Below are 41,174 nucleotides of genomic sequence, written 5' to 3' on the forward strand. Positions count from 1 at the left end.
GTCAGCCTGCTGCCCGCCATCCGCAGGCACAACATCGACCTGCGCCCGCCCCGGGCCCCCCCCCCCCACCGATCGCCGGATGCAGAAATTCACCACCGGCGGGAAGCCGACGGAAGATCACGAATCTGCAGCCGTTGTGCAACGAACGAATGTTTGCCCGTGCAAAGAACGGGTACCCAACAATTTGTGGACCGTGGGCTCAGAAACGCTACTCCCCGGTACCGCAAGCTGCTTCCCGGCGATTGGGTGGAACGCCTGATCGTCGGACTGCTCTTCGCGGTATCCGCGGGGGGTGTGTACTTGCTGACCGGCGCCGTGCTGTCGGCGCTGCTGGTCGGCATCCTGGTAGCGGTGGTCGCCATCGGCGTCGTGACGCAGCTGTAATCCCCATCCTCCCGGCGTGGAGTTCCACGCCGGAATGAGCGGGTACGCGCGGCTGTTGCCGGTCAGCGGCGGAAGAGTTTGTTGCCCAACCACACGATGGGGTCGTATTTCCGGTCGACCACGCGCTCCTTCATCGGGATGAGGGCGTTATCGGTGATCTTGATGTGCTCGGGGCAGACCTCGGTGCAGCACTTGGTGATATTGCAGTAGCCGAGGCCGAAATCCTCCTGCGCCATCTCGCGGCGGTCGGCCACATCCAGCGGGTGCATTTCCAGCTCCGCGACCCGCATCAGGTAGCGCGGCCCGGCGAAGGCCTCCTTGTTGTCCTCGTGATCACGCACCACGTGACAGGTGTTCTGGCACAGGAAGCATTCGATGCACTTGCGGAACTCCTGCGAGCGCTCGACATCGCGCTGCTGCATCCGGTATTCGCCCGGCTTCAGGTCCGCGGGCGGTGTGAACGACGGGATCTCGCGTGCCTTCTTGTAGTTGAGCGATACGTCGGTCACCAGGTCGCGGATGACCGGGAAGGTGCGCAGCGGCGTCACCGTGATCAGCTCGTCCGGCGAGAAGGTCGACATTCGGGTCATGCACAGCAGCCGCGGGCGGCCGTTGATCTCCGCGGAGCAGGATCCGCACTTACCGGCCTTGCAGTTCCAGCGCACCGCCAGATCGGGCGCCTGGGTGGCCTGCAGGCGGTGGATGATGTCGAGCACGACCTCGCCCTCGTTCACCTCGACGGTGAAGTCCTGCAGATCACCACCGTCGGTGTCGCCGCGCCATACTCGGAACCGGGCGTCGTAACCCATTGCTACGCATCCCCTTTCGCGGAGGAGCCCGTTGCCGACGGATGTCCGGCGAGTTCCTCTGAGGTGTAATACTTTTCGAGCTCGCTCAGGTCGAACAGGGCGAGTAGTTCGGGGCGCATAGGCAGCTGCTCGGCCCGTGTCACCGTCACGGCGGGCACGGTCTGGCCCACCTCGTCCGGATCGGTGCGGCACACCAGCAGGGTGTGGCGCCAGGTGGGATCCATCTGCGGGTGGTCGTCGCGGGTGTGGCCGCCCCGGCTCTCGGTGCGCAGCAGCGCGGCCTGGGCGACGCACTCGCTGACCAGCAGCATGTTGCGCAGATCCACGGCCAGGTGCCATCCCGGATTGAACTGCCGGTGGCCCTCCACGGTGACGTTGTCGTAGCGCTCGCGCAGCTCGGCGAGCTTCTCGATCGCCTCCTGCAGCTCGTGCTCCTTGCGGATGATGCCGACGAGGTCGTTCATCACCTGCTGCATGTCGGTGTGCAGCGTGTAGGGGTTCTCGCCCGGGCCGGTGCTCGGCGGATCGAACGGTGCCAGTGCGGTTTTCGCGGCCTCGGCGATATCGGCGTCGGCGATCTCCGGGCGCTTGTCGCCCAGCTCCTCGACGTAGGTGGCCGCGCCCAGCCCGGCCCGGCGCCCGAACACCAGCAGGTCCGACAGGGAGTTGCCGCCGAGCCGGTTGGATCCGTGCATGCCGCCGGAACATTCACCGGCCGCGAACAGCCCGGGGACGACGGCCGCGCCGGTGTCCGGATCGACCTCGATCCCGCCCATCACGTAGTGACACGTGGGCCCGACCTCCATCGGCTCCTTCGTGATGTCCACGTCGGCAAGCTCTTTGAACTGGTGGTGCATCGACGGCAGCCGCTTCATGATCTCCGCGGCGGGCATCCGGGAGGCGATATCGAGATAGACGCCGCCGTGCGGGGTGCCGCGGCCCGCCTTGACCTCTTCGTTGATCGCGCGGGCCACCTCGTCGCGGGGCAGCAGATCGGGCGTGCGGCGCGCGGAATCGTTGTCGCGCAACCACTGATCCGCCTCCTCCTCGGTCTCGGCGTACTGCCCCTTGAACACCGGGGGGATGTAGTCGAACATGAACCGCTTGCCCTCGGTGTTCTTCAGCACCCCGCCGTCGCCGCGCACGCCCTCGGTGACGAGGATGCCCTTCACGCTGGGCGGCCAGACCATGCCGGTCGGATGGAACTGCAGGAACTCCATGTTGATCAGCGTCGCCCCGGCCCGCAGCGCCAGCGCGTGCCCGTCGCCGGTGTACTCCCAGGAGTTCGAGGTCACCTTGTAGGACTTGCCGATTCCGCCGGTGGCCAGCACCACCGCGGGCGTCTCGAACAGGATGAATCGGCCCGATTCCCGCCAGTACCCGAAGGCGCCGGAGATGCGGTCGCCGTCCTTCAGCAGGTCGGTGATGGTGCACTCGGCGAATACCTTGATGCGCGACTCGTAGTCGCCGGTGGCCGCGTAGTCCTCCTGCTGCAGTGAGACGATCTTCTGCTGCATGGTGCGGATGATCTCGAGGCCGGTGCGGTCGCCGACGTGGGCGAGCCGCGGGTAGGTGTGACCGCCGAAGTTGCGCTGGCTGATCCGGCCGTCTGCGGTCCGATCGAACAGCGCCCCATAGGTTTCCAGCTCCCAGACCCGCTCCGGGGCCTCCTGGGCGTGCAGTTCGGCCATGCGCCAGTTGTTGAGGAACTTGCCGCCCCGCATCGTGTCCTTGAAATGCGTTTGCCAGCTGTCCTTTTCGTTGGCGTTGCCCATGGAGGCGGCGCAGCCGCCCTCGGCCATGACGGTGTGTGCCTTGCCGAACAGCGATTTGCACACCACCGCCACCGACAGCCCGTGCTCGCGGGCCTCGATGACCGCACGTAGTCCGGCGCCGCCGGCACCGATCACGACGACGTCGTACTTGTGCCGTTCGACTTCAGGCATGGAACCGAATACTCCTGGGGGAGAAGGTGTTTGGCAGAATCAATTGACGAACCGCAGATCGGAGATGGTGTCGCTGGCGACGAGCATGACGTAGAAGTCGGTGAGCATCAGCGTGCCCAGCGTGATCCACGCCAGCGCCATGTGCCGGGTGTTCAGCCGCGACACCTGGGTCCAGAACCAGTAGCGGACCGGATGCGCGGAGAAGTGTTTGAGCCGCCCGCCCGCGATGTGCCGACAGGAATGGCACGACAGGGTGTAGGCCCACAGCAGCACCACGTTCACCAGCAGCACGATGTTGCCCAAGCCGAAGCCGAAGCCGCCGGACTTGCCGTGGAAGGCGGTGATCGCGTCGTAGGTGTTGATCACCGCGACGATGCCCGCGATATAGAAGAAGTAGCGGTGCACGTTCTGGATGATCAGCGGAAGCCGGGTCTCCCCCGTGTATTTCGCGTGCGGCTCGGCCACGGCGCAGGCGGGCGGGGAGAACCACACCGCGCGGTAGTAGGCCTTGCGGTAGTAGTAGCAGGTCAGCCGGAACAGCAGCAGGAACGGCAGCACCAGGAAGCCCAGCGGGATCCACATCGGAAGCTCGCCCACCCAGTGCCCGAAATGCGCCGAGCCCTCGACGCACGAGGAACTCACGCACGGCGAGTAGAACGGCGTCAGATAGTGGTAGTCGGCCACCCAATACGCCGACCGCACAAAGGCTCTCACGGTCGCGTAGATGATGAACGCGGACAGGCCCAGCACGGTGATGAGCGGCGGTAGCCACCAGCGGTCGGTGCGCAGCGTCCGCGCCGCGATGGCCGCGCGGCCGAGACCGAATACTCCCGTGCCCGATTCGGGTGTGCGTGTCGGTGCGGCGCTCACGATGTCACCTCGCAGTCGCTCGACTCAAGCTGGCTCACCGCAGGATGCCTCGCTGATCTACCCCGTGGAACGTCATCGTTACCTCCGGCATCGAATGTGATGGTGAGCACCATACGGCACCCCTGCTATGACCGTTGCCCGGTCTCGGCAATATCGACCCGCCTGGACGGCTATGATTTGCGCCACATTTTCTGATCATGTGGCGCGGCGGCCTCGACAGTGAACCGTAAGCAAACCTCACGAACTGTGCTGGACCACAGGGCCTTTCGGGCCGCGCCCGGAATCCCCCCGTTTCGGGCGGTATCCGCGCCGGTCGGGCCGTCACATGTCAGCAACAACGCGGGTGCGTATCGAGAATGCGCGACGGTTGCGATCGCAAAACTGCTGTCGCGCAACAGGGTGTCCTCGGTGACATCGACCTGCTGCGGCTCGCGATGAGAGAACTGTGGGTTACTTGGTGCGGGGGCGGGAGTGGAAGCCCAGGCCCTCGTCCTGTGCGCCCATCCAGGCGGCCTCGTCGGACTTGCTGTCCGGGACGTAGATGACCTCCTGCTGGCGGCGCTCGGCGACCTCCGGCGGGGGCGACTTCTCGAACTCGTCGGCGTCGATGGTGAGCCGCTCGAGGTCGTTCTCCAGTCGACGCACCGAATTGGAGTCACCGTAGTGGGACTTCAGTGCACCGATGCACTGTCGGAGCTGCCCGACCGCGAAGTGCAACTCCGCAATCTCGCTGCGTGTCATCGAAACCTCCTCGAGCCCTGTGAGCGACCACACATCGTGATCTACAACACACTACGTGATCTTTTCCGACCTGGCTCGTCCGAATCCGAAAATGACGCTTTCCTTTTGTATCCGCCCGGTCGCGCAGGCGCGCGGGCTGCGGGATCAGCCCGCGACCGCGTACGATTCTCCGCCGCTCACGCCGGTGACGGCCCGGTCGACCAGGGCGGCCACCGCGGCCGCCACCTCCTCGGCGCGCTCGAGGATGACGCTGTGCCCGGCGCCGTCGAGGCGGACCAGTTCGGCCCCGCCGAGCTGCGACGCCAGCACCACCGAATGGGCGAACGGGATCATGATGTCGGCCGAGCCGGCCAGCACGAGGGCCGGCAGGTCGGCCAGGAGCCGCAGCGTCGGGGTCTCGTCGAATCGGATCAGCGAGTCCAGGAACGAGGCCATGGTCAGCAGCGGCGTGTCGTTGAGCAGCGCCGTCGCGACGGCGACCATGCGCGGGCTCGCCCTGCGGGTGCCGAAGCCCGCGTCGCGCACGATCGGCTCGAAGATGCGGCGGCTCAACCGCTTCGACGCCTGCATCACCCGCGGCGCGCGCCGCACCGCCACCTGCAGCGACGACACCGCCCGCCGGTTGAGGAAGCGGGCGAGACCGACGGTGGTCAGGCCGCCGGCCGCCCCGGCGAGCAGGCCGATCCCGATGATCCGGCTGCCGATCGCCGCCGGGAACAGCCGGGCGTAGGCGAGCACCACCATCGCCCCCATCGAATGTCCGACGAGCACAACGGGACCCGTCGCGGCCACCGCGCGCAGCACGGCATCGAGATCGCGCGCCAGTTGCTCGATGGTGTACGTGGACGGATCGGCGGCGCCCGAGTCGCCGTGCCCGCGGTGGTCGTAGAACACCATGCGGGTGTCCTCGTCCCACTGGCGAAACAGCTGATCGCGCAGGAACGACCAGGATTCGGTGCGCAGGCAGTGGCCGTGTACGAACACCACGGTCAGCGGCGCGGTGTGTGAACCGAAGACGCGCACGGCGAGGGCCGTGCCGTCGTCGGCGCCGACGGTGACACGGTGGCCGTCGTAGTCGGCGGCACGAAGGGCGGTCGTGGACATAACGTGCTCCTGGGAGTCCGCTGTTGCCCGGTTGTCGATAGAGATTTCCAGCCCGTTAACGGCCCGAACCTGGCGTTACGCACGCGTTGCCGAACCGCCGCCGGGCCGCCGCTCCCGCCGCCGGGCAAGCCGACCGAAATCTTCGGGTATCGAGCGCTGGGGGTAGACAGCAGTAGATTTCCGAACGGAAGTCGATATCCATCTAGGACCTGAACGGTCCTAGATGGCTCCTACCGTTGCGGTCATGAGCTTCGAGAGCAGCGAGATTCGCCCCTTCCGCATCGACATCCCGCAGGCCGAGCTGGACGACCTGCACCGGCGACTGGCCGAGACCCGATGGGCCCCACAGCTGCCCGGCGAGGGCCGCAGCCGGGGCGTGCCCGTCGCCGAGCTGCGGGAGCTGGCCCGGTACTGGGGCGAGCGGTTCGACTGGCGGGCGCAGGAGGCGGGCCTCAACGAGTTTCCGCAGTTCCTGACCGAAATCGACGGCATGGACGTGCATTTCGTGCATGTGCGGTCCGCCGAGCCGGACGCCCTGCCGCTGGTGCTCAATCACGGCTGGCCCAACTCGTTCGTGGAATTCGCGGAGTTGATCGGCAGGTTGACCGATCCCCGGGCGCACGGTGGTGACCCGGCGCGGGCCTTCCATGTGGTGGTGCCCTCGGTGCCCGGGTACGGGTTCTCCGCGCCGCCGCGCGAAACCGGCTGGAGCGCCGAACGAGTCGCGCGGATGTGGGTGGAGTTGATGTCCCGGCTCGGCTACGACCGGTACGGCGTGCAGGGCGGCGACTTCGGCGGCTACGTGGCCACGGCGATGGCCGAGGCGGCGCCCGATCGCGTGGTGGGCCTGTATATCACCGGCGGCCTGGGCTTTCCGACAGAGCAGGACCTGCCGGACCTCGACGACGAGGAGCGCGCGGCCTACGAGGCGCTCATGTCGGCGGACTGGGTGAACGGCGTCGACCACCATGCGCTGCTGCGGTCGGCGCCGCAGACCTTCTCCTACGGCTGGAACGACTCGCCGGTCGCGGCGCTGGGCTGGATGCTGCAGAAGTTCCACGATTTCAGCGCGGGCGGGGACCTGTCCGAGGCGATCGACCGCGATGCGCTGCTGACCAATGTCGGTCTCTACTGGTTCACCCAGACCTGCGGCACCTCGGCCTGGTCGTACTACGCGAGCAGCGGGTTCGCCTGGCCGACGGGGTCGGCGACGGTACCGACCGGGGTGTACAGCGGCGACTCCCCCAGCATCCGCCGGCTCGCCGAGCGCACAGCGAAGATCGTGCACTGGCCGGTGGGCAATGCGGCCGGTCACCACTTCATCGCCATGGACCAGCCCGACGCGTACGCCGCCGACCTGCGCACCTTCTTCTTCGCCGTCGCGAGATAGGGCTCGTGAGGAAAATCTACGGCTATCGAGTCAATGGACTAGATAGCCGTAGATTTTCATGACCTCGCGGTCGTCCGGTCGGCGTCCGGAGCTCTACGGTGCGGTGTCCGTGCGGGTCGACGGCAGGAACGGCGTCAGCAGGTTCTCCTCGGTGGACGGGCCGAACTGCCAGTCGGCGATCCAGGGGCCGGTGCCCTCGCTGGGGTCGAGCACGCCGCCCTCCAGCCACTGGTAGCGGCCGTCGAGCACGCCCCGGGCGACCGCCGTATCGGCGTCGTCGGTGTTGTCCCACAGCGCATCGAACAGCCGCTGCACCCGCAGGCGGGCCTGCCGGCAGAACGTGTCGGCCAGCTGCTCGGCCGCCGCGCCCTCCGGGCCACCCTGCACGCGCAGCGCCTGCGCCCGCACGCACGCCGCCGACATCGCGAACAACTCGGCCCCGATATCGACGACCCGGCCCAGGAAGCCCTGCCGGTACTCGAGCCTGGCCTGCCAGCGGCCCATCGCGTACATCAGCGACCGCGCCTGCTTGCGCGACATCCGCTCGACGAAGCGCAAATGCTTTGCCAGCGGGCCGAATTCGGTGTACGTGGCGGGCATCGTGCCGCGGCCGACCGCCAGCTGCGGGAACCACTTGGCATAGAACCCGGTGGCCCCGACCGCCGCCTTGGCCTTGTCCTTGAACTCGGCCTTCCGATCGACCAGGGCGCCCGCCGCCGTCATATGCGCATCGGCCATCTCCCGGGCGATCAGCAGCCGCATGATCTCGCTGGAACCCTCGAAGATCCGATTGATGCGCAGGTCGCGCACCAGCTGTTCGGCATTGACGGCGCGTTCGCCGCGGGCCCGCAGCGAGGCCGCGGTCTCGTAGCCGCGCCCGCCGCGAATCTGCACCAGCTCGTCGGCGATCGCGCAGCTCATCTCCGACGCCCACAGCTTCGCCAGCGCCGCCTCGATGCGGATGTCGTTGCGATCCTCGTCGCACATGGTGCCGGACAGATCCAGCGCCGCCTCGAGCGCGAAAGTCGTTGCGGCGATGAAGGACAGCTTCGCGCCGACGGCCCCGTGCTCGCCGACCGGCCGCCCCCACTGCACGCGGGCGGCGCTCCACTCGCGGCCGATCTTCAACGACCACTTGGCCGCCGCCGTGCACAGCGCGGGAATGGCCAGCCGACCGGCGTTGAGAGTGGTGAGCGCGATCTTCAGGCCGTCGCCCTCGCGGCCGATCAGGCTGCTCCTGGGCACCCGCACGTTGTGCATGCGGGTGACGCCGTTCTCGATGCCGCGCAGGCCCATGAAGGCGTTGCGGCGCTCCACCGTGATGCCCGGCGAATCCGCCTCGACCACGAATGCGGAGATACCGCCGCGGTGCCCCTCGCCGCGCGGCACCCGGGCCATCACGACCAGCAGTTCGGCCACCACACCGTTGGTGGTCCACAGCTTCACGCCGTTGAGCTCGTAGGCCTCGCCGTCGTCGGTCGGGGTCGCGGTGCTGGCCATGCGGGCAGGGTCGGAGCCCACGTCGGGCTCGGTGAGCAGGAACGCGCTGACGGCGCCTTTCGCGCAGCGCGGCAGGAACTCCCGCTTCTGCTCCGGGGTACCCGCCAGCTTCAGCGGCTCCGGCACGCCGATCGACTGATGGGCCGACAGCAGCACGCCCAGGCTGGGGTGGGCGGAGCCGACGATCATCAGCGCCTTGTTGTAGCCGACCTGCGAAAGTCCCTGTCCGCCATACTCTTCGGGGATCTTGAGGCCGAAGCAGCCGAGTTCGGCCAGACCCTTGACGTAGTCGACGGGGATCTTCGAGTCGGCCTCGATGACCGCGCCGTCGATGGTCTCGACATACGCGCGCAGCCGCTTCAGGTAGGCCTCGGTCTTGGCCGCGTCCTCGGCCGAGGGCCGCGGGTAGGGATGGATCAGGTCGAGCCGGAATCGACCGAGGAACATCTCCTTCGCGAATGACGGTTTGGCCCAGGTGGTTTCCCGAGATTCTTCGACGAGTGCGCGGGCCTGTTCTTCGGTGGCGTCGACTTTCGCGGTGGTCGTCATGATGTCCTCCATCGGACGTGATCAGAATCACATCCGAGTGTAGGAAATTTTGTTACTCGCCGGTAGGTCTGGCGGGCGACAGATCTGCACCGAAATCCGGATGATCTTGTCGCGCCGCGATTGTCGACTTGACAGCGGCGGTCCGGATGTGGGGTGCTGGCCTGGGGCTCGGGTGACGGAGGATCGGGTTCTCTTCGGAGGAATAGGGATGCTGTTGCGGCCAGGGCAGGTGTTCGCGGGCTACACGATCGTCCGTGTGCTGGGCGCGGGCGGGATGGGCGCGGTGTATCTCGCCACCGATCCGGAGCTGCCGCGACAGGTGGCGTTGAAGGTGCTCGACGAGCGGCTGGGCGCGAATCCGCGCTATCGCAGCCTGTTTCGGCGCGAGGCCGAGATCGCCTGCCGCCTGGATCACCCGAACGTGGTCTCGGTGTTCAACCGCGGCGAGGAGGGCGACGCGCTGTGGATCGCGATGCAGTACGTGGCGGGTACCGATGCCGGGGAGCTGGTCCGCGCCACACCGTCGGGCCTGCCGCCGCAGCGTGCCGCGCACATCGTGTGCGAGGCCGCGCGCGGGCTGCAGCACGCCCACGACCAGAACATGCTGCACCGGGATGTGAAGCCGTCGAACCTGCTGGTGGCGGCCGGTGACGGCGACCGCGACCGGGTCCTGGTCGTAGATTTCGGGCTGGCCCGCACCGCCGACGGGGAGGCCACCGTGACCGAAACCGGTTGGCTGGACTGCACACCCGCGTACGCGGCGCCGGAGGTCCTCGCCGGGCGTCCCGTCGATCGCCGGGCGGATATCTACTCGCTCGGTGCGACCCTGCTCGCGCTGCTCACCGGGACGAATCCCGGCGGCCGCTCGCCGCGGCCCGCCGCCGAGCCCACGCAACCCGACGACGAGACGCTCGCGCCCACGCGGACCCAGCCGGAACTACCGGCGGCCCTGGATGCCGTGATCGCGCGTGCCATGGCCGACCAGCCGGAGCAGCGCTATCAGAGCTGCGCCGAATTCGGGCAGGCCGTCGCGGAGGCGGTGCGCGAGAGCGAATCCCCCACGCGCCGTGCGTTTCTGCCCGCTGTCCTGCGCGGCGGCGGGCGTCCGGGAAGAGGTGGCGTGCGTCCGCTCGCCGTCGCCACCGCGCTCGCGGTCGTCGTCGCGGCCGCCGTCGTCGCGGTCACCCTGCTCCCCGAGGAGTCCGAAACCCGCAGTGCGCCACCGCCACAGCCGAAGCCACCGGCGACGACCAAGCACTGCTACTGGACCACCCGGGTGCCGGTCGGCAATGACAGCTACATCGAATTACCCAGTGGTGCAGACGGTCACGACGAGGCGAAGTGTGTGCTCACGGGCGGTGATCGCGGCGACGCGGTCCTCGCGGTACAGCGAGCGCTGCGGCTGTGCCACCACATTCCGCTGGAGACCGACGGCCGGTACGGCGATGCGGTGCGCGGCGCGATCCAGCATCGGCAGACCGAGACCGGTGCCCGGGTCGACGGCCTCTACGGGCCGGAGACCCGTGCGAAGAGTCTGCGGTGGCCCGTATTCCGTTCCCCGGATAACACATTCGCCGATCGCTGCGTTCCGGCGCCCTGACGCCGTGCCGGGTCATGTGCTGACGCTGCGGAGGTACCTGCCGAAGTGCGGCACGGTGAACCCGATCGTTCCGCGCTCCGCCGAGTAGATCAGGCCCTTCTTGATCAGCCCGTCGCGCGCCGGGGACAGCGACGCGGGCTTGCGGCCCAGCTCCTTGGCGACCGTGGCGGTGGCCACGGGACCGTCGTCGCCGGACAGATCGGCCATGGCGCGCATGTACTCTCGCTCGGCCGGGGTGGCGCGTTCGTAGCGGGAACCGAAGAAGCCGACCGCGAGCTCCTCCTCGGCGGCCGGGGCGGCCAGCTCCACGTCCTCCGCGCCGATCGGGCTCTGCGCCGCGGCATCCCAGGTGGCCTTCCCGTAGGCCTGCACGAAGTACGGATAGCCATCGGCCTTGCGGTACAGCACATCCAGGGCCGCCTCGGTGAACTTGACCTGCTCGCGCTCGGCCGGCGCGATGAGGGCCAGATCGGCGGATTCGCGGTCCAGCCGGTCGATGCGGTGGTATCCGAACAGCCGCTCCGAGTAGCTCTTCTGCGCCGACAGCACCGCGGGCAGATGCGGCAGCCCCGCCCCGACCACGATCAAAGGCGTTGCCTCCTGGCTCAGTTCGTGGCAGGCGCCGCAGATGGCGGAGATGTCGGCGGGCCCCAGATCCTGCATCTCGTCGATGAAGATCGCGATGCCGACGCCGATGTCGTGGGCCAGCTGCCCGGCCTCCATCAGCAACTCGACGAGATCGATCTCGATATCGCCGGAGTCCGCGCGGCCGGTGACGGCCGGGACGTCGATGCCCGGCTGCCAGCGGTCGCGCATGCCCTTGTCGGCCGTGGCGCGCAGCGCGAAAGCCTTGAGGATGCCCAGGAAGTCGTCGACCATCTCCGGATTGCGGTGTGCCACGGCGATCTGCCGTACCGCCATGTGCAGCGCGGAGGCCAGCGGGCGGCGCAGTTCCTGGTCGGGCCGCGCCTCCATCTTGCCGGTGCCCCAGCCGCGCGAGCGGGCGGTGGAGCGAAGCTGGTTGAGCAGCACGGTCTTTCCCACCCCGCGCAGGCCGGTCAGCATCACGCTGCGCTCGGGGCGGCCGCGCGAGACGCGTTCGAGCACGATGTCGAAGGCGTCGAGCTGCTTGGCGCGACCGGCGAGCTCGGGCGGCCGCTGTCCGGCACCGGGGGCATACGGATTCCGCACGGGGTCCATGCCCGTACACCGTAGCCCGTTGTGACCGAATTCTGGGGACATCTACCGAATGCCCTAGAAACAGCTATCGTTCGGCATCGAGATCCGGCGCGGTGCCCGACTCTTTACGCTTGTCTTGTTCGAGCAGCGGTTCCCAGCGCAGGGAGAGGGTCATGTCGGAGGAGTCCATACCCACTGTCGCCGAGGTGGTCGAGTCCTGGAACGTGCCGGAGAACGCTCCGGTCGCGGCGCAGATCCGCAACAACATCCTGGTGGCGATCGAGCGCGGTTACGACGATCCGCAGCTGGTCGCCGATCTGGCCGTCGGTCCGCTGGTGATGGCGCTGGGAGAACTCGAGATCGGGCTGGCCGACGCCCGGCGGCGGATCGCCGAACTGGAGCAGGCGCTCGACGCGCGCCGTCCACCCCGGTAACGCCGCCGCTTCTCGGTTCGATAACACCGTTGTCCGAGTCGATACCGCGCCGTGACCAAAGGGCGCGAGCACGCGAAATCGCGCGCCGTCCTGGGGATTTGTGGACGGATATCAACACGCGGCCGTGTGGGGTGGACAACACAGCCGGGTAGTCGTAATCTCTTCGTGACCGATGGAGTCAGTCGCTTCGCAGGCGAGGCGGCCCATCGAGTCACCGCCTAATCGGAGGTCGGGCGGGCAGCCCGATCGCCGAGCCGGGGACCCATGTTTGTGGGGTGAATCCCCTTCGGCCACACGGCCGGTGGGGTAGGGCCGATCTTCCCGGCCCGAACCCGTCAGCTAACCCGGTCGGCGGTGGGCAGGAAGAAACAGGAGACTCAGCTCGGTGGGTAAACACAGCTTGCAACGGGAATCTCGGCTCCCGAATTCCGTGAAGGGTGCGCTGGTTTTCGGCGCCGTCGCCGCTTCCACTGGCGCCATGCCGGCCATCTCGGCACAGGCAGCCACCATCAACGTCCCCGGCTTCGGCAACTTCGACGTGCCGGTCGGCCCGGAGTTCGACCAGCAGGTCGCCCAGGCCAACCAGGCCCTCGCCGACCACGCCGACCAGATCAAGGGTGCCCAGCAGGCCCTGGCGCCGCAGGCGATGCCCGGTCCGGCGGCCCCCGGTGCCGCCCCGGCGATGCCCGGCTTCATGCAGCAGCAGGTCACTCCGGCGGGCGAGGCGCTCGACGCCGCCAAGACCAAGATCGGCGCCCAGTACGTCTGGGGTGGCAACGGCCCGAACGGGTTCGACTGCTCCGGCCTGGTGAAGTGGGCCTACAAGCAGGTCGGCATCGACCTCCCGCGCACCAGCTTCGAGCAGTCGCACGTCGGCAAGCCGGTCGCCTACCAGGACCTGCAGCCCGGCGACCTGATCATCCAGAACGGCGGGGGCCACGTGGCCATGTACGCCGGCGACGGTCAGATCCTGCACGCGCCCCAGGCCGGTGACCCGGTCGAGTACGCGCACCTGGATCCCGACTCGATCGTCACCGCCCGCCGGGTCGGCTAGTTCCGTTCCGCTCGGCGCGTAATCTTCTGGACGTATGCGCGGAGAGACGGATCGGCAACGGTCACAGCCCGGTACGGCCCGGGTCGACTCCTGGGTGTGGGCTGTGCGATTGTTCAAGACCCGATCGGCGGCCGCGACCGCCTGTCGGGGTGGGCATGTCCGCGTCAACGGCGTCGCGGTCAAACCCGCACATCAGATCAAGCCCGGCGACGAGGTCCGCGTCCGTGTCAACGGAGTCGAGCGCATCGTCGTCGTGGAGCGCATCATCCTCAAGCGCGTGGGCGCGGCGATCGCGGCCCAGTGCCTGATCGATAAGTCTCCGCCGCCCCCTGCCCCTGAAATTCTCGCGTCCATGCCCCGCCGCGATCGCGGCAGCGGGCGCCCGACCAAACGCGAACGGCGCGAAACGGACCGGCTCCTCGGACGTGACGGCGCCACGTGATTGTGTGCAGCGCGCAGCGATGCCTCGCCCGCTCGGGGGCAGATGGGGTCATGGGCGCGCTTGGCCGGGTAAGGCGTTCGTCGGTGGGTGCAAAACCGGCTCGACGCGCTGCGAGTCGACAATAACCCGACATTTGCTATCGGTGGAAGGTTTTCGCCGGAATTGCGCCAACTCGCAGTTGGTTACGTCGCCACCTCGGTGAATCTCGCGGCGGCTCCCCGGGCTCAGCGCCCGGATCGGATTGCTGCTCCGTCCGAAACCACTCGGGCCGTCCGTTCTGGGAGGAGGCCGCGCAGGCGCGTGGCGAGGGGTGAGGTGTCATCGGTGACCGTGTAGTCGACCGCCAGGAGGTTCGGCGCTCGGTGGCTCAGGACGACCGACAGGGCGGCGGTACCGCGTGCGACGTCGAACGGCGTGATACCGGCGCGGAGCAGGCGCGCATGGTCGGCGGATGCGGTCGGGCCGGATATCCAGTCACCCCAGCCGATACTGATGATGGGCTCGCCGGTTCGGTTGCGGGCCAGGGCATCCAGGGCGGCATGCGCGGCGGCATCGGCCGCCCGGCCGCAGGCGCCGAGCGCGCCGGTGGCCGAGGAGGAGAGCAGGACGAAATCGATCGGGTCGGTGCCGGTGAGATCGAGGAGATTCGCGGCCGCGCCCACCCTCGGTTCGAAGGAGTCGGCGAGCAATCGCGGTGTGACGGAGCGGAATTCGGCCCGTCGCCGAATGCCCGCCGCGTGCACGACCCCGCGGATCGTCGACCCGCAGGCACGAATGTCGAACAGCGCGTTGGCCAGATCGGCGCGGTCGGTGACATCGCAGCGGACCACGACGATCCGGTCGTCGAGGCCCTCGTGGAGCCGTGGCAGCGGGCGCGGGGTGCGAGTGAGTACCACGACGTCGCGGGCGCCCGCGTCGAGTAGCCACCGGACCGCCACCGAGCCGAGGGCGCCCAGGCCGCCGGTCACCACATAGGTGCCGCCCGGGCGCACGGCGATCGGTGCGGGCGCCGCGGACGCGGGCCGGAAGCGGCGCGTGCGCAGCGCGCGGCCGTCCACCAGAACCTCTTCGGGCCCAGCGGGATTCAGGATCAGGTCGACGGTGGGTGCCGGATCGTCGCCGCCGGCCCAGACGAGACGCATCGGTCGGCGCGACTCCAGCTGCAGCGACCGGGTCAGCCCGGCGATCGCGTTCTGTGTCAAGGAGTCTCGGTCCCGCAGCACCAGGCACAGCGTCGCCGTCGCGGCATCGTCCCGCACCCGCTGCAGGAGATCGAGCATGCCCGCGATGTCCGGGAGTGGCGAGTCGGAGCGGTCCGCATCGGGCCAGACCAGGGCGACCGCCGTCGGCGTCGCGTGGTCGGTCAGCATCGAGGCGACGATCGGCCCCGCGTCGGCCGGGTCGCGTGCCACGCGCAGCGTCGGCACCCGGTGATCGAGCTGTCGTTCCAGGGCGGTCGCCAGTGCGGATTCACCGACGACGAGCACGCGCCGGAACGGTGGAACGGATTGCGCGGCAGCATGTTCGGGTTCCGTAACCCAGCACTCCTCGCTCAGAATCGACCGCGCCCACTCGGTGGCCGTGGCCACGGTGGGGTCGTAAACGGCTGCGCCGCGCCATATTTCCGCTGTCGTGTTCTCGTGGCCGTTCGTGGCTTGCGTGGCCGACTGCGTGCTGCCAGCGGGGACGGTAGCGGCCGATCGTCCGGATCCGATGCCGTCCCGTGGGGTCCGGGAGCTGTCCTCGCCTCGGTCGTCGCCTTCCGGAACGCGTTGTGCGGGCGATGCTTCGGCGGCCGCGGTGCGCCCGACCCGGCCGTCGGCGTACATCCTTGCCACGGCGGCGAGAAAGGTCTCCGCCTCGCTGTCGCGGCTCGCCATCGGATACGTCGAATCGCGGAACTTCGCATGCTCGCGCACGGCGGTCTCCAGGACCGGATGCGGTGCCAGCTCCACCACGGTCGAGACACCCTCGGATACCGCCCTGTCCAGGGCGGCCGCCAGATCCACCGGCCCGCAGACACTCTCGGACCAATAGTCGGCGGTCAGCTCGGCCGTGGTGATCACCCGCCCGCGACGCACGGTCGAGTAGATCGGCACCCGCGGGGCGGTGGGAGCGAGGCCCTCCAGGTGAATCATGAAGTCCGGCAATATATCCGCCATTGATAGACGGTTCCGGGCAGACCCGTCGGCGAGCAAGCGGGCGGGCAGATCGCGCCGCCGAGCACGGCGCACCAGCGTCTCCACATAGCGCGGCACGCCGGACACGACCACCGAGCGCGGACCGTCCACGGCCGTGATCGCGACCGCGCCGCGCACCGGCTCCACCAGACGTCGCACCTGCTCCGGGGTCGCGGTGAGGACGGCCGTCGCGCCCGCGGTGTCGGTCCGCCCCAGGGCTCGCCCGCGCGCCACCGCGACGCGTGCGGCGTCGGACGGCGCCAGTGCCCCGGCCACCACCGCGGCCGCGATCTCGCCCACACCGTGTCCGGCCACGGCATCGGCACGAATCCCCCAGTCGTGCAGCAGCTTCGCCAATGCCAGCTGATAGACGAACAGCGCCGGGTGGGCGGCGTCGGGAGTCTCGAGGCTCTTGGCGAATCCGTGTCGGGGTGTCCACACCCGCCGTCCCCCGGCGCGGACCACCGCATCGGCCGCCGCATCCACCGCCTGCACGAACACCGGATACCGCGCCGCCAGCGCCCGTCCCATCCGGGCATGCTCGCCGCCCTGCCCGGAGAACAGGAACAGCACACCGCCCGGCGGATCCGGCGATTCCCGGCCCGCGGGCGCGGGTCCGGAAGGGTATGCGGGCGGAGGCTCGGTCATGGTGTTGCGCAGTGCTCGTGTGTCGTGCGGTGCCCCATGTCGGTGCTCCCTCCCCGCGTTCGGCGGAGATCACCGGCGCTCCGGTGTCCCCCGGCGATTATGCCGAGAACTTGCCCGGCGCAGAAGAGGCTTCCGAGTGGCGTCCACCATCGCCTACCGTGGCGCCGTGAGGAATGAACCGTCAACACAGTGTGTCTCGCGCACGAGCGAGCCGACTGCACGGCGTGCGTCGCGCACGCCGGAGCCGAGCGCCGACGAGGTGGCGTCGTGAGTGAACCGACCCGACCGGACCTGGCCGCCGGGCGTCGCGGGGCGATGAGCGCGCTGACCGACTGCTGCGCGGCGCTGGCTGCGACGCCGCGCCGCCTGGTGCGCCCGCGCCGCCCCGACCCGCTGTTCCTCGCGGGACTGGAGGTGGCCCCGCTTCCCCCGGCCCGCCACACCGTCGCCCTGACGGCCCTGGCGCAGGCCCGGATGTCGGCACCGGCCGCCGTCGTCGCCGAGGGCATGCGCAGCCTGCGGTCGCTGCCGATGGCGATGGGCGCCTTCCTGATCGAGCATCCGCAGGCTCGGTTCCTGGTCGATCCGGCGCTCTGCGCGGGTGTGCACAAGCGGGTGCTACCGGGTATGCCGTTCCCGGTCGGTCTGCTGGTCTCCCCCGAGAAGCCGGTGCTGGGCCTGGCGGACGCGCTGGCGGGCCGCGATCTGTCCGGCGACGATATCGATTTCACCCTGGCCACGCACCTGCACTGGGACCACGTCTCGGGCCTGCTGGAGCTGCCGGAGTCGGTCGAATTACGTGTTCCCGGAATCGAATACGAATGGGCGATGCACGGTGAGCACGCACCCTACGGTGTCGTGCGCGCGCCGCTGCGGGACCGCCGCATCGGTGCCGTCGAATGGGACGGGCCGCCGGTGCTCACCTTCACCCGCAGCCATGACCTGTTCGGCGACGGCGCGGTGCTGCTGGTCGACATGCCCGGCCACACCCCCGGCAGCCTCGGTGTGCTGCTCGCGGTGGACGACGGCACGCGGGTACTGCTGGCGGGCGACGCGGTCTGGAACACCGTGCAGATCACGATGATTCGCGAGAAGGCACCCATGCCCGGCCGGCTCTTCGACGCCGACCGCGACAAGACCTTCGAAACGATCCAGCGCCTGCACGCGCTGCCGGACGGCATCGAGGTCATCGCCAGCCACGACTACAACGCGGTACTCGCCCGCGCCTGAGGAGCCGTGGTGCGCGTCATATGAATCCGCCTGTCACAAGATCCGGGTCCGCGCCATCTCTTGTTCGTTCAGATCGACAGCAGTCGGATCAACGGCTGCGGCTGCTGCACCGATGCCCACAGCGCTCAGGCGACGAAGGAGCTGAGGCGGGCGTTGATCAGCGATTCGGCCTCCGTGACCATGCGAGAGATCAGTTCGTCACAGGTGGGGATGTCGTCGATGAGGCCCTGGACCTGGCCCGCGGACCAGATGCCCGCGTCCAGGTCGCCCTCCTCGAAGACCCGGCGGCCGCGGGCGCCGGCGACGAGATCGCGCACGTCCTCGAACGTGCCTCCGGCCGCCTCGATCTCGACGACCTTGCGGCTGATCTCGTTGTCGGCCACGCGGGCGGTATTGCGCATGGTGCGGAAGATGAGCTGGGTATCGCGCTCGGTGTGGGCGACGATCTGCTCCTTGACCTTCTGATGCACGGCCGACTCCTGGGTGCACAGGAAGCGGGTGCCCATGTTGACGCCGTCGGCGCCCAGCGCGAGCGCGGCCACCAGGCCGCGGGCGTCGGCGATACCGCCCGAGGCGACGATCGGAATGTCGAGGGCCTTGGCGGCGGCGGGGATGAGGATCAGGCCGGGCACGTCGTCCTCGCCCGGGTGCCCGGCGCATTCGAAGCCGTCGATGGACACGCCGTCGACGCCGATCTTCTGCGCCTTGAGCGCGTGCCGGACGCTGGTGCACTTGTGCAGCACCTTGATCCCGGCCTCCTTGTAGTACGGCAGGAAGGGCTCGGGATTGCTGCCCGCGGTCTCGACGATCTTCACGCCCGACTCGATGATCGCGCGCACGTACTCCTCGTACGGCGGCGGGTTGATCGAGGGCAGGATCGTGACGTTCACGCCGAACGGCTTGTCGGTGAGCTCGCGGGCGCGGGCGATCTCCTTGCGCAGGTCCTCGGGCGTGGGCTGGGTGAGCGCGGTGATGAATCCGAGGCCACCGGCGTTCGCGACGGCCGCGACGAGTTCGGCCCGGCCGACCCACATCATGCCGCCCTGCACGATCGGATGCTCGATGCCGAATTCCTCGGTGAACCTGGTGCGCAACATCGGTAGTCCTCCTGCTGTGTTCGGCGGCGGTGCTCGAGCGGCCGCCTCGCTGGCGGTGCGACCGCCGTCGGTGATCACGCAGGCATGCGCGCCCGCGGTTGCGGTCGATGGTCGCACGGGCGCGGCGCCCCGGACAACCTCGATGTAAGCCGCAGTTTGCCCTCTTCTGGGCGAGTGGCCGGAATCAGACATGATCGGAGCTGCTCGATGGCAGCGGAAATATTGCCGTTGAACTGGAAAATGATGGGATGAGAAGTGAGATGCCGATTCTTCTCTGTAACCCTTGTCACGATGAAAAGTTAGTTGGTATTCTCGCAGGTGTTCAGCCGACGGCCTGAGAGGACTACAGCATGACCACCGGTACCCAGTCGCTCGACGAGCCGATCCGGTCGCGCCGCAACCACTGGAACAACCAGATTGCGGCGCACGCGCTCATGCGGCCGGATGCCGTCGCGATCCGGTTCCGTGGTCAGGACACCACCTGGAAGCAGCTGCACGAGCGCTCGCTGAAGTTCGCGGACGCGCTCGCCCGTCGAGGGGTCGGGTTCGGTGATCGAGTGCTGATCCTCGCGTTGAACTACCCGGAGTACCTGGAGGCGGTCTTCGGCATCAACGCGCTGGGTGCGATCGCGGTGCCGGTGAACTTCCGGCTCACCCCGCCCGAGGTGGCCTACATCGTCGCCGACTCGGGCGCGAAGGCGATCGTCACCGACACCGTGCTGCAGCCGTTGGCCACCGGCGTCATGGCGCAGTCCCCGGCCCTCGAGACGTGCATCGTGATCGGCGGGCAGAGCGCCGAGGGCGTGGTCGGCTACGACGACGCGCTCGCCGAGGAGGGCGAACCCCATGCGCCGCTGGACATTCCGGAAGATACGCCCTGCCTGATCATGTACACCTCGGGCACCACCGGCAGCCCGAAGGGCGCAATTCTGTCCCACGCCAACATGACCGCGCAGGCGCTCACCTGTATCCGCGCCATGAACACCACGCCCGAGTCGGTCGGCTTCTGTACCTCGCCGCTGTTCCACATCGCCGGATTGGGCAGCCTCGCACCGGCTTTCCAGCTCGGCAGCAAGACCGTGCTGCATCCGCTGGGCGCGTTCGACGCCACCGAGTTCCTCGATGCCGTCGAGGCCGAGCAGGCCACCACCGCGTTCTGTGTCCCGGCGCAGTGGCAGCTGATCTGCGAGGAGCCGACGGTCAAACAGCGCAAGCTGGCGCTGGAGATGCTCAGCTGGGGCGCCGCGCCCGCGTCGAACACGGTGCTGCAGGCGATGGCCGACTGCTTCCCGAACGCGCAGAACGTCGCGGTGTTCGGCCAGACCGAGATGTCGCCGATCACCTGCGTGCTGGAGGGCCGCGACGCGCTGCGCAAGCTGGGCTCGGTGGGCAAGCCCATCCCGACGATCCAGGCCCGCATCGTCGACGACGAGATGAACGATGTCGCCCCCGGCGAGATCGGCGAAATCGTCTATCGCGGACCGACTCTCATGCAGGGCTACTGGAACAAGCCCGAGGCCACCGCGGAGGCGTTCGCCGGGGGCTGGTTCCATTCCGGAGATCTGGTCCGCACCGACGAGGAGGGCTTCGTCTGGGTGGTGGACCGCAAGAAGGACATGATCATCTCCGGCGGTGAGAACATCTACTGCGCCGAGGTGGAGAACGTGCTGTTCGCGCACCCGAAGATCCACGAGGCCGCCGTCATCGGCCGCGCGCACGAGAAGTGGGGCGAGGTCCCGGTAGCCGTTGTGGCCCTGCTGAATTCGGACGACACCCTCACACTCGAAGAACTCACGCCCTTCCTCAACGAGAACCTGGCCCGCTACAAGCACCCCAAGGATCTGGTGATCGTGCCGGAGTTGCCGCGCAACGCCAGCGGTAAGGTCGTGAAAGTCCAGCTCCGCAAGGACTATTCGGGATAGGTGCGGTCAGTGGGCGCCGCGTCGGGGAGGTCGAGGTCGGCCAGCAGGGTCCGGACGCGCCGGTGGATCTCGTCGCGGATCGGCCGCACGTCGGCCACCGGTAGCCCGGCCGGGTCGTCCACGATCCACTCCTCCTGCCGGATCTCGGGCAGCAGCGGGCATTCGTCGCCGCACCCCATGGTGACGATGACGTCGGCGGCCAGGATGATCTCGTCGGTCCAGGCCTTGGGGAACTCGTGGGAGATATCGATGCCCACCTCCGCCATGGCCGCGACCGCCGCGGCGTTGAGCGCGCCGCTCGGCTCCGATCCGCCGGACCAGGCCAGCGCCCGGCCCCGGGCGTAGTGCTCGAAGAAGCCCAGCGCCATCTGCGAGCGCCCGGCGTTGAATGTGCACAGGAACAGCACCACCGGCACGGCGTGGTCGATGCGGCCCTCCACCTTGGCGCGCGCGTGTAGTTGCTGGCGGGCGAACCGCTCGGCCAGCAGCGGGAGATACAGCTGCACGGCCGCCCGCGCCTGCAGTTGCGCGTAGGAGTCGTGGAGAAAGCGGTGAATCGTGTTGGCGTCGAACAAGATCGTGAATTCGCGCTGCAGCCGCCGCTCGGCACGGGCGAGGGCCGTGTCGTGCACGATGTCGAGAAGTCGGTAGGCCGGGGTGATCTCGAGGAACCCCGCCCGGGTCGGCCGCTCCGGCGTAGACACATCAGTCAGCGTCGCACCGGGGCCGCACCGCATCAACCAACTGCGGATGAACCGGATCGAACCGCTAGGCCACGACAGATCCGACGCGCCTGCGGCAGTATGGGTTTCATGCCACTCGATCGGACCCGCACCGCCGTCCTCGCCCTGCACTGGCAGGTGAACGTCATCGAACCCGAAGGGTTCTTCGGCCCCATGCTCGCCGAACCCGTTGCGGCGAGCGGGGTTGTGGGGCGGGCGACCGCCTTTCACGCCGCGGCGCAGCAGGCCGGGCTGCCGCTGGTCTTCACCCGCTTCACCATTCCCGTCGGCGAGGGCGGCCTGGTGCGCAACACCGGTTTCATGCGATCGGTGGCCGCGGCGCAGACGGAGTTCCGTCCGGATGCGAAGGGCTCGCCCATCATCGGGGCGATGGCGGAGCAGGCCGCGCGGGGCGCGGTGTTCGACAATCAGAAGCTGTCCGGCCTGGCCGGTAGCGCCCTGCCGGACTGGCTGGCGTCGCGCGGCATCGATACGCTGCTGATCACCGGTGTCGCAACGAATCTCACCGTGGAGCAGACCGCCCGCCACGGCACCGACCTCGGATTCACCGTGCACCCGATCGCCGACTGCGTGGCGGCCGCGGCGCCGCAGGCACACGAGGCATCGCTGGCCGACCTCGACCTGACGACCGCGGGCCCCCTGTCCGCGGCGGAGGCGCTCGACGAGCTGGGCGCGTGACCTGTTGCGGCACAGCGGAATTCATACCATGTTGTGCGCGGTGAGCCAGCGCATGATCGGCCAGCCGCAGAACACCGGCAGCCAGCAGGTCAGCACCCGGTAGAGCAGCACCGCCGGGACCCCGATCGAGGCGGGCACGCCGAACGCGGCCAGGCCACCGATCAGCGCGGCCTCCACCGCGCCGACGCCGCCCGGTGTCGGCGCGGCCGAGGCCAGCGTGCCGCCGATCATGGTGACCACCGTGACCGTGACGAACGTCGCGCTGCCGCCGAATGCCTCGATGCTCGCCCACAGCGCCCCCGCCATGCCGAGAGTGATTGCGGCACAGCCGCCCACGATCATCGCCAGCCGCGACGGGCTGTGCGCGAGGTCGCGCAGCTCGCGCACCACCTCGGCCAGCTGGGGCCGGACCTCGGTGCGCAGCCAGCGCCGCACCGTCGGGACGAACATGGTCGCGCCGAGCAGGCCGAGCAGCGCACCCGCCACCAGATACAGCACGGTGGCGTCGGGGACGAAATGCGACAGATTCGCCGAAACCCCCGCCGCCACACTGAAGAACAGCAGCAGCACCACGTGCGTGATCACCTGCACCGACTGCTGTAGCGCCACGGACGCGGTGGCGCGCACCGTGCCCAGGCCGTTCTGCTGCAGGAACCGCACGTTCAGCGCGAGACCGCCGACCCCGGCGGGCGTGGTGGTGGCCGCGAAGGTGTTGGCCACCTGGGCGAGCAGCAGTTTGGGGAAGTTCACCGACTCCGAGGTGCAGCCCCACAGCGCCATGGCCGCACCGAGATAGGTGCCCATCGACACCGCCAGCCCGAACAGCGCCCACCACCAGTTGGCCGTGCGCAGTTCGGTGACGAACGTCGGCACCTGGCTGATGTAGGGATAGGCGACATAGACCAGGCCGATGAGCAGCACCAGCTGGATGATCTGGCCGCGCGTGTACCGGGTGATCCGCGCGGCCTCGATGCGGTCCTCACCGGTCTGCTGCTGGACCTCCGCCCGCACCTTCTTCATCAGATCGCCGGAGTCCGGGACCGACTTGCGCACGGGCGCCGGTATCGCCGAATTCGTCAGCCGCCGTGAGGCATTGAGCACGGCCTGCTCGCCGCAGACCGCAATGGCGGTGCGCACCACCGGCTCCACGCCGAACAGCGCGCTCGTGGACAGCAGCAGCTGTGCGGTGTCGGAGGAGAATCGCGGCTCGTAGGAACCGAATTCGGCGGCCATGAACCCGCCGAACAGCACCCGGCCCTCGACCACGCGGATCTCCTCGGCGCGCAGGTCGCCGTGCGAGATCTGGGCGCGGTGCATGTTCTGCAGGGCGCGCCACACATTGGTGAGCACCGCCTCGCTGTCCGACGCGGACAGCGCCGTGCCGCGCGGCACGGTGTGCGCGTACAGCGTCCATCCGCGTTCCAGCGCCGCGACGGTGAGCGGCTTGTTGCTGGCCAGGCCCACGTCGCCGATGGCGATGCCCATCAGCGCGCGGTGTTCGACCGCGCGGCGCAGCGATGCGAAGGCCGGGGCCCGCTCGCTGCTGCGGAAGGTCGCCCAGCGGCGCAGCTGCCGCAGCATGCCCCAGCTGCGCTGGTTCTGGCCGTACAGTTCCACCGTCAGCCGGTGTTCCGGGCCGGTCTCCGCCGACAGCAGCAGCGGTCCGGGACCGGCGGGGCGCAATACGGTGAATCCGGTGACCGTATAACCGCGTTTGGCCAGCACCCGCACCGCGGCATCCAGCGGCACCTCCAGCGCGGGCGTGCCGACCAGCAGCACGATCACCGCACCGACGCACCACCCGACGGCCAGGCCGAACATCGCCCGCGACGGCACCACCAGACTCACGAACAGGTGCAGCGGCACGAACGCCAGCAGCAGCGCCCACCACCAGCGCCGCCACGACGCGGGCAGCCACGGGCTGGCCACGGTCAGCATGGCGGTGAGCATCGCGATCCAGCGCGGGTCGTCGAGGAACTGCGACAGAAAGGTGTTCAGCTGCTTGGGCACCGCCAGATGCCACTGCGGCGCCGAGAGACCGGTGCCGGTGATCGACAGCAGCACCACCGCGATCAGGCCCGCCGTCAGATAGCCGAACAGCAGCGTCCACTGCCAGCGGAAGATCAGCCGGACCAGGATGGCGAAGGGCAGCGCCACGATCGCCACGCCGTAGCACAGATAGACCAGATTCGACTGATCCGGCGTGAGGATGCCGACGATATCGGAGACCGAGCGCTCCAGCGCCTCCCAGCGTGACCGGGTGATCAGCGATCCCGCGACGACCAGCGCCACCAGCAGAGCCGACAGCACCACGCGGAGGATGTCGCTGGTGCGCCGGATCCGTGGCTGCAGCAGGCTGCCGGAGACGGGAATCTCCCGCCCGTCGACTCGCATGTCGTATCGGATCTTTCGGATCGAGGGAGCGGCGTCGGTCCCGGGGTCGGCTCGCGTGTGAGTATGCAGCAGCGCCGCGAGCCGACCGGTGGCAACACGCCGCTGCCACCGCGCGGGTGCCGGTCGCGCCCGCTCGGCAGCGCCGTCCCGGGTGTCTCGGCCGGGCGGGCTCACACCGTCGGCTCGGGTCGGGCATGACGCCCGCCGGCGGTCGGGGACACGGTCAGGTCGCCCCGTGCGGCGCCCGGGATATCGCCGACCGATCGAGCGCCCGCGACCCCGTTGCCCGCCTCCCCCTCGGACCCGCCGACGCTGTAGACGCCGCCGGTCATCGTGCCCGCGTCGAGTTCGGCGATGGACGCGGCCACCTGGTCGGTCGGCACCAGCGCGGGAAAGGAGTTGGGGGCGATGGCATTCGCGCGCACCCCGAACTCGGCGAATTCGGCGGCCAGATGGCGGGTCAGCTGGTTGAGCGCCGCCTTCGAGGCCGCGTAGATCGCCTGCCCGCCCGGATAGACCTCGGAACCGGAGATGCTCGAGACATTGACGATATTGCGGTTGCGGGCACGGTTCTCGGCATCGCTGTGCAGCCACAGCCGCTGCGCCAGCCGCGTCGAGAACCGCAGCGGCACACCGACATTCAAGGCGAAATGCGGGTCGAACTCGTCCAGCGCGGCGTCGCCGTCGACGACACCGCGCGGCTGCATCCGGGTGTGGGCGGCATTGTTCACCAGCAGATCCACGGTCCCGAACTTCGCCAGCGCCAGGTCGACCACCCGTTCCACCTCACCGTCGCGGCTCAGGTCGGCGCGCACCACGAAGACGCGGGAGGCGTTCTCGGGCAACGGCGTCGACGGCTCCAGCGGATCGATGAACCATTCGTCCTGCGACGGAGCGGCGGGCACCCGGGTGCGGCACACCGCGACGATGTCGTAGCGGGTGTGGAAGGCGCGGCAGAAGGCGTCGCCCAGGGTGCCGCCCGCTCCGGTCAGCAGGCAGACGCGGCGGTTGTCACCAGTCGGCAATGCGATCTCCTCCCCAGCGGCGTACCGCCTCGTCCTTGGGCCGGTGCAGCCACATCACCACGCAGTTGCGGGCGGCAGCATTGGCACCGACGAAGGTGTGCCACGACCGCGGCGTGCACTCGAACACCACCATCGAATTGTTCAGCGGCGGAACCAGTGTCGTCGATCCCGGCGCGGCATTCTCGCCCCCGTCGGCATGCGCGAACAGCCCGGTTTCCCCGCCGTCGCCCGGCCGCCACGGCTCGTTGTTCAGATAGAACAGCACCGCGACCGCGCGCACCAGCTCGCGCGCAGCGGTTCCCGCGGGCCGCTCGCCGGTGCGCAGATCGATCGTGGGGCCGGGCAGCCCGACCGCGCCGGATTCCGGCGGTTCCGCAGGGAACCAGGCCGGTGTCAGATCGTGATGCGGCCAGCCCCGCGGACTGCCCGGCGCGTGATGATGCAGCGAGCCTTCGACATCGCCGCTGGCCCGCACCCCGGCCACCCGCTCGATCAGGTCGTGCCAGGCCCGCGACAGGAACACCTCCAGCGGGCCGTTGCGCACCGCGACCAGACTCAGTCCCGTCGCGCTGTAGCCGTCGGCGACCGGTGTGAACCGGCCCTGTTCCCGGTGCACCCGCTCGAATTCCTCGGCGAGTCGCCGATAGAACTCCGCCACGAACACGTCGCGGACGTACACGTGCGGAAACGGCCGAGCCCGGCGGATCCAGCGGCGATGTGCCAGCAGATCGGTGAACCACCGCGGTAGCGGCGCCTCGGTTGCCATGCGTACTCCCTCCCGGACAATCCCCCGAGATCCTATTGCGTGCACGTTGTGGGTGGATTCCGGCCTTTGTCCCGACAATGACCGTTGAGCGTGCAACGATCACTCTGTGGTTCGTGACGTCCGTATCTGCTTCGTGGGGGATTCGCTGGTTGCCGGGTTGGGAGATCGGCAGTGCCTGGGCTGGGCGGGCCGCCTCGCGGCGCGGGCCGCGGGGGCGGGGCAACCACTGACCTACTACAACCTCGGCGTCCGCCGGCAGACCTCCACCGAGATCGCGGAGCGCTGGGAGGCCGAATGCGCGCCGCGGCTGCCCGCCGACGTCGACGGCCGGGTGGTGTTCTCCTTCGGGGTCAACGACACCATGTCCGAGGACGGCCGCGCCTGGGTGGCCACGGAGCGGTCGGTGGCCAACCTGACCGCGATGCTGCGGCGGGCGCGCGAACTCGGTTGGCCGACACTGATGGTCGCGCCGCCCCCGGTCGACGACGACGAACACAACGGCCGCACCGAGAAATTGGATGCGGAGTTCTCCGAAGTCTGTGACGCCGAGGGCGTTTCGTACGTGCGCGTGCACCAGCCGCTGCGGCAGAGCGGAACCTGGATGCGCGAGGTCACCGCGGGCGACGGCTACCATCCCAGCGCCGACGGCTACGAGGAGTTCGCCGCGCTCATCGTGCCGCACTGGCTGCTGTGGCTTTCCGAACCCGGGTCAGGACTGCCCGCCGTCCGGTGACACCCCGTCGCGATGCGCGCTCTCGCGGCCGCGGGTGATCGAGGTGCCCTCCGGCAGCAGCTTCTGCACCATCGGCATCAGGTGCGGGCGCTTGGTCGCGACCAGTCCGGAACCGACCATCACGCCGAGCGCGATGGCCATGATGGTCAGCAGCGTGGTGACGATGACGTGCACGCCGTCGCTACCCACGCCGGTGACCAGCTCGGACACCCCGGTCAGTCCGATGGTGCCCGGCACCAGCATCCAGAACGCCGGGAGGAACACCACCTGCACGGGTGGCGCGTGCCGGTCGCGCTGGATCAGGTACGCGGCCGGGACCGCGACCAGTCCACCGAGGAACGCGCCGAAAAGATCGCCGCCGGACAGTTTTCCGAGTTCCTGCGCGCAATAGGTGGCGTACAGCACCACCAGCAGCCACAGGATCGAATCCGGCGGCGCGCTGGAGCGCCAGGAATGTCCGAGGCCGATGAGCAGCACCCCCAGCACCGGCGCCCACCAACCCAGCTGCACCACCGTCTCGATCCGGTGCGGGTCGGTCCCGATGATCTGCAAACCCACCAGGATCCCGAACGCCAGCAGGAACAGCATGTTGATGCCGTAGACGAGTCGGCTGGACCCCGCCACCATCGATCCGGTCGCGAGTTCGATGGTGCCGTTGGTGAGCACCGCGCCGGGCAGCAGGGCGGCGACCGCCGGGACGATCAGCTGGGTGGGATAACCCCCGGACAACACCGCGGGAAACCCGAAGGCCAGCAGCGTAACCGTGGCCCCGGCGGCCACCGGCAGCGCCAGCCGCAGCAGCCGGAACCGGTCGGCCAGCATGATCAGCACCTGGACCACCAGGCCCAGGACGCAGTAGCCGACCAGCGCCCGGGCCGACGGGTTGAGCATCATGCCGAGGCCCAGCGTGAGCACCACATTGCCGAGCAGTTGCAGCCAGATCGCGGTCGGTGGCGGCGCGTCGAGGATGGTCTCGAGCTCGGCGGTGGCCCGCGCGGGCGGTGGCAGCGTCCGCTTGATCTCGGCGATCAGGCGGTACAACCTGTCGATCTGATCCAGGCGCAGCGTGCCGACATCGGCGTCGAGCAGGTCGATATAGGTATTGCCGCCCGCATCCTCGACGCGCACGAATACCGCGGTGGGCAGCACGAAGAAGCGCACCTCGTCGTAGCCGTAGCGGTGCGCCAGATCCTCGAGGATCACCTGGACCCGGTTGGTCGTCTCGACCGAGCCGATCAGCGCGACGCCCACCCGGCGCAGCAGGTCGAGCAGGTCGGTGGGGATCGGCGGCTCGTCCGGCCGCGGCGCCTCCGCGCGCTGCCGATGGTGGCCGCGTATCCAGTCGCGGACCGGGCCCGCCAGCCGCGCCGCGGCCGACGACCAGCGGCGCGGGGCGTCGCGGGGACCCATGTCGGCGCGCGCCGGAGAGCGTCGCGGCACTGCGCCTCCTCGATCGGCAACCTGATGGCTTCCCGGTGAGGCTAGCGCCTCGGTGCGCGAATCTGTGGCACGCCGACCGGTTGCCGAATCACCGATTAGTTACCGTGAGCCGTCCCGTCTGCATGGAGGAGTACGCGCCGAGCCACTTCCGGGTCGGTGCCAGGCAGGACCGAATCGAGGTTTCATCATGGGGAAAGTCGTTGTCGCCGAGTTCGTTTCGCTCGACGGATACATTCAGGATCCGCTGTGGACCGCACCGTTCTGGAGCGACGGCATCGGTCGCTACAAGGACGCCGAGATGGGCGAGGCCGACGCGCTGCTGCTGGGCCGCTCGTCGTACGAGATGTTCGCCGCGTCCTGGCCGGAGCATCCGGAGGAGGGCGACTACAAGGTCAAGATGAACAGCATGCCCAAGCATGTGGCGACGACGACCCTGACCGAACTGGAATGGAATGCCGAGCGGATCGAGGGTGATGTCGCCGAGGGTGTCGCGAAGCTGAAGGCCGACCGCAACCTGCTGCTGATGGGCAGCGGCAGCCTGATCGGCTACCTGCGCGACCACCGGCTCGTCGACGAATACCGGCTGGTGATCTACCCGGTGCTGCTCGGCAGCGGCCTGCGCCTGTTCGGCGACACCGAGCAGGAGGCGACGCTGGCGCTGGCCGAGTCCGAGGTGCTCGACAACGGGGTGATCCTCGCGACCTACCGGGTCACCGAGAACTCCGTCACCCGGCCGAGTTTCGACTGATATATCTGCGGGACCCGTTGCCGCCCGGCGGATAGCATGGGCCGGATGGGTGAGTCCGGTGAATCGAGGACAGGCGAGGCCGAACTGCACGCGCGGCGGGCCGGTTCGTTCGGCGCGGAGGCCGCGGCCTATGCCACCCATCGCCCCGACTATCCGCCCGCGGGCATCCGATGGGCGCTGCAACCACTCGGTGACATCGCCGCACCGCAGGTCATCGATCTCGGGGCGGGGACGGGAAAACTCACCGCCGGATTCGTGGACGCCGGTGCGCGGGTGACGGCCGTGGAACCCGACGAGGCGATGCGGGCGGAGTTCGCGCGGCAGCATCCCGGCGTCGCCGTCCGGGCCGGAAGCGCGGAAAGTATTCCGCTGCCGGACGATTCGGCGGACGCAGTGGTGGCCGGGCAGTCGTTCCACTGGTTCGACCCGCCGCAGGCGTTCCCGGAGATCGCGCGGGTGCTGCGGCCGGGCGGGGTGCTGGCGGCGTTCTGGAATATGCACGACTCGTCGGTCGAATGGGTGGCCGAGCTCGATCGGCTGTCGCGATCGCAGGTGTCGTTCCAGCGGCGCGCCCAGGACGCGGAGCCGTCCCATCCGCTGTTCCGGCCGTTCGAGCGTTCCTATTTTCCGCACGCCCACCGGCGCACCGCCGAGAGTCTCGCGGAGACGATCGGCACCCACTCACACGTCCTGGTCGTATCGCCGCGGGAGCGGGCCGAGATCCTCGGGCGCATCACAGGATATCTGCGCGGTCGTCCGGAGACGCGGGACGGAGAATTCGACCTTCCCTTGCGCACCTTGGTGATTCGCACCGTCCTCGGCTGACGGCGGGGCTCAGCGCGTCTCCAGCACCGCCATCGCCGCATTGTGCCCGCCGATACCGCTCACGCCGCCGCCGCGGACCGCCCCTGCGCCGCACAGGAATACATTGGGGTGCGCGGTGCCCACTCCCCAGCGGTCGGCCGGAGCGTCCCCGGCATCGTCGCTGCGGTACGGGAATTCCAGGTCGCGGTGGAAGATATGCCCGCCGGGCAGGCCCAGCTCCCGCTCGAGGTCCAGGGGAGTCTTCGCCTCGAGACAGGGACGGCCGTCGCCGTCGACGGCCAGGCAGTCGCGGATCGGCTCGGCGAGCACCGAATCCAACTGCGCCAGTGTCGATTCGACGAGATTCGCGGTCACCCTCTCGGGGTCGTCGACGAAAAGCCTTGCCGGAGCGTGTAATCCGAATAATGTGAGAGTGTGCGCGCCGCTCTCGGCGAGTTTCCCACCGAGGATCGAGGGGTCGGTGAGCGTGTGGCAGTAGATCTCCGACGGCGGGGCGGCCGGGAGGGCCCCGCCCGCGGCCTCGCGGTAGGCGCGCTCCAGCTGCGCGTATCCCTCGGCGACATGGAAGGTTCCGGCGAACGCATCGCGCGGATCCACCGCATCCCGGAGCCGGGGCAGCCGCCGCAGCAGCATATTGATCTTGAGCTGAGCGCCCTCGGCCCGGTCGGTGGGCTCCGCACCGAGCAGCCGCGACAACTCCTCCGGTGCGGCGTTCACCAGCACGTGCCGGGCGCCGACGGCACCGCCGCCGTAGCGGACTTCGGCTGTGCGGCCGTCGGTTTCGAGCGCGGTGACCTCGTGGCCGGTGCGCAGTTCGGCCCCGGCGGCGCGGGCGGCCGCGGCCAGTGCGTCGGTCAGCGCACCCATGCCGCCGAGGGGCACATCCCAATCGCCGGTGCCGCCGCCGATGACGTGGTACAGCAGGCAGCGGTTCTGGCGCAGCGCCGGATCGTGGGCGTGGGTGAAGGTGCCGATCAGCGCGTCGGTGAACACGACGCCACGCACCGTATCGTCGGCGAAGCGCGCCTCGATCGTCTCGCCCAGCGGGCGTTCGAAGATCGCCTCCCAGGCGGCGGGATCGTCGACCAGGCGCCGCAATTCGGCGCGGGTCGGCAGCGGGCCGGTCAGCGTCGGGAATACCCGTTCGGCCAACCGGCCGGTCATCGCGTAGAACCGCTCCCACGCGAGGTAGTCCGCCTCGCTGCCGGTCAGCCGGAGAAAGCTTGCGCGCGTACGGTATTCGTCGGCCGAGTCGATCAGCAGGCCGGTGTCGCCGACCGGCGTGTACGACGAGATCCGGCGGCGGCGGGTCTCGAATCGCAGGTCCAGATCCCGCACGATCGACCGCGGCAGCAGGCTCACCAGGTACGAGTACCGCGACAGCCGCGCATCCATCCCGGCGAAGACGCGCTCGGAGACCGCCGCGCCACCGGTGTGGCCGCGGCGCTCCAGCACCAGCACCGAGCGCCCGGCCCGGGCCAGATAGGCGGCCGCCACCAGTCCGTTGTGGCCGCCGCCGACGATGACGACGTCATACGAGGCATGTGTCGGCTGCATCCGGCCTGGATACCACGAAATCCGGGGCCCGGGACGCTCAGTCGGCCGGTGTCGCCGACTTCCTCGCCAGCAGGTACCCGTGCGGGCACCGCTCGTCCGGATCGGGTGGGCGCCGCAGCTGCGCGATGGTGCGGAAGCCACCGGCGAGCAGCACCTCCGACATCCGGCGCAGCGACCATCGGAAGACCGGCGCCACGCGGTGGTCGTAGGGCTGCACGTCGTGGATCTCGTCGTCGGCGGCCTGGAAGCCCAACAGCAGCGGGGCGCCGTCGGTCAGCACCCGATCGAATTCGGCGACGATGCCCGGCACCCGCTCCGGCGGCGTGTGAATCATGCTGTACCAGGCCACGAGCCCGCCGAGCGTGGCGTCGGGCAGGTCCAGCCGTTCCATCGAGCCGATCTCGAACCGCAGGTGCGGATGCGCGGCCCGGGCCAATCGGATCATCTCCGGAGACAGATCCATGCCGAACACATCCAGCCCGAGGCCGTCCAGGTGGATGGTGACCCGCCCGGGCCCGCAACCGATATCGGCGACCGGCCCGCGCCCCTGCGCCAGTTAGGCGAAGACGCCGAACATGGCGCGGTCCAGGGGCTGGGCCTGCATCACGCCAGCACTGATCTCGGCGTACAGTTCCGCCACCTCGTCGTAGGCCTCGCGGGTGCGCCGCACATCCTCAACTCCCGTCACCGCCGCGAGTTTACGGATCGGGTCCGACACCGTCCCCCGGCCGACGGCCTGCGCTATTACGGTGTTATCGGATCGCCGCCCCGGACGGCTCGGCCGTCGCGTGAAAAGTGTTCTGCCGTAATACAGTTCGCGCCCGCGGAAGATCAGGCATCATGGGCGCATGGGATCGAGAGCAGACCGCTGGGACAGCTTCGTCGAGCACCTCCGATCGGCCCCCGCCGCGCTGCCCGCCGACCTCCGCGGATCGGTGTTCGAGGCGGCCTCCGGGGGTGAGGCGTCGGCACTCCCGGAGGACTTGGCGCCGTTCGTCGACACCGTGGCCCGCCACGCCTACCGCGTCACCGACGAACAGGTCGCCACGCTGACCGCGGGCCGCTCCCAGGACGAGGTGTTCGAGACCACGGTGGTCGCGGCCGCCGGCGCCGCCGATCGGCGACTGCGGGCCGCCCTGCGCGCGATGGAGGAACGGCCATGAGACTCGATATCGTCGACCACGGGCACGACCTCCCCGGCCGCTGGACGCTGCGCGCCATGCGCGTACTCGGCCGCAGCGAGGTGCCCGACGTGATCAAGGTGCTGCTCTACCGGCACCGCTACTTCAGCACCCCCTTCGGCGACCTGCTCCAGGACCTGATGCGTGGACCGTCGGCGTGGAGCGTCGGCGAGCGAGAACTGTTCGCCACCTTCACCTCCGACCGCAACCGGTGCGACTTCTGCCGCACCTGCCACCAGACCGTCGCCGAGAGCTACCAGACGCCGGAGCTGGTGATCCGCGCGTTGCAGCGGCCCGCCGAATCCGGTCAGCGCATCGAAGTCGTCGTCGTCCTGGACTTCCTGGCGAAACTGGCCGAGGCGCCCAACGATGTGAAACCCGCCGACGTCGAGCGCGTGCGCGCCGCCGGGGTGACGGATGCGGCCCTGGAGGAAGCGGTCCGCATCAGCGTCGCGTTCCACACCATCAACCGCATCATGGACACGATGGGCGGCGTCCCGCCGCAGGGCCGGGCGCTGACGCTGACGAGGTGGTTCCTGCGCCGGATGGGCTACAACACGCCACCCACGGTGAAGTTTCTGTCCTCGGCGGGGTAGCGGGCGTGAAAACGCGTGTGCCCGATGGTTATTCCTGGGCGACGAAGGCGGGGATGCCGTGCGGTTTCGCGCGGGCCAGCTCCACTGCCGGGCCGTTGCCGATCCGCACGGTGAGCGGAAAACCGCTGCCGCTGCGCGCCATCGGCTCGAAGGCGATATGGGCGAATCCGGCGTCGGGGCCGCTCGCCGCGGCGAGCCGATCCAATTCCTTCGTCACCAGCACCCACTGATCGCGCGGAACGTATTGGCGCATCACCGAATGCCACACGACGGTGAGCGTTCCCGGCACGGGCTCGACCTGCGCCAGGAACTCGGCGGCGCCGACGGCGGTGACATCGGCGGGAATCCGCGCGGCCACCCGCAGCGCCCCGTCCAGGCGTGCGGCCCGCTCCCGCTGGTCGGGCCAGACGTAGGACCGCAGCGCCAGTGCGCCCCCGGGTGACAGCGGATCCAGCGGCGCCGGATCGCAGCCGCGGCGTTCGACGACGGTGAGCCGCGGATGGCGCCGCGCCGCTCGCGCCAGCCAGCCGGGCACGGCACCCGCCCAGGCCCCGCCGAGGGAGACGGGCGAATCCGGCGGTCCCCACTCGAAATCGTCGGTGTACCAGTGAAACCGGTCCGCGCGCAGATTCAGGCCCGCGCTGCTGCCCAGCTCCAGCAGCCGCACCGGCAGCGCGATCGCGTCGACGGCCGCCAGCAGCCCGGCGAGCAGCGGAACGGCCCGGCCGACCTCGTTGGTCTGGGGTGGTCTGGTCAGCCAGTCCCGAATCCATTCGGGGTGCGCCGCGACGACCTCCCGAAACGCTTCCCGGGCACCGTCTTCGGCGGCGCGCGCCGGTGCCCCGGCGGCGCTCGGATAGTAGGCCGCCAATTCGGGCGCCTGCCCCGTCAGGACCAGCGCGTGCACGCCGCCGAGCAAGCGCAACGGCACGGCGTCGGCGGGCGGCGCCTCCGCGTGCTCGGCGAGCACCCGCGCGCACGGCCCATCGGCCTCGATGTCTCGCGAGATGCCGGTCAGCAGTGCGGCATACAGCGGAGAACCCAGTTTCGCGCAGGCCCGGGCCTGTAGGTCGAACTGCCGCACAAGAGACATGCCTGCACTATGCCCTAACCCGTCGGTCGGGCGCCGAGCATGTCCAGCGCCGCCAGATGGCTGAACAGCACCGACGCCCCGATCGGGTTGCCGCCGCCCGGATACACCGTGCCACTGACCGCGGCCATCGTATTGCCCGCCGCGTACAGCCCCGGGATCGGTGCTCCGGACCTGTCGAGCACCCGGGCCGCGGTATCGGTGCGCAACCCGCCCTTGGTGCCCAGGTCGGAGATGCCGAACGCGGCCGCGTGGAACGGGCCCTTCCGGATGGGCACCAGTGGCGACCTCCCCTCCGAGAAGGCCCGGTCGTAGGCCTCGTCACCGCGCCCGAAGTCCGCGTCCACACCGGCGTCGGCGAACTCGTTGAACCGCGCGACCGTAGCGGCCAGCGCCGCGCCCGGCACCCCGATCCGCTCGGCGAGTTCGGGCAGCGAATCGGCGGTGTGCCACAGGCCCGCCTCCACGTAGCGCGCGGTATCGACCATCGGCACGTTGCTGGCCTGCACCGGTGGCACCGGTCCCGTCGAGTCGTCGTAGATCATCCAGTACGGCAGCGTCATCGCGCCGTCGTGCAGCCGCGCGATGATCTCGCGGCCCAGCCGGTCGTAGGGTGCCGACTCGTTGACGAACCGGACGCCCTCCCGATTCACGAAAATGCCTCCGGTGAACCACAGTGCGAACGCCGCGCGACCGTCCGGGTGGATCATCCCGGGCGACCACCACGCCTGATCCATCAGATCGGTGTCCGCGCCGATCGCCATGCCCGCCTCGTGCGCCCTGCCCACATTGCCCCACGGGCCCATGGTGTCGCGGGCCCGGCCCGGCACGCCGAATCGCTTGCGCAGCAGGTCGTTTCCCTCGAATCCGCCCGCTGCCAGCAGCACACCGCGGCGCGCCCGGATCGCCACTCGCTCACCGCCGCGCTCCACGACGGCCCCGGTCACCGTGCCGTCGCGCACGACCAGTTCGACGAGCGCCGAGTTCGAATGCAGTGCGGCCCTGGGATATCGGGACAGCGCGAGCAGAAACCGGCCGATGAGGGCGCGCCCGCCGATCAGGGTCTTGGGCGCCGGGTCGCCGTGCCGGTCGGTGGCGAGCGGGCCCCGCACGGAGTCGCGCAGCGCGCCGAGTTCGGCGGCGGGCAGCGGGACCGGAACAATGTGACGTTTCCCGTCGGTCCGGGCACCGGGCGCCTTGCCGAAATAGTCCGGCCACGGAAACAGCTGGAACGCAAAGCATTCGTCCTGTTCCAGATACTCGATCACCCCGGCGCCGCCGCGAATGTAGGTCTGCTGCAACGCATCCGGCGTCCGATCGCCGACGACCGCGCGGAAGTAGGTGAGCGCGTCGTCGACGGTGTCGTCCACCCCTGCCCGCCGCAGCACCGGGTTGCACGGAAACCACATGCCGCCCCCGCCCGAATACGCCGTCGTCCCACCGAATTTGTCCGTCGCCTCGACCACGGCCACCGACAGTCCCTCCCGGGCCGCCGTATACGCCCCGGCCAGTCCCCCGCCCGACCCCGCCACCAGCACATCGACTTCTTCGTTCCAGACCGTCACCGCAACTCCCTGAGGTTCGCCAGGATTTCGACGCTAGGTGTCGCGGCGCCGCCGTGTACACCGATCGTCCCGGTCTCCAGGAGTGGGGCGGGTCAGTGGGCGCGCGGGAGGTAGGCCAGGCCGTGCGCACCGGGCTCGCCGCGCTTGGCGATCGGCAGCGAATTCAGTAGCTCCCAGGTCCGCAGGTCGATGATGTCGACGATGGAGGAGGCCACGGTCGCGACGTAACCCAGCCGTCCGTCCGGTGCGGCGGTGATCGTCAGCGGGAACTCGCCGGTCAGCTCCACCCGGGCGATCGGTTTCCGGGTCGCCGTCGAGAAGGCGCTGAGCCTGCCCGGCCGGTGGCGGCCGAGCGCCGACGATTGGTCGGCCGACATCCGCACTTCGCCGGTGAGCAGGATTCCGGTGGTGGTCAGGCATACGGGGAAGACCACGTGCTCGGTGGGCAGCAGATCCACGACCGAGGCGCTCGCGGTATCGATGACTCGGATGCCGTTCGGGGGCCGCTCGGCGCCGCCGGATCCGAGCGGGCCGTAGGGCGCCGCGACATAGAGTTCGCGGCCGTCCGCCGACACCGCCAGCCCCTCGCTGCCCGGCACCTCCACCGTCGCGGTGAGTGTCCCGGCGGACAGATCCACACACGACACGAACGGCGCCTCCTTATTGCTCGCGTAACCCTTCTCGCCGGTGGGATCGATGACGAACCAGTGCGGTCCGGGAGCACCGGTATCGATGCGGCCCAACGGCTTTCGGGTTGCGGTGTCGATGACGACGACACCGCCCGTCCGGTCGTCGCTCCCCTCCACGCTGACGTACAGGCGGCCGCGGGCGGCATCGAGGGCCATGCCGTGCGGCCCGTGCTCCGGTGCGAGATCGACGACCTCGACCACGCGGAACGAGTCTGGGTCGATCACGGTCACCCGGGTGCGCCGCCCGGAGTTGTCGTGGTAGTAGCCCGAGGCGTAGGCGCTGGTACACCACAGCAGGCGCTGCACCGGGTCGAAACACAATTCGTGGGGCTCGGCGAGCACCTCGACCGCGCCGATCGGCTCGTCGGTGACGGCGTCGAAGAATGTCACGGTCGGGCCGCTCTGGCTGACGACGGCCAGCACGTCACCGGTGCGGTCGGCGCGGGCATGGGGAATGGTCACGGCGCTTGCCTCCTGGGTCTGCGGGTAAAGCCTCTGCTCCCCACCCTCCACGCAGTGTGTTTATCGAACAATGCAAGAGTTGATCATCAATAATTGACTACTGTGATAACAAAGGACCTGAACCTGCTGCGTATTCTCGACGTGCTGCTGCAGGAGAACAGCGTCACCGCCGCCGCGGAACGGCTGGGCACCTCGCCGCCCGCGGTCAGCCGCTCGCTGGCGAGATTGCGTCGCATGACGGGCGATTCGCTGCTGGTGCGCGCCGGGCAGGGGCTCGTGCCCACGCCGCGGGCGGTGGAAATCCGCGAGGAACTGCGCGCGGTACTCCACCGGGCCGACCAGATCCTTCGTCCCGGAACGGAATTCGATCCCGGCGACCTCCGGCGGACCTTCACCGTGCAGACCGGCGAGCTGTTCCTGCTCGGTCTCGCGATACCGCTGCTCGACAGCGTGCGCCGGGAGGCGCCCGGCGCCGATATCGTGTTCGTGCCCGAGGCGCTGGAGGGCACCCCGGCGCTGCGCCGCGGCGAGATCGATGTGGAAGTCGGTGCGCTGCAACACCTCGACCCCGAGATCCGGCACGAACACCTCGCCACACTGCCCGTCCTCGGCGTGGCCCGCTCCGGCCATCCGCTGTTCGACGCGCCGATCGACGCCGCGCGGTTCGCCGCGGCCGATCACATCGGCATCTCCCGCCGCGGCCGGCAGCGCGGCCCGATCGACGACGCCCTCGGCCGGATCGGGCTGCGCCGCCGGGTCGCCGTGGTCGTCCCCAGCCATACCAGCGCCATGCTGCTCGCGCGCTCCACCGACCTCGTGACCCTGACCGCCGCCTACGGACCGGACCGCGGCGACGGCCTGCGCACCTTCCCGATCCCGCTCGAGCTCCCCGCGATCGAAATCGGGATCGCGTGGCACCCGCGCAACGACGGCGATCCCGCGCACCGATGGTTTCGCCGCCGCCTGACCGCGACGTTTCGCGCGGAGCATTCCCGCCGAGCGACTTGACGCCCGGTATATCGGGGTGCCATTATTGAAAGGGGAAGGCACCGAGTATTCGGATGTCTATTTTGGTTTTGCCTCTCGACATGGGTCGATTCGGGGTGTAATTTGGGATCTCGCGCCGGGGCGCGTGCTGTCGACTCTCGGAATGTCTATTGATGTGGAAGGCGATGCTGTCTGTGCTCGGGCGGCGTCCGGCACCGGTGCGCAATGCGAATACAGCTGGAAGGACGCATCTTGGCAGTCTCGAATCGGACCAATGCCGAAATTTCCGCCGATACCGGAGTGCGTGGCGCGCCGAAGCGGGTCTCGTTCGCCAAACTCCATGAGCCCCTGGAGGTTCCGGGGCTGCTGGATGTCCAGACCAAATCCTTCGAGTGGCTGATCGGCGCCGGGCTGGCGGAGGTGCTCGAGGAGGTCAGCCCGATCGAGGACTTCTCCGCGACGATGTCGCTGTCGCTCTCCGACCCGCGCTTCGAGGAGGTCAAGACCTCCGTCGACGAGTGCAGGGATAAGGATCTGACCTACGCGGCGCCGCTGTTCGTCACCGCGGAGTTCATCAACAACAACACCGGTGAGATCAAATCGCAGACGGTCTTCATGGGCGATTTCCCGATGATGACCGAAATGGGCACCTTCGTGATCAACGGCACCGAACGTGTGGTGGTCTCGCAGCTGGTTCGTTCACCGGGTGTGTATTTCGACGGGTCCATCGACAAGGGCACGGAGAAGCTGCTGCACAGCGTCCGGGTGATCCCGAGCCGTGGCGCGTGGCTGGAGTTCGACGTCGACAAGCGCGACACCGTGGGCGTGCGCATCGACCGCAAGCGCCGCCAGCCCGTGACGGTACTGCTCAAGGCGCTCGGCTGGACCGGCGAGCGGATCACCGAACGCTTCGGCTTCTCCGGGATCATGATGTCCACGCTGGAGAAGGACAGCATCGCGACTACCGACGAGGCGCTGCTCGACATCCACCGCAAGCTGCGTCCGGGCGACCCGCCGACGAAGGAGTCGGCGCAGGCGCTGCTGGAGAACCTGTTCTTCGCCGAGAAGCGCTACGACCTGGCCCGGGTGGGCCGCTACAAGATCGACAAGAAGCTCGGCATCCGCACCGGCGGGTCGCGGGTGCTGACCGAGGAAGATCTCGTCACGATCATCGAGTACCTGCTGCGCCTGCACGCGGGCGATGCGGTGATGACCGCGCCCGGCGGCGTCGAGGTCCCGGTCGAGGTCGACGACATCGACCATTTCGGCAACCGTCGGTTGCGCAGCATCGGTGAGCTGATCCAGAACCAGGTCCGGGTGGGGCTGTCGCGCATGGAGCGCGTGGCGCGCGAGCGCATGACGACCCAGGACGCCGAGGCGATCACGCCGCAGACCCTGATGAATATCCGCCCCGTCGTCGCCGGGATCAGGGAGTTCTTCGGCACCTCGCAGATGTCGGTATTTCTGGACCAGCGCAATCCGCTCGCGAGCCTGACCCAGAAACGTCGCCTCTCGGCGCTCGGGCCGGGCGGCCTGACCCGCGAACGCGCCGGACTCGACGTCCGCGACGTGCACTACAGCCACTACGGGCGGATGTGCCCGATCGAGACGCCGGAGGGCCCGAATATCGGGTTGATCGGCTACCTGTCGGTGTACGCGCGGGTGAATCCGTTCGGCTTCATCGAGACGCCGTACCGAAAAGTGGTCGACGGCACGGTGACCGACGAGGTCGTCTACCTGACCGCCGACGAGGAAGACCGCCACGTGGTGGCGCAGGCGAACGAGGCGCTCGATGCCGCGGGGCGTTTCGTCTCGCCGCGAATCCCGGTGCGCCGCAAGAATTCCGAGGTCGAGCTCGTCGACACCGCCCGCGTCGACTACATGGATGTGTCACCGCGCCAGATGGTGTCGGTGGCGACGGCCATGATCCCGTTCCTCGAGCACGACGACGCCAACCGCGCCCTGATGGGTGCGAACATGCAGAAGCAGGCCGTGCCGCTGATCCGGTCCGAGGCACCGGTGGTCGGCACGGGCATGGAGCTGCGCGCGGCGATCGATGCGGGCGATATGGTCGTGAACGAGAAAGCCGGTGTGGTGGAGGAGGTTTCGGCCGACTACATCACCGTCATGGCCGACGACGGCGGCCGCAAGTCCTATCGGTTGCGCAAGTTCGCGCGCACCAATCAGGGGACCTGCGCCAACCAGCGTCCGATCGTGGACGAGGGGCAGCGGGTCGAAGCAGGTCAGGTGCTCGCCGACGGTCCCAGTACCGACAGCGGCGAGATGGCCCTCGGGAAGAATCTGCTGGTGGCGGTGATGCCGTGGGAGGGTCACAACTACGAGGACGCGATCATCGTGTCGCAGCGCCTGGTCGAGGACGATGTGCTCACGTCCATTCACATCGAGGAGCACGAGATCGACGCTCGCGATACGAAGCTCGGTGCGGAGGAGATCACCCGGGATATTCCGAATGTCTCCGACGAGGTGCTCGCGGATCTGGACGAGCGTGGCATCGTGCGCATCGGTGCGGAGGTCCGCGATGGTGACATTCTGGTCGGCAAGGTCACGCCGAAGGGTGAGACGGAGCTGACGCCGGAGGAGCGGTTGCTGCGGGCG

At 69.1% G+C, this 41,174-nt stretch carries 36 protein-coding genes and 1 riboswitch; of the genes, 16 read left to right on the top strand and 20 right to left on the bottom strand.

What is annotated here, in order from left to right; all coding sequences use genetic code 11:
- Positions 1–186 precede the first annotated feature (186 nt).
- Positions 187–384 carry a hypothetical protein gene (locus tag QH290_RS06020; RefSeq protein WP_280268386.1) on the top strand — a complete coding sequence of 66 codons (198 nt, stop codon included), beginning with the start codon at positions 187–189 and terminating at the stop codon, positions 382–384.
- 62 nt (positions 385–446) lie between these two features.
- Here QH290_RS06020 and QH290_RS06025 read toward each other — a convergent pair whose 3' ends face one another.
- The 5 genes from QH290_RS06025 to QH290_RS06045 all read right to left on the bottom strand — a co-directional run bounded on the left by QH290_RS06025 (position 447) and on the right by QH290_RS06045 (position 5,854).
- Positions 447–1,193 (bottom strand): succinate dehydrogenase/fumarate reductase iron-sulfur subunit, encoded by a 747-nt coding sequence (locus tag QH290_RS06025; RefSeq protein ID WP_280268385.1) that lies wholly within the window; start codon positions 1,191–1,193, stop codon positions 447–449.
- A 2-nt stretch (positions 1,194–1,195) separates the two neighbouring features.
- Entirely contained in the window at positions 1,196–3,139 is a 1,944-nt protein-coding gene (locus QH290_RS06030) for a fumarate reductase/succinate dehydrogenase flavoprotein subunit (RefSeq protein WP_280382203.1), read from the bottom strand.
- Positions 3,140–3,178: 39 nt separating this feature from the next.
- Positions 3,179–4,009 carry a hypothetical protein gene (locus QH290_RS06035; protein WP_280382204.1) on the bottom strand — a complete coding sequence of 277 codons (831 nt, stop codon included), beginning with the start codon at positions 4,007–4,009 and terminating at the stop codon, positions 3,179–3,181.
- Positions 4,010–4,459: 450 nt separating this feature from the next.
- A complete protein-coding gene (locus QH290_RS06040) occupies positions 4,460–4,750 on the bottom strand; it encodes a hypothetical protein (protein WP_280268382.1) in 291 nt (96 codons plus the stop codon).
- 144 nt (positions 4,751–4,894) lie between these two features.
- Positions 4,895–5,854 carry an alpha/beta fold hydrolase gene (locus QH290_RS06045; RefSeq protein WP_280382205.1) on the bottom strand — a complete coding sequence of 320 codons (960 nt, stop codon included), beginning with the start codon at positions 5,852–5,854 and terminating at the stop codon, positions 4,895–4,897.
- Between the two features lie 244 nt (positions 5,855–6,098).
- Between QH290_RS06045 and QH290_RS06050 the strand changes: the two genes are divergently transcribed.
- The gene (locus tag QH290_RS06050; RefSeq protein ID WP_280382206.1) at positions 6,099–7,244 is read left to right on the top strand and encodes an epoxide hydrolase family protein; all 1,146 of its coding nucleotides are present in this window, start codon (positions 6,099–6,101) and stop codon (positions 7,242–7,244) included.
- A gap of 93 nt (positions 7,245–7,337) precedes the next feature.
- Here the strand turns inward: QH290_RS06050 and QH290_RS06055 are convergent, their stop codons facing one another.
- A complete protein-coding gene (locus tag QH290_RS06055) occupies positions 7,338–9,293 on the bottom strand; it encodes an acyl-CoA dehydrogenase family protein (RefSeq protein ID WP_280382207.1) in 1,956 nt (651 codons plus the stop codon).
- Between the two features lie 208 nt (positions 9,294–9,501).
- Here QH290_RS06055 and QH290_RS06060 point away from each other — a divergent pair, with 208 nt between their 5' ends.
- Positions 9,502–10,893, top strand: a complete 1,392-nt coding sequence (locus QH290_RS06060) for a protein kinase domain-containing protein (protein ID WP_280382209.1) — start codon at positions 9,502–9,504, stop codon at positions 10,891–10,893.
- A gap of 12 nt (positions 10,894–10,905) precedes the next feature.
- Here the strand turns inward: QH290_RS06060 and QH290_RS06065 are convergent, their stop codons facing one another.
- Positions 10,906–12,093 (bottom strand): AAA family ATPase, encoded by a 1,188-nt coding sequence (locus QH290_RS06065; RefSeq protein WP_280268377.1) that lies wholly within the window; start codon positions 12,091–12,093, stop codon positions 10,906–10,908.
- Between the two features lie 152 nt (positions 12,094–12,245).
- Between QH290_RS06065 and QH290_RS06070 the strand changes: the two genes are divergently transcribed.
- From QH290_RS06070 to QH290_RS06080, 3 genes are all read left to right on the top strand, one after another.
- Positions 12,246–12,506: a hypothetical protein gene (locus QH290_RS06070; protein WP_280268376.1), complete on the top strand. Its 261-nt coding sequence runs from the start codon at positions 12,246–12,248 to the stop codon at positions 12,504–12,506.
- Between the two features lie 205 nt (positions 12,507–12,711).
- Positions 12,712–12,875: riboswitch (cyclic di-AMP (ydaO/yuaA leader) on the top strand.
- 109 nt (positions 12,876–12,984) lie between these two features.
- Positions 12,985–13,560, top strand: a complete 576-nt coding sequence (locus QH290_RS06075; RefSeq protein WP_280268375.1) for a C40 family peptidase — start codon at positions 12,985–12,987, stop codon at positions 13,558–13,560.
- 34 nt (positions 13,561–13,594) lie between these two features.
- Positions 13,595–14,002: an RNA-binding S4 domain-containing protein gene (locus QH290_RS06080; protein WP_280382210.1), complete on the top strand. Its 408-nt coding sequence runs from the start codon at positions 13,595–13,597 to the stop codon at positions 14,000–14,002.
- Between the two features lie 224 nt (positions 14,003–14,226).
- Here the strand turns inward: QH290_RS06080 and QH290_RS06085 are convergent, their stop codons facing one another.
- On the bottom strand, positions 14,227–16,830 hold the full coding sequence (locus QH290_RS06085) for an SDR family NAD(P)-dependent oxidoreductase (protein ID WP_280382211.1): 2,604 nt from the start codon (positions 16,828–16,830) through the stop codon (positions 14,227–14,229).
- Between the two features lie 267 nt (positions 16,831–17,097).
- Between QH290_RS06085 and QH290_RS06090 the strand changes: the two genes are divergently transcribed.
- Positions 17,098–18,060: an MBL fold metallo-hydrolase gene (locus QH290_RS06090; protein WP_280382212.1), complete on the top strand. Its 963-nt coding sequence runs from the start codon at positions 17,098–17,100 to the stop codon at positions 18,058–18,060.
- 125 nt (positions 18,061–18,185) lie between these two features.
- Here the strand turns inward: QH290_RS06090 and QH290_RS06095 are convergent, their stop codons facing one another.
- A complete protein-coding gene (locus QH290_RS06095) occupies positions 18,186–19,157 on the bottom strand; it encodes an NAD(P)H-dependent flavin oxidoreductase (protein ID WP_280268371.1) in 972 nt (323 codons plus the stop codon).
- Positions 19,158–19,507: 350 nt separating this feature from the next.
- On the opposite strand from QH290_RS06095, the gene fadD5 reads away from it, so the two are divergent.
- Positions 19,508–21,079: a fatty-acid--CoA ligase FadD5 gene (fadD5, locus tag QH290_RS06100; RefSeq protein ID WP_280268370.1), complete on the top strand. Its 1,572-nt coding sequence runs from the start codon at positions 19,508–19,510 to the stop codon at positions 21,077–21,079.
- On the opposite strand, the gene QH290_RS06105 is transcribed toward fadD5, so the two are convergent.
- The gene (locus QH290_RS06105; protein ID WP_425303557.1) at positions 21,067–21,783 is read right to left on the bottom strand and encodes an arsenate reductase/protein-tyrosine-phosphatase family protein; all 717 of its coding nucleotides are present in this window, start codon (positions 21,781–21,783) and stop codon (positions 21,067–21,069) included. The genes fadD5 and QH290_RS06105 overlap by 13 nt on opposite strands.
- Positions 21,784–21,891: 108 nt before the next feature.
- Here QH290_RS06105 and QH290_RS06110 point away from each other — a divergent pair, with 108 nt between their 5' ends.
- The gene (locus tag QH290_RS06110; protein WP_280268369.1) at positions 21,892–22,500 is read left to right on the top strand and encodes a cysteine hydrolase family protein; all 609 of its coding nucleotides are present in this window, start codon (positions 21,892–21,894) and stop codon (positions 22,498–22,500) included.
- Between the two features lie 21 nt (positions 22,501–22,521).
- Here the strand turns inward: QH290_RS06110 and QH290_RS06115 are convergent, their stop codons facing one another.
- The 3 genes from QH290_RS06115 to QH290_RS06125 all read right to left on the bottom strand — a co-directional run bounded on the left by QH290_RS06115 (position 22,522) and on the right by QH290_RS06125 (position 26,685).
- Entirely contained in the window at positions 22,522–24,894 is a 2,373-nt protein-coding gene (locus QH290_RS06115) for a lysylphosphatidylglycerol synthase transmembrane domain-containing protein (RefSeq protein ID WP_280268368.1), read from the bottom strand.
- Between the two features lie 170 nt (positions 24,895–25,064).
- Positions 25,065–25,919: an SDR family NAD(P)-dependent oxidoreductase gene (locus tag QH290_RS06120; protein WP_280382213.1), complete on the bottom strand. Its 855-nt coding sequence runs from the start codon at positions 25,917–25,919 to the stop codon at positions 25,065–25,067.
- Positions 25,906–26,685 carry a 2OG-Fe(II) oxygenase family protein gene (locus tag QH290_RS06125; protein WP_280262604.1) on the bottom strand — a complete coding sequence of 260 codons (780 nt, stop codon included), beginning with the start codon at positions 26,683–26,685 and terminating at the stop codon, positions 25,906–25,908. Before QH290_RS06125 ends, QH290_RS06120 begins: the two co-directional genes overlap by 14 nt.
- 106 nt (positions 26,686–26,791) lie before the next feature.
- On the opposite strand from QH290_RS06125, the gene QH290_RS06130 reads away from it, so the two are divergent.
- A complete protein-coding gene (locus QH290_RS06130) occupies positions 26,792–27,418 on the top strand; it encodes a DUF459 domain-containing protein (RefSeq protein WP_280382214.1) in 627 nt (208 codons plus the stop codon).
- Here QH290_RS06130 and QH290_RS06135 read toward each other — a convergent pair.
- The gene (locus QH290_RS06135; RefSeq protein WP_280382215.1) at positions 27,395–28,858 is read right to left on the bottom strand and encodes a threonine/serine exporter family protein; all 1,464 of its coding nucleotides are present in this window, start codon (positions 28,856–28,858) and stop codon (positions 27,395–27,397) included. The two genes, QH290_RS06130 and QH290_RS06135, sit on opposite strands and share 24 nt — an antisense overlap.
- Positions 28,859–29,045: 187 nt before the next feature.
- Here QH290_RS06135 and QH290_RS06140 point away from each other — a divergent pair, with 187 nt between their 5' ends.
- Positions 29,046–29,606, top strand: a complete 561-nt coding sequence (locus tag QH290_RS06140) for a dihydrofolate reductase family protein (protein ID WP_280262610.1) — start codon at positions 29,046–29,048, stop codon at positions 29,604–29,606.
- Positions 29,607–29,651: 45 nt separating this feature from the next.
- A complete protein-coding gene (locus QH290_RS06145) occupies positions 29,652–30,431 on the top strand; it encodes a class I SAM-dependent methyltransferase (RefSeq protein ID WP_280262613.1) in 780 nt (259 codons plus the stop codon).
- A gap of 9 nt (positions 30,432–30,440) precedes the next feature.
- Here QH290_RS06145 and QH290_RS06150 read toward each other — a convergent pair whose 3' ends face one another.
- From QH290_RS06150 to QH290_RS06160, 3 genes are read right to left on the bottom strand one after another with little or no spacing between them, the layout of a single operon-like run.
- Positions 30,441–31,988, bottom strand: coding sequence for a phytoene desaturase family protein (locus QH290_RS06150; RefSeq protein WP_280382216.1), 1,548 nt, complete (start codon positions 31,986–31,988; stop codon positions 30,441–30,443).
- 37 nt (positions 31,989–32,025) lie between these two features.
- Entirely contained in the window at positions 32,026–32,544 is a 519-nt protein-coding gene (locus QH290_RS06155) for a class I SAM-dependent methyltransferase (protein WP_342213713.1), read from the bottom strand.
- Positions 32,545–32,676, bottom strand: coding sequence for a hypothetical protein (locus QH290_RS06160; RefSeq protein ID WP_280382217.1), 132 nt, complete (start codon positions 32,674–32,676; stop codon positions 32,545–32,547).
- 160 nt (positions 32,677–32,836) lie between these two features.
- Here QH290_RS06160 and QH290_RS06165 point away from each other — a divergent pair, with 160 nt between their 5' ends.
- Together QH290_RS06165 and QH290_RS06170 are read left to right on the top strand one after the other, a co-directional pair.
- Positions 32,837–33,151, top strand: coding sequence for a hypothetical protein (locus tag QH290_RS06165; protein WP_280262618.1), 315 nt, complete (start codon positions 32,837–32,839; stop codon positions 33,149–33,151).
- Positions 33,148–33,765, top strand: a complete 618-nt coding sequence (locus QH290_RS06170; RefSeq protein ID WP_280382218.1) for a carboxymuconolactone decarboxylase family protein — start codon at positions 33,148–33,150, stop codon at positions 33,763–33,765. Before QH290_RS06165 ends, QH290_RS06170 begins: the two co-directional genes overlap by 4 nt.
- 28 nt (positions 33,766–33,793) lie before the next feature.
- Here QH290_RS06170 and QH290_RS06175 read toward each other — a convergent pair whose 3' ends face one another.
- The 3 genes from QH290_RS06175 to QH290_RS06185 form a co-directional block, all read right to left on the bottom strand.
- Positions 33,794–34,858 (bottom strand): DUF2332 domain-containing protein, encoded by a 1,065-nt coding sequence (locus QH290_RS06175; protein WP_280382219.1) that lies wholly within the window; start codon positions 34,856–34,858, stop codon positions 33,794–33,796.
- A 14-nt stretch (positions 34,859–34,872) separates the two neighbouring features.
- The gene (locus QH290_RS06180) at positions 34,873–36,420 is read right to left on the bottom strand and encodes an FAD-binding protein (protein ID WP_280262624.1); all 1,548 of its coding nucleotides are present in this window, start codon (positions 36,418–36,420) and stop codon (positions 34,873–34,875) included.
- Positions 36,421–36,512: 92 nt separating this feature from the next.
- Positions 36,513–37,571 (bottom strand): YncE family protein, encoded by a 1,059-nt coding sequence (locus QH290_RS06185; protein ID WP_280382220.1) that lies wholly within the window; start codon positions 37,569–37,571, stop codon positions 36,513–36,515.
- 102 nt (positions 37,572–37,673) lie between these two features.
- On the opposite strand from QH290_RS06185, the gene QH290_RS06190 reads away from it, so the two are divergent.
- Both QH290_RS06190 and rpoB read left to right on the top strand, forming a co-directional pair.
- Positions 37,674–38,579, top strand: a complete 906-nt coding sequence (locus QH290_RS06190; RefSeq protein ID WP_280382225.1) for a LysR family transcriptional regulator — start codon at positions 37,674–37,676, stop codon at positions 38,577–38,579.
- A 204-nt stretch (positions 38,580–38,783) separates the two neighbouring features.
- Positions 38,784–41,174, top strand: a 2,391-nt coding sequence (gene rpoB / locus QH290_RS06195) for a DNA-directed RNA polymerase subunit beta (protein ID WP_280382222.1), incomplete at its 3' end; no start/stop codon positions are given.

This window comes from Nocardia wallacei (genome assembly GCF_029869545.1).
In the GTDB taxonomy this organism is placed as follows: Bacteria; Actinomycetota; Actinomycetes; order Mycobacteriales; family Mycobacteriaceae; genus Nocardia; species Nocardia wallacei_A.

What these genes read in the sequence shown, in the direction of transcription:
- QH290_RS06170 (WP_280382218.1), top strand. Translation starts at nt 33,148, where the DNA reads ATGAGACTCGATATCGTCGACCACGGGCACGACCTCCCCGGCCGCTGG.
- QH290_RS06045 (WP_280382205.1), bottom strand. Translation starts at nt 5,854, where the DNA reads ATGTCCACGACCGCCCTTCGTGCCGCCGACTACGACGGCCACCGTGTC.
- QH290_RS06140 (WP_280262610.1), top strand. Translation starts at nt 29,046, where the DNA reads ATGGGGAAAGTCGTTGTCGCCGAGTTCGTTTCGCTCGACGGATACATT.
- QH290_RS06175 (WP_280382219.1), bottom strand. Translation starts at nt 34,858, where the DNA reads ATGTCTCTTGTGCGGCAGTTCGACCTACAGGCCCGGGCCTGCGCGAAA.
- QH290_RS06085 (WP_280382211.1), bottom strand. Translation starts at nt 16,830, where the DNA reads ATGACCGAGCCTCCGCCCGCATACCCTTCCGGACCCGCGCCCGCGGGC.
- QH290_RS06150 (WP_280382216.1), bottom strand. Translation starts at nt 31,988, where the DNA reads ATGCAGCCGACACATGCCTCGTATGACGTCGTCATCGTCGGCGGCGGC.
- QH290_RS06115 (WP_280268368.1), bottom strand. Translation starts at nt 24,894, where the DNA reads ATGCGAGTCGACGGGCGGGAGATTCCCGTCTCCGGCAGCCTGCTGCAG.
- QH290_RS06065 (WP_280268377.1), bottom strand. Translation starts at nt 12,093, where the DNA reads ATGGACCCCGTGCGGAATCCGTATGCCCCCGGTGCCGGACAGCGGCCG.
- QH290_RS06040 (WP_280268382.1), bottom strand. Translation starts at nt 4,750, where the DNA reads ATGACACGCAGCGAGATTGCGGAGTTGCACTTCGCGGTCGGGCAGCTC.
- QH290_RS06080 (WP_280382210.1), top strand. Translation starts at nt 13,595, where the DNA reads ATGCGCGGAGAGACGGATCGGCAACGGTCACAGCCCGGTACGGCCCGG.
- QH290_RS06050 (WP_280382206.1), top strand. Translation starts at nt 6,099, where the DNA reads ATGAGCTTCGAGAGCAGCGAGATTCGCCCCTTCCGCATCGACATCCCG.
- QH290_RS06145 (WP_280262613.1), top strand. Translation starts at nt 29,652, where the DNA reads ATGGGTGAGTCCGGTGAATCGAGGACAGGCGAGGCCGAACTGCACGCG.
- QH290_RS06055 (WP_280382207.1), bottom strand. Translation starts at nt 9,293, where the DNA reads ATGACGACCACCGCGAAAGTCGACGCCACCGAAGAACAGGCCCGCGCA.
- QH290_RS06075 (WP_280268375.1), top strand. Translation starts at nt 12,985, where the DNA reads ATGCCGGCCATCTCGGCACAGGCAGCCACCATCAACGTCCCCGGCTTC.
- QH290_RS06125 (WP_280262604.1), bottom strand. Translation starts at nt 26,685, where the DNA reads ATGGCAACCGAGGCGCCGCTACCGCGGTGGTTCACCGATCTGCTGGCA.
- QH290_RS06025 (WP_280268385.1), bottom strand. Translation starts at nt 1,193, where the DNA reads ATGGGTTACGACGCCCGGTTCCGAGTATGGCGCGGCGACACCGACGGT.
- QH290_RS06095 (WP_280268371.1), bottom strand. Translation starts at nt 19,157, where the DNA reads ATGTTGCGCACCAGGTTCACCGAGGAATTCGGCATCGAGCATCCGATC.
- QH290_RS06165 (WP_280262618.1), top strand. Translation starts at nt 32,837, where the DNA reads ATGGGATCGAGAGCAGACCGCTGGGACAGCTTCGTCGAGCACCTCCGA.
- fadD5 (WP_280268370.1), top strand. Translation starts at nt 19,508, where the DNA reads ATGACCACCGGTACCCAGTCGCTCGACGAGCCGATCCGGTCGCGCCGC.
- QH290_RS06060 (WP_280382209.1), top strand. Translation starts at nt 9,502, where the DNA reads ATGCTGTTGCGGCCAGGGCAGGTGTTCGCGGGCTACACGATCGTCCGT.
- QH290_RS06070 (WP_280268376.1), top strand. Translation starts at nt 12,246, where the DNA reads ATGTCGGAGGAGTCCATACCCACTGTCGCCGAGGTGGTCGAGTCCTGG.
- QH290_RS06030 (WP_280382203.1), bottom strand. Translation starts at nt 3,139, where the DNA reads ATGCCTGAAGTCGAACGGCACAAGTACGACGTCGTCGTGATCGGTGCC.
- QH290_RS06110 (WP_280268369.1), top strand. Translation starts at nt 21,892, where the DNA reads ATGCCACTCGATCGGACCCGCACCGCCGTCCTCGCCCTGCACTGGCAG.